Origin of the sequence: Cecembia calidifontis (assembly GCF_004216715.1) — a bacterium.
Taxonomy (GTDB): Bacteria; Bacteroidota; Bacteroidia; order Cytophagales; family Cyclobacteriaceae; genus Cecembia_A; species Cecembia_A calidifontis.
The window spans coordinates 2,326,373-2,384,043 of sequence record NZ_SGXG01000001.1 but is presented as its reverse complement, the minus strand read 5'-3'; the positions used below and the strand labels follow the sequence as shown (position 1 = coordinate 2,384,043).

The window sequence follows — 57,671 nt, the reverse complement described above, 5'->3', positions numbered from 1 at the left end:
ATCAAGGATCAAATTCGCTTCATTGATTGCGAAATATGAATTTTGCCAAAAGCTTAGCCCAGAACCTGGAAGGGAATTGAAATGAGCGTTTGGCTGGTTGTTGTTTTCCTGAATCAATCTACCGGAGTTGGAAGTTGTCCTACCGACATCAGCCAAGGCATCTGACAAAGCCAACAAATTTCTGCCATAATTGGTAGTCTGTCTCAACCTTGCATACACAGAATTAACAGCAGCCTCAACCCCATCCGGTGAGGATAGCGCTTGGGAAGCATCAATTGATTGCCTAGGATCTACATTCAGATCACAAGAGGATACCACCATCCCGAATCCGACAAGAAGCCCTAAAGCATATTTTACAATATATTTTTTCATTTTCATGGTTTTCAAATTTTAGAATCCTAACTGAACACCGATCTGATAACTTTTCACGATTGGAAGCTGACCTGTACCCGCACCAGTAAATTCAGGGTCATACCCAGGATAATCGGAATAAGTCCACAAATTCACACCTTGAGCGTAAACCCTCGCTCTGGTAAGACCAAGGCTTCTGATTGTTGCAGGATTCAATGTGTAACCCAGTTGTACTTGTGCCAATCTGATAAAATCAGCTTTTAACAAAGCGGCCGAACCAAAGTTTCTCCCTGAACTTCTTAATTCATTACCACCGTTAAAGTTACCTACGTTTCTCGGGATATCGGTCATATCACCAGGATTGGTCCACTGTCTATCAACTACTTCCCTTAATGTATTCAAAGCCAAACGGGTTCCTGCTTCTCTTAAGAAGTTGTACTGACCATCAGATACTATTGCACCATATTCATAAGTAAAGAAGGTCGTCAATTCGAAGCCTTTATAGCTGAACGTATTGTTGAAACCACCAAAATAAGGAGCTAGGTTAGAACCGAAGTAAATCCTGTCTGCAGCAAGTGGCAAATAAGTCAAGTTACGGTTGATGTCATACCACATTGGACGACCTGTTGCTGGGTTAACACCAGCATACTCAGCTACAAACCATGAACCTGGAGCTTGCTGACCTGGGAATGGAGGGTTACCTACTGGCTGACCTACTGCAATACCTGGGTTAGCAGGAAGGAATTCCAAACCATCATACAATCTCACAATTTCATTTCTGATATAAGTAAAGTTGAAAGCTGTTCTCCACTGGAATCCACCTCTGTCGATGTTAACAGTGTTGATTTCCAATTCAATACCTCTGTTCATCAATTCACCGACATTATTGGAAATAGAGCTGAAACCGTTTGTCCATAGAATTGGCTGGTCTAACAAAAGGTCTTTTGTTCTCTGATCAAACAAATCCACAGAACCGGTCACTCTGTTGCCAAAGAAACCATAATCCAAACCAATGTTTACAGTTTCGTTGGTTTCCCATCCTAGATTAAGGTTAGCCAAAGAAGTTGGTCTGATACCTGCGTTACCTGCATAGTTACCAGCAGTGGGCGCTCCATAGAGACCTCTTGCAGCGAAGTTACCGATTTGGTCGTTACCTGCTCTACCCCAAGATGCTCTCAATTTCAAGTCACTTACAGTTTCAGAATCCTTCAGGAAATCTTCCATTGCAATGTTCCAACCTGCTCTTACAGATGGGAAGATACCATATTGGGTGTTGGCACCGAAACGGGAAGAACCGTCATAACGAGCAGTAGCAGTAAATAAGTATTTCTCTTTGTAGTTATAGTTTGCGTTGACGAAAGCACCTTGTCTTCTGTAACCTGTCCAGAAACCACCCACAAACTCAGGAGTAGCACCTGAATCAATGTAACGGAACTGGAAGGTTGGGAATCCTATAGCCTCACCGTTCAGACCTTCTCTTGTTTCGGAAACGAATTCAAATCCTGCCAATGCAGTAAGGTTATGAACGTTGTTGAAAGATTTGTTCCAGTTAACCGTATGGGTAGTAATGAATCTGGTTCTCCAGTCATTAGCGGCAGTAGCTCTACCTCTTACACCGGCACCATCAGGAGTTCTTGGATCTCTGTATCTGTTTTCAGTAATCAATCTGTAATCAATACCCACTAAACCTCTGTAAGTAAGGTTATCCAGGATTTTATAAGTTGCTACACCGTTACCCACAAGAGAATTTGTTGTGGTCTTACCTGAATTGAACTCATTTACCAAAGCAATGTTTTGGTTCAATACACCTGCAATGGCTGTATTGAAAGTCCCATCCTCGTTACGGATAGCATTATGAGGCAATATAGTAGAGGCTGAGAAAGCGGGGCTACCTAAGAAGGAACCAGAAACAGCAAAAGGTGTATTCTGTGTCACGGTAGCCAAATTAATACTGGTCTCTAAAGTTAATCTATCATTGGCTTTATGAGACAAATTAGTTCTGAAGGTACCTCTCTCAAAGTCTACAGGTCTAAAAGAAGATTCCTGATAGTCATAAGAACCGGACACGAAGAAGGTAGTTTTGTCATCACCTCCTGAAACGTTCAGTTCATAATTCTGCAATCTACCTCTTCCCATCACTTCCCTTTGCCAATCATATGTAGGAAGTCCTAGGCCAATTTCGTCCAACTGTGCTGCAGTCAGAGTCTGCCAATTACCTGGAAGAGCTCCCATCGCATTCAGTGCATTGGCCTCAGGCAAAGTGTTTCCAGTATTTCTCAAACCATCTCTTCTCATGGCATACCACTCCGGCCCACTCAAAACATCAAGGAATTTCATTGGTTGAGTTTCACCACCAAAGGCGTTGAATTCAAATCTTGCTTTTCCTTGCTTACCTCTTTTGGTTGTAATGATAACAACACCGTTAGCAGCCTGAGAACCATAGATAGCCGCAGAGGCAGCATCTTTTAAGATCTCCATAGACTCAATGTCGTTAGGGTTCAAAAAGGCCAATGGGTTGGCTTGAGTAAAACTTGCATTACCTTGGTTGTTCAATTGAACACCGTCCACGATAAATAAAGGTTCGTTACCTGCTGTTACGGAACCTACACCACGGATACGGATGTTAACCGCACCACCAGGAAGACCATTAGCAGAACGCACCTGAACACCAGCAGCTCTACCTTGCAATGCACGATCAAAAGACTGCATAGGAAGGTTTTTGATGGTCTCACCTTTTACAGATGATACCGCACCGGTAACTTCTCTTTTTGGCTGGGTTCCATAACCTGTTACTATTACTTCTTCCAAGCTTCTGGTATCGGGTTGCAATACCACATTTATCTGTGAACGGTTGCCAACATTGACCTCCTGGGTCACAGAACCCACAAAGGAAATAACCAAGACGTTATTGTCCTGTGGCACATTCAGTGAAAAATTACCGTCTAAGTCGGTAGCTGTACCAATGGTGGTACCTTTCACTATGACTGATGCACCTGGAATAGGCAATCCATCCTCACCGGATGTTACCTTTCCAGTTACTACGCGTCCCTGCGCAAAAGCCGAAGCCGAAGCAAATAGGAATGCGAGTCCTAGAAGTAAAACTTTCCTCATAATTAATTTATTTGGTTTAACGATTGCCCAATTTTATCCATTAACATGATATAATGCAAAACCGTTTAAAAAATTTCTATTTAGATGTAATTGTATTTATTTTTACAAAATTCTGTTTTCATAAAAAAAACAAAATAAAATATCTATTTTCTGACAATTTTTATTTAATATAAAAAAATGAGAATTAATTTTTTATTAATTTGAAATAAAATTTTTTTTTAACTTTTGTTAACAAATTCCCGTATATAAAAACACTAAATACTTTTTAACCGTTTAGTTTTCACATTGACTGATTCAAATAAATATTAATCTATTTTTACTTAAAATGGAATAAATATAAATTTTCAAATTTTTAGTTACCTTTTTTAATGGTCTTGAAATTTTAATTAAAAATACTAATATTTCATATTTTACATTATTTCAGAATATTTTATCTTTTTTGCAAAAATTAAAAAATTTCCATAAAGCATATTAAGATTTTAAAAAAATATGTATACACACCAATTTCCCTAGTTTGTTGGACGCTGCAAAGATTCGAAAATATACCGTGCTACCTTCATCGAAGCTGATTCTTTCCCTAACTTGATCTTAACCTCATCATAACCATTTAAAATATTTGCTTTATGGAACACGTTTGACAATATCAAATTCAATTGATGGGTCACTTCAGCCACATTATAATCCTTCTGAATCAATTCCTTGACTACCTCTTTCCCAGCAATCAAATTGACCAATGAAATAAAGTTCACTTTAATAAGTTTTTTGCCTATGGCATAACTCAAAGGACTTGTTTTATAGACCACAAGCTGAGGGACTCTGAATAAAGCAGCTTCTAAAGTAGCTGTCCCTGAAGTTACAATAGCAGCTGTAGCATGATGAAGCAGGTCATATGTTTGATCAAAAATAACTTTGATCCCGGATTCTATGGCCGGCTGATAAAAAACTTTATCTAAATTTGACACCCCTGCCACTACAAACTGGGCATTTGGAAACATCCTGACTACTTTTATCATAATTTGCAACATCAGGGTAACTTCCTGTTTCCGGCTTCCAGGCAGCAATGCTATAATCGGTTGGTAATTCAGGTCATTCTTCTGGTGAAAAAATGGATGGGGTTCAAATCCTGCAATCTCATCCAAAAGCGGATTGCCCACATAAACTGCTTTGACACCAAATTGATTAAAAAAATCCTGTTCAAAAGGAAGAATACAATACACTTGGTCTGTAAACCTCTTAATTTTAAAAACCCTTTTTTGATTCCAAGCCCAGACTTTTGGTGGGATATAATAGTGTACAGGGATCCCCTGTTCTTTAGCCCAGGAAGCAATTTTCATATTGAATCCTCCAAAATCAATCAAAATCAAAACATCAGGTCGAAATTGGAGAATATCATTTTTTATCCAATTGAGATATTTAAGGATTTTTCTAAAGCCAAGAACAACCTCCCAAAAACCCATTACAGCAACTTCCTCATAGGGTAAGGCCAATTCCATTCCTACTTCCTGGGAATACCCTCCTCCCATCCCTCTAAATGAACCTGAGGCATCTAAAGACTTAAGCGCCTTGATCAAATTGGAAGCATGTAAATCTCCACTTCTCTCTCCACTAATTAAATAATACCTCATCCCTGATTTAACTTTTAAAATGCTGTCCAGTTTTCGCCAAAATAAAAAGGCCAAAAAAATACCGAACGTTAATCTTTATGGTCCCTTTTTTTAATTTATTCTCCTAGATACTCCACAAAATTTCTCGGAGTTTCATAAAGCGTTAATTTGTGCAGCTTCCCATGAGGAACTATCTCATTGACAGCCGGTTCCAGGATTTTCCAAAATTCCATCACCAAATTTTCACAACTTGCCATTTTTCCTTCCATAAAAGGAACATCAAGATTGAGATTCCTATGATCTACTTGATCGATAACCAATTTCTTGATAAGGTTGCTCAACTCTTTTAAATCGACCACAAAACCTGTTTCAGGATCGGGAAGCCCTTTTACCGTTACGATAAGTTCGAAGTTATGTCCATGCCAGTTGATATTGGCACATGGTCCAAATACCTCTTTGTTTTTTTCTTCCGTCCAGTTGGGATTCCAAAGTTTATGCGCAGCATTAAAATGCTCCTTTCTGCAAACGTATATCATCGATTCTTGAATTGAAGCGCAAAAATACGCAAAAAGATTTTAATGATCGCTAAAGCTTAATAACCTCTGTTTTGATTTAAATTCCTGTTCAAATTAACTTCCCTCTGGGGTATTGGTGCCAATAGTCTAAAATCCTCGAAAGCTACCAATGCGTTAGGCCCCAAATAGGATCTTTTATCTATATTTTTTCTATAACGCTTTAAATCAAAAAACCGCTGACCTTCAAAGGCAAATTCCTTGAACCTTTCCAGCAAAATCTCATCCAATAACTGTTGCCTGGTCAAATTGACTGGCTCTAATCCCCTTAAAGATTTAAAATCATTCAATTCAGACAAGGCCTCAGTTTCCCTACCCAATTGATACAAGGCCTCTGCCTTATTCAGCAACATTTCGGATTTGCGGATTACTGGTATATTGTCCCCATAATCGAATCCGTTTTTTCCCAAGAATTTGATACATTCAATCTGCCTTCTGGAAAATCTTTGGTCATTCCCAGTAGTATAAAGTCTTGACCGGATATCTTGGTTCCTCCTTACATCCCAATTATTGTTATCTGTTGCAGGATTACCTAACTGAAAGGCTGATAAACCAAAAAAATTCAAAATTATCGGCGAGGGGATTAAATCTCCCCATCCGCCTCTGATATTTTTATTGGAAACCTGAAGCAAGGTAGAAAATGTGGCCTGAAGGGAGGTATTTGCCCCTAAGGATTCCCCGGGAACTTGAACCCTCACCTCAAACATGGATTCTGGATGAACAGAAGAGCTCCAACCATTGATATAATCCTGACCGGAAAGTACTTGACCTATGGGGGCATTTAACGCTGCATTGGCCGTATTTAAGGCTATTTCCCAATTTCCGTTGTATAAAGAAACCCTTGAAAGCAATGCTACTGCCGCACCTGTATTAGCGAATTGCGGACCAGGCCTTTGACTATTCTGTAATAGACTTATAGCATCCGTCAGGTCACTGATTATCTGTTCATAATTTTGGGAAATTGTTGATCTTGGCAATTGGTTCAGCTGGGCAATTTCCGCGTTGAATACCGCAGTTATTGGCATGGGAATGCCACCCTGATCCACTATGCCTTCTTGGTAGATTGCTGTTGGAATGTAGGCATAGACCTTAACCAAGTCAAAAAGAAACAAAGCCCTAAGGAATTTAGCTTCCCCTTCCCAGGCGGCCAACTGATTGTCAGTGGCCCCGTTTACTCCTTTTTGCAATTGATCAATAATCAAATTGAGCTCAGTAATAGCTGCATAGGCATTTTGCCAAAACCCGGGCGTAAAATGAGCATTTACCGCATTATTGTTCTCTGGCACCAATCTCCCTGAATTGTTGGTAGCCCTCCCCACATCTGCCAATGCATCGGAAAGCGCAATCATATCCCTTCCATAATGATTCACTGACCTAAGTCTACCATAGACTGAATTCAAGGCCGATTCCAAATTTTGCGGGCTATTTAAAGCTTCAGAAGTCCGGATGTTCTGACGGGGATCTACCTCTAGATCACAGGAAAGAAAGATAAATCCTATTCCAAACAAAAAAAGAAAATGAAATATATTGAAACTCTTCATCGCTGTTAAAAACTTAACTGAATACCGACATTATAACTTTTATGTATAGGAATCTGACCTGTACCCACTCCCATAAATTCAGGGTCATATCCCGGATAATCCGAATATGTCCAAAGATTGATCCCCTGGGCATAAATTCTCGCCTGAGTCAGACCAATGTTCTGAAGCAATTCAGGATTGAAACTGTAAGCAATCTTTATTTGTGCCAAACGGATAAAATCTGCTTTCAGCAATGACGCAGAACCAAAGTTCCTGTTCTGATTTCTGGCTGCATTGCCACTGTTAAGCGCAAAATTCCTTGGAATATCTGTCAAATCTCCCGGTTCTCTCCAAGAGCGTTCATTCACATCACGCAAAGCATTGAAGGTAAATCTTGTTCCATTTTCACGGAGGAAATTATATTGCCCATCGGATACGATTGCCCCATATTCATAAGTAAAAAATGTAGTCAGCTCAAAACCTTTGATTTTGAAGACGTTATTGAACCCTCCAAAGTAAGGCGGAAAATTGGACCCAAAATAAACCCTATCTGCATCGGCAGGAAGGTAAGTAAGATTCTTATTGGCATCATACCACATCGGCCTTCCTGTAGCTGGGTTTACCCCGGCATACTCAGCGACAAACCAAGAACCCGGAGCCAACTGGCCTGGAAAAGCTGGGTTACCTACAGGCTGACCTACTGCCCATCTAGGATTATCCGGATCGGCCTGCAACCCATCATATAAAGACGTGACCTGATTTTGTATGTAGCTAAAATTAAAGGAAGAATACCAAGCAAAAATCCCCCGTTCTACATTAACTGTATTGATTTCAAATTCAATTCCTCGGTTTTCAAGACCACCAACATTCTTTAGGAATTGATCTGCCCTGTTGATCCAAAGTACAGGAATATTTAAGAGAAGGTCTTTTGTTTTTCGCTGAAAAACATCAACACAGCCAGAAATTTTCCCACCAAGAAATCCAAAATCCAGCCCCAGGTTAATGGTTTCATTAGTTTCCCATCTGAGGTTGGGGTTATCAAAAGAAACAGGACGAATACCGGTTCCCCCAGCATAGGTATTTCCCGGACCAAACATTCCGATCGCCCTGAAATCCCCAATCTGATCATTGCCTGCCTGTCCCCAGGAAGCCCTTAATCTTAAGTCAGAAATCTTTCCTGAAGCACTAATAAAATCCTCTTTGGCCAAGTTCCATCCCAGTTTAACAAATGGGAAAATACCGTACCGGAAGTTTGATCCAAAACGGGAAGAACCGTCCACCCTTGAACCTACATGAAAAATATATTTTTCGGCCAATTGATAGTTGAAACCTATAAATGCACCCTGCCTGTTATACCCTGCCCATACCGTATCAGAAGAAACCAATGTTGAACCTGGCAGCAAATTATTGAAACTCGGAGTAGTAATTCCTGTAGCTTCCGAAGATAAACCTTCTCTTTCTTCTGTCAGATATTCATAACCCAAATAAACAGAAAGCAGGTTCTTTTCAAATTTCTTGGTCCAGTCAAGGGTATGGTTGGTCATGTAACGCTTTACAGAATAATTTCCCAATGCATTCCTCCCGTTCACTTCTTGCCCATCAGGGGTACGCGGATCCCTGAATCTAAATTCCTCCAAGTCACGGTAATCTACACCGGCCAAACCTCGGTAATTGAGATTGGATGCAATCTTCCCGTGGACAATAAAATTACCCACCCCTGATCGGGTACTTGTCTGTCCTGAATTAAATTCATTGACCAAGGCTATATTTTGTCCTGCAAGCCCTCCTATTTGGGTGTTAAAAGAACCATCCTCGTTGAAAATCGGATTATGTCTTAAAATCGTGGAAGCGGCGAATGCCGGACTTCCAATAAAAGAACCCTCTGTTGAAAAAGGAACAGTTTGGTTTATGGATGCCAAATTTACATTTGCTTCCAAACGTACTCTGTCCTTTATAGATTGGCTTAAAGAAGCCCTGATGGTTCCCCTTTCAAAATCTACTGGGGGAAATGAGGAACCACTGTAATGATAAGATCCGGAAATGTAATATAGCGTGCTTTTGCCTCCGCCAGACGCACTGAGTTCATAATTATACATCATGCTTTTCCGCATCATTTGCCTCTGCCAATCAAAACTTGGCAGGTTAAGGCCAAGTTCATCCAATTGGGCTGGGGTTAACTGGTTCCAGTTATCCGGCAAAACACCCATATTGGATAAGGCCCTTGCTTCAGGGTTGGTAGCATCGGAATTTTTGAAAGCATCTCTTCTCATGGCGTACCATTCCGGTCCATCCAAAAGATCCAAAAATTTGATGGGCATGGTTTCACCCGCATAGGCATTCAATTCTATCCTTGCTTTTCCCTGCTTTCCTTTTCTGGTTGTCACTAAAATAACTCCATTAGCTCCCTGATTACCATAAATAGCTGTCGATGCAGCATCTTTTAAAACTTCAATTGACTCAATCTCATTGGGATTTAGAAATGCCAAAGGATTGGCCTGGGTAAAAAGTGAATAAGAAACGTTATTGATCAGGACCCCATCAACTACATACAAAGGCTCATTTCCCGCGTATATAGACCCTACACCTCTTATTCTGGCATTGATAGCTCCTCCGGGAATACCGGAAGCTGCTTTTACCAATAGTCCGGGCACCCTTCCCTGCAAAGTCCTGTCAAAAGACTGATAAGGAATATTTTCTATTAAATCACCTGGGCTTTTTGACCGTGCACCATCTTTTTGAGGGATTATTTTTGGATCATCATCTTCCTCTTCAGGAACCTTGTCTATTTTAACCTCTTCCTCGAGTGCTTCCTGAAGCGGAGTAAGGTAAACATCCATATTATTATCTACCCCAAAAAACACTTCCTCAGACTGATGACCGATATAACTGTATACCAATGTAAACTCTTCCTGGTTTACCTGTAACACATATCTTCCATTGAGATCAGAAGCCGTACCCACTGTAGTCCCTTTCAAAATGATAGAAGCCCCCGAAATGGGTTGGTTGTCCTTTTTGGAAAATACCTGGCCTCTTACAATTCTACTCTGGGCAAATAGCGGAACAGTAGAGAGCAACAATAAACAGGTTAATAAAGATAAAAATATCTTCATGTCAGGTCTATTTGGTGTAACAAATGCAATTCAATTGATCTTTTACCTAAGATCGAATAAAAATTTTTCTGTAGCTAACAGGCAAAACGCATTGCAGTACATCATGCCCGGGGTAAAATTATAAAAAAATATTAAAATAAAATATTATTCAAAATTTTTTGTCAAAAACACTAATTCACCAAATCGAATTATAGTCTTGATACATAAAACGGAATTATATTTCAAACAAACTTTTTTAAATTTCACATACAGTTTTTCATTTTACAACCTTAAAAAACTTTTAAGTAGGCGAGAAAAATTTCTTTTAATGGAATTAAAAAAAATGGGCCTCCATTTTTAACAGGAAGCCCATTTATTAGAAAAGATAATTAATAACCAGGATTTTGAGGAATTGGCGTACCACTGTTATTCAATATTTCGTCTATTGGAATCGGCCAAATAAACAAATTACTTGAATAAGGCAAAGAATGATCCGTTGGAATTGCCCTATCAGTAGTGTAGAAGTCCAAGTTGGTAATAGACCTGGAAGTTGCTTTAGCAGGGATACCGGTCATCTTTCCTTCACCGGAAAGTCTGTGGATATCTGCCCATCTTCTTCCTTCAGCCAGGAACTCAATTCTTCTTTCATTGAAAATTGCAGTTAACAAAGCATCTGTGTTCGCAAAATCCGCAGAAGTGAAAGAAGGCACAGAAGCAGGCAATGCCCTGTCCCTGATTGAATTCAACAATTGGATCGCATCTGCATTATTTCCAAGACGTGCATGGGCTTCTGCTGCATTCAATACTACTTCAGCAAACCTCAGGATAGGATTGGGATCTGTTCTGGTCAATGCATCCGGATATTTAAATGTGTAAATACCACCTGCATTTCTGTCGGTCAATTCAGACCTTCTTAGGTCTTCCGGATGCCAGAAGTTAGACCTCCAAATCAATGGACTGATCTTAACCAGGCCTCTTGCGCCTCTTGCAGGATTACCGTACATAGAAGGCAAAGCACCATTGATACCGGCATTTGATTCAGGAGTGTGTACAAAGGAGAAAATATTTTCTATGCTGTTGACCGTTCTGAAAGGAGTAACAGGACTTTCAGTCAAAGCATAAGTGCCAACAAGCTTGTTATATTCATCTAATACCCCCTGCCAATCACCCATGTGCAATTTAATACGGGATTTTAGACCAATAACTGCACCTCTTCTAACCCTGTTGAAATTACGTGTCAAAGGCAAAAGTCCTTCTGCTTCATTCAAATCGGCCAACAACTGGGTATAATCTTCTCCTACAGTGGTTCTTCCCAAACCTTCATTAGCAGCTACCAAAGGCACATCATTGATAGCAACTTTCCTGTAAGGTACTCCAGGAGCAGCAGGATTGTCCATATAAGGTCTGGCGAAATGAATCAACAACTCATGATGGCCCAAGGCCCTCAAAAACAACATTTCACCTCTGTAAATATCTCTTTGCTCCTGAGTGATAATTCCATTTGCCAATGCCGTTTCAATATTTTCCAATACAATATTGGCCCTGTTGACCATTCTGTAGATGGAAATCCACATCCCGTTATTGTTTGCACTAAATGGAGTATGTGCCCCGATGTAGGTAATTTCATAAAACAACTGGTCATTGTACATGTCTTCCCCGCGCATATCTCCCTGCTGGGTATTGGCAGCTCCGAAAGGATAACCCCTACCTGCTTGACCAGCAGAACCTAAATAAAAACCTTGCTGTGCAGACTCATATACACCCAATACTACCGACTCCACCCTTGCTGCTGTAGCAAATGCTTCGGAATCCGGAATCAGGTTGGCAGGACTAAGATCCGTTACATCACAGGAACTAGTGAAGCCCACTAATAATAAAGCGGAAACTGCCAGTTTTATATTTTTTAAACTAATTTTTTTCATCTTGATTTAAATTTTTGATGAGAATTAAAACCCTACGCTAAGACCCACGGAGAATGTCCTAAAGATTGGAGTAACATTCCAATCAACTCCAAACTGCAACTGCTGGGTAAGAGCTCCTGAAGGGAATGTATTGGCCTCTGGATCCAAACCACTGTATCTTGTAAAGATGAAAGGATTCTGAGCCTGCGCAAAGAATCTTGCAGTGGAAATGGCACCATTAAATGCAGTCTGAAGTTTTTCTGCAGGCACGGTATAACCAACCACAATATTCTGTACTCTTAGGAAATCACCTCTCTCCACGAATCTTGAGTTGGAAGCAGCAGTCAACCACATATTGGCATCCTGTCCGGAATACTGTTTCGGGATGTCAGTTACTTGTCCTGATTCTGTCCATCTGTTAAGAACAGCGGCATTGTTGTTAGAGAAACCTTGACCCAACTGACCTCTTAGGGTCTCATTCATGATGTAGTTACCACCAGAGTATCTCAAGAAGATTTCAGCATCCCAGTTTCCAAAAGTGAAGTTGTTGATCCAACCTCCCTGCCATCTTGGTAAAGTGTTACCCAAGAAATCCTGAGTAGGAAGTCCGGCTGGAGTAGAAATATTACCTGGATTTGCCGGGTCAAATGCCCTCCAACCCAAATTACCTGGCTGCAGATTATACTGAACTATGTCATCACCACTGAAATACATTGGGTTACCGTTAGCAGGGTTAACACCTGCCCATCTAAATCCATAAAGTTGGGCAATAGGACCACCTTCCACTGTTCTGTTATAAGTACCTACGATAGGCTGAACCAAGTTAGTCACCTCATTTCTAAGGAAGGTATAGTTAAAGTCTGTATTCCAAGAGAATTTACCCCTGTTGATTACATTGGTAATTACTCGGAGTTCAATACCTTCATTGAACATAGCGCCAACGTTCTGGTTGATAGAGTTGCCAGGTACCCCCAAAGAAGGGATGGTAGGTGCACTTAAAATCAAGCCATCGATGTTGTTACGGAAGACATCAGCTGCCAAAGTGACTTTTCCAATGGTCATATCGATTCCTGCATTCAATTTCTTGGAAGTCTCCCAAAGCAATCCTCTGTTTGCAATTCTGTTGTACCCTAAACCAGCACCGGCTCCTCCTAAAACAGGGTTAAAGCCACCAAATGCTGCGAATGTTCCGATTTCTGTATTTCCTACTTCTGCATAAGAAGCCCTTACTTTAAAGTCAGAGATAAGATTGGAGTTAAAGAAGTTTTCATCTGAAATTCTCCATCCAATTGAACCACCGAAGAAAGTACCTCTTTGGTTTTCTCTTGCCAGGTCAGAAATACCGTCATTTCTTACAGTAAAAGAAAGTAAGTATTTCCCTCTGTAGCCGTAGTTGATTCTGCTGAAATAGGAATCAAATCCTCGGTCTGCAAAACCACCTCCGGAAAACTGGTTATTGTAAGAACCTGTAATTAAGTTGTCTCTTCTAAAGAAATCATCTGAAAAATCTGTTCCCTGAGCTGAGAAATTATAGAATTGATCATACTGATATTCTGCACCTAAAGTAACATTGATAATATGGTCTTCGGCAAGTATAGTCTGATAGTTCAAAGTATTCTGCCAGTTCCATCTCTGGGCTGGATTGAACGCCATAAAGACATTTCCGTTGACACCTTGTCCATCCCCATGTCTTGGATCCAAAGACTGGAAGTCCTCTGCCAAAGTCAAATCCACACCAACCATGGATCTAGCAGTAAGCCCCTTAACAATGTCCACTTCACCGTATACATTTCCCAATAGTCTATGTACACGGTTTCTAAATACGTTGTTTGCAAGTACAAAACCAATATTTGGAAGGTTGTTGTCAGGGCCGGCAAGGTTGTTACCAAACCCTGTGGTTCTACCATCAGCAGTTACATTGAAACCATCAAATCTGGTATTTGCAGGATCAAACGGAGAAACATTTGGCAATGCCCTTGTAGCATTAAGCATTACCCCTGACAAAGAGTTGGCACCTTCGTTCAAACCATTGATCTCAGTAAATGAGTAGTTCAAAGAGGTTCCAATTCTGAATATTTTGGAGATGCTATGGTCAACATTACCTCTAAAGGAGTATCTCCTCATATCATTTACATCAATTGCAGATTCCTGATCTGTAAAACCTAAAGAGAAGAAATATTTGGTAGCCTCAGATCCTCCTGAAATCGAAAGGTTATGCTGCTGGGTAAAACCTCTTCTTAAAATCAAATCCTGCCAATCAGTATTTACACCTGGATTAGCCAAAGGTGACTGGTTGGCATTTGCCCTTCTTTCATTGGCAATGGTAACAAAATCATCACCATTCAAAAGATCAAAACGGTTTTGGGCTTCGTTGAAACCGAAAGCAGTGTTGTAATTTACCTGAGCTTTGCCTGTTGAGCCTCTTTTAGTAGTGATAAGGATTACCCCATTCGCAGCCCTTGAACCAAAAATAGCCGTAGCCGAACCGTCTTTCAAAACCTCAAAAGACTCAATATCAGCTGGGTTGATGTTTGCTAAAGGGTTGGAACCGATCACTGCAGACCTATCAGCATCCACTACAGGAACTCCGTCAATTACGATCAAAGGACTGGCACTACCCGAAATGGAGTTAACACCCCTGATCCTAATCACTGGTGCAGCTCCCAAAGTACCGCTTGGTGTTGTAATTTGAACTCCTGGAGCACGACCTGCCAATTGGGATTCAAAGGAAGGTGTTACCAAGTTCTCAATAGATCTATTGCTGATAGATGCTACCGAACCAGTGATATCCCTTCTCTCCTGGGAACCATAACCCACAACAACCACTTCGCCAAGAGTTTTTAAATCAGGTTGCATGACCACATTGATAACAGTATTGTTACCGATAGTCATCTCTCTAGACAAGAAACCGACAAAGGAAAAAACCAACACATTTCTGTCCTCAGGTACAGAAAGGCTGTAATTTCCGTTGAAGTCAGTCACCGTACCCAAAGTGGTACCCTTTACAACGACGTTTACCCCAGGGATTCCCTCAGGTTCTTCCGGAGAAGTCACCTTTCCCGAGATCGTCCTACTTTGCGCAAACAATGACACCACAGTCATCGTCATCAACGCGACAACTAATAAAACTTTCTTCATTATAATTGATTTTAACTAGTAATTAACCGACGAATAATAGAAACAAAGCCAATCATTTCCAAAATGAAACGAAATATTCAGTTTAAAGATGAAAACTCCACTAACGTCGAAAATTTTAGAAAAAAAATCCCTAAAGAAATTTTTAACTGATAAAAAGTAACTTCACAAAATAAAACTCAAATTTTAATTCACTTAACAAAAAATTAACATCGGTTAGTTTTTTTTCATTTTTTTTAACTTTTACAAGATTGAAATGGTAATTCTACGATTCAAAGCCCTGTTTTCAGGGGTATCATTCGGACGGATGGGTTCCGCGTCACCCCTTCCTTCAGCCTTAAGTCTTGTCTCTGGAATTCCTTTGGACAAGAGGAAATTTTTAACACTTTCTGCCCTTCTTTGGCTTAGGCTTTGATTATATGTTTGTGTCCCCACATTGTCAGTATGTCCAGTAATCTGTATCCTGACGGATGGATTTTCTTTCAAGAATTCTAAGAGCCTCAACAGTGAACTTTTAGATTCTGGTTTAAGCTCATCCTTATCGAAATCAAAAAAGATATTTTCAAAAACAAACTCCTCACCCGAAGCAATCGGGGTCAGTGATATTTCAAGATTTTCCTGATTTTTCAAATTGTCCCTTTCTACGTTATAAATCTTTGGCAGATAACCTTTCTTTTCGACGTAAAGTCCGGAGAATGAACGGTCGGGATAAATCATCATGAACTCCCCTGTTTTTCCGTCAGATCTGAACTGATACATCGTACTGTCATTGCTCAGACTCACCAAAGACAATTTGGCATCAATGGGCTGACCTGTTTTGCCGTTCAAAACCTTGCCCTGGGATACCACTAACTTCTCGCCCAAAGCAATTTCCTCCGGGAACTTAAAACGGTATAGAAAGGATCTCTCCACCTTTCCTTGATTATAATTGCTTTCAGTGTAATAAGCATAATCCCTTTGTGCAGTAATAAAGAGGGAAAATTGGTCTTTATGGTCATTGATGGGATAACCTAAATTTTCCGGCTTTGTAAATTCCCCTTTTTCAACACGGGAAACAAATAGGTCCATTCCTCCAAAACCTTGGTGTCCATTGGAAGCAAAAAAGAGGATCTCATTATTGAAATAGATAAAAGGAGATACTTCATCTTTTTCGGTATTGATAACCGAACCCAGGTTTTTTGCCTCGGCCCAAGAACCATCAGGCATCCTCAAAGAATACCAGATATCATTTCCTCCATAACCTCCCCGCCTGTTCGATGAAAAAAACAAGATCCTTCCATCTGCGGAAAGAGAAGGCTGTGAATCCCAAGATCTGGAGTTTACATTTTTCCCCATATTTTGGGATTTTTGCCATTGCCCATTGACTTTATAAGCCACATATAAATCACAGCTTCCAAATGAATCAGGTGCATCACAGGAAGTGTAAATCAAAATGTTGCCGTCAGCTGAAATCGTACAAGTACCCTCATTGTAAAAAGTGTTTATCCTATCTGATATTCCAGCGGGCTTGGACCAGCCTGTCTCCTCATCATAAAAGGAAACAAAAATATCTTCTGTTTGATGGTTTTCAATCCCATCTCTTTTTGTAAAGAGCAATTTTTTACTGTCAGCTGTAAGCACAGGGAAATACTGAAGCGTGTAAGAATTGATGGGGTCAGGCAGTTTTTCTTTATAGATAAAAAGCTTATTTTCAATATTTTTGGATACAAACTCAATTTGGTCTTTTATCTGATTGTAATCAATGGATTTTTTAAATCCTTCATCCAGCAACTGCCTGGCAGTTTCAAATTCGGCTACTGCCTTTTCAAATTCTCCCTGACCCAAATAGATATTCAATTTCAACCAGGAAAAATCTGCTTTAATCTTTCCTGAAGCTTTAGAGGCCCTTGCTTCTCCCCTATTGACTACAGCTAGAGCCTCCTCATGGTTTCCTTTGGTCAAAAGAAGTCTACCCCATTTGATATAGGACTCTAAAAAGTTTGCCTCACGCTGAATAGATGCTTTATACTTTTCAATCGCCTCATCATACATACGGCTCTTGACAAGGTCATCCCCCTGCTCATGAAGCTTTATTGCCCTGCTATCTATGATAGAATAGGTCTGTGCCTCAAGCCTTTGGAGGCCTATAAAAAAAACAAACACAATTAGGGCGACTCTCATACATTTATGGTATGTCCATAAATTTATGGGTTTGTAGGGAAATTTTCCAATTTGGATGGTTTTTTACGAATGCTACAATACTTTCCATCAGTTGGCCAGACTTACTCCATTCTGGCTGGATTAATTTCTTGCAGGTCTGCTTCACGAGTTCCGCATGTTTTTCAGCAAAATCAAAATCAGACTTGTTATAGATGACCACTTTCAGTTCATCTGCATGAGCGTAAATTGAAGGATGAGGGGCCTTGAATTTTTTAGGTGAAAAACAGACCCAATCAAAATTACCTGAAAACGGATGTGCCCCTGAGGTCTCTATATGAGTGGAGAAACCCTTTTCTTTCAGCAAAGCGGTAAGTGGACCAAGATTGTACATCAATGGCTCACCTCCTGTTATCACCACCGTTCTTCCTGGATAAACAAGAGCTTGATCAACGATTTCTTCAATATCCAGGACAGGCCACTTCCCGGCGTCCCATGATTCCTTGACATCACACCACACACATCCTACATCACACCCACCCAATCTGATAAAATAGGCAGGAACACCGGTATGTATACCTTCCCCCTGAACCGTATAAAAAGCTTCCATGAGGGGAAGCATCAAACCCTCTCTGATTTTTTGTGTCTTATCCATCTCAATTTTTGTTGAAGCGGGTGATTGAACCGCTTTTTTTTGGACTGCAAAGTTAGAACAAAAAGTTGCAGCAAAAAAATCCAATAAAAAAACCCCCATGCCTGAGGGTTTCCAAATCAGTGATCCATTTTTTATTTTTCAGATAAGACCTGTTTAATGTATGCCACACTTTTGGGAATTTGCTGTACTGATCTAGAAGATTCATCTTCAATGATCAAGTACTCCGTTCCCACTTTTTTCGCCTGCTTAATCAGTCCCCTAATATCTACATCCCCAGTTCCTAACACCACGTTCGTTTCAACATCTCCCCTGCCATCACTGCTCCCGGGAGTACCGTAGGCCCTATCCTTTAAATGTAGTAAAGGGAACTTTTTGGGATATTTTTTCATAATGGCCAAAGGATCTCCTCCACCCATCTGAACCCAATACACATCCATATTGAAGGCATAATTTTTCGCATTCTTCAAAAGCTCATCGAACAGTACTCCTTTACCATGGGGCTTAAATTCATAGCCGTGCGGGTGGTAACACAAAGTGATTCCTGCATCTTTTAATATCTTTCCTGCTTCATTGAAAACCTTGATCGCTTCCATTGTTTCTTTGATGCTGAATTTACCATTTTCATGGGGAATCCAAAAGCAAGTGGCATATTTGGCTCCATAGGCTTTTGCATTGTCGATGATCGCTTGAGGATTTTCCTGCAACTGCTTGAAATCTGCTCCGACTCCTATCACGGAAAGCCCCAGCCCTGAAATAAATCGTTTATAATCCTCCAGGTCCATTCCATAGGTACCTCCACCTTCCAGGTATTTGATCCCCCAGTCAGCCACCAATTGATGGGATCCTTTCATATCTTCCCGCATCTCATTCCTTAGTGAATATAACTGCAGGGCAATCTCCTGGGCAAACAAGGGGCATGATAAAAACATCATTAAGCCTAAGCTCAAAATTTTCTTGATTCTTTTCATAGGTGTCTATTGGGTTTGATCCTGAATTTAATCAAAATAGATCTACCATCAACCTTAATTTTTTACAAATGGTATTATACTCTGCTGAAATTTTAAGATATTTTGTTTTGAATTACCCAAAAACACTATGATCACCATCACTCGAAGAGATTTCCTTAAACAAACTGCCCTATCGGGTTTAGCTATGAGCACTTTTCCCTTTTCAGCCTTTCATTTAAACAAAGACACCATTATAGGCCATGGTGATTTCAAGTACAAAGTGGATCTGAAATGGGGCACATTGGATCCGGGAAAATTCCCAGTCAATAATTGCCATGAAATGGTCATGGATAAAAAAGGACGGCTCCTCATGGTCACTGATGAACCCAAAAACAATATCTTGATTTATAACCAATCGGGTAAAATACTCGATGCTTGGACCTTGAACCTCAGCGCAGCCCACGGGCTTTCTTTAGTGAATGAAGGCGGAGAAGAATTTCTCTGGATTGTGGACAATGGTGGCAGGGTCATCAAAACTGGCCTAAATGGAAAAATAATCACCGAAATCCCAAGTCCACTCAGCCAAGGAATATATGCTGAAGGTATGCGTTATACGCCCACAGAAACGGCTGTAGCCCCTAACGGGGACCTCTATATTACCGATGGATATGGATCCCAATTTGTACTTCAGTATGATTACAATGGAAAATTCATCAGGATGTTTGGAGGCAATGGCCATGAAGACCATCAATTCAAAACTGTCCATGGAATCGCGGTAGATCTTAGAAAACCAGGAGAACCCACCCTGCTTTGCACATCAAGAGGACATAATTCCTTTAAAAGATTTACCATGGGTGGACAATATTTAGAGACAATTTTTCTTCCCGGTGCCTTTGTCTGCCGACCGGTGATTCATGGAAATAACCTTTATGCCGGGGTTTGCTGGTCAAGAAAAAAATACCTCGAGCAAATGGACAATTCTGGTTTTGTTACCATCCTCAATGAATATGATAAGGTGGTTTCTAACCCTGGTGGGACCGTTCCAAAATACATCGACGGGGAATTACAGCTTATGGTACAGCAGGAAACCCTCTTTAAGCACTGCCATGATGTTTGCATAGATCAAGATGAGAACATTTATGTATGCCAGTGGAATGCCAATAAGACTTATCCTATTAAACTTACCCGGGTTTAATCCCCCTATTTCGCTATTTGATTAAGGGTGCAATTTGGTCTTCAGAGATCACTCCTGGAGGCAATTCCGTAATCCGAAGATTCCTGAAATGAATGGGTGCTCCCTCGGATTCCAAACATATGTACCCTTTTCTCTGGGTGGACTGATTGATACCATTGACAAATTTGCCATTGACAGAAAGTTTGATCACTCCATCTACACAGATTACTACATAAGTATTCCACTCCCCCTTTCCCAGACAGCGGTTTTCTATGGATTTGCTTCGGTTTCCCCTGGGGTTGTCCGGTAATGTTTCCACCCCTCCTACCCCAAAGAGTTCGCCATGCACATACGCAAGGGGTGGCAATACACCGTCCTTTTTATTCTGATTGACCCAGTCCAATTCCAACATTTGCACCTCAACCCCATCTGGCAACCTGTTTTCACCGGGTACAGCACTGCTCCAAATAAATGTTCCGGAATTCCCACCCGCTTCCATATGCTTCCATTCGATGTGCATGATGAAATTTTGGTATTGCTTTTCAGAACGGATGACACCGATAGGCAAACCTTTACAAACAAGTTCATCTCCTTCGAAATACCAGGATTCTATTCCGGTATTCACGTCAAACCACTTGATGGGAGTTTCTTCTACTGGTCCCGAACCCACCAAGGCATCCCAAGCCCTCACTGTACCAAAGTCAAATAAATAATCCTGTGCATTGCTCTTGGGAACTAATGCAATCAATGCGCACAACAAAAAAACCTTTCTCATCTCGGCCAAATTGAAACAAAACGAACATTACAAAACCTTTGTGACACCAGGCACCGCCACAGGAGGAACAGGCCAAACCAAATTCCAGTCATAATCTTCCATCTTGGGCCCAAGACTAATATTTGACTTCATGGCATCCTCCCAGGAAATGGTCTGTCCACTGTAAGCAGCCATTCTTCCAATGATGGCCAACATGGTACTATTGGCCATCAGATCACCTTCATTGATCGGTTTTCCAGCACGGATTGCGGCAAACAATTCCTCATGCTGGGTTTCATAGGGATTATTTTTTTCACCATCATAACTCCAGGAATTTCTACCGCTGATAGCATGGGTTTGCCTTCCTATATCAATAATTGCATCCCCTTCTCTTCCGACAATCTCTGCACGGTTGGTATTGGAACTACCTTGCTGCTGTCTACTAAAATGTACCCCTTTGACCCCATTAGGATATTCGTATTCTATGGCAAAATGGTCGTAGATATTTCCCCACTTTGCATCTGTCCTCGCCTGCCTGCCACCTGTACCGGTAACCCTCACCGGCAATTGTCCTCCAAGTGCCCAGGACATCAAATCCAGGCTGTGCACCATCATTTCTACGATATAATCTCCCGACAGCCAATCATAGTAATACCAATTTCTCAATTGGTATTCCATCTCTGTCCAGTTTGGCTTTCTATCTTTATACCAAAGCCCTCCACCGTTTCTGACAGTAAGTATGGACCGAACTTCTCCAATTTCACCCTGTCTGATTTTCTCAAAAAGAGCCCTTTTGGGAAAATCATATCGATAGGTAAAGCCCGAGACCACTGACAAGCCCTTTTCCTTGGCCTTTTTGGCAGACTCTAATACCACTCGAACACCGGGAGCATCCACGGCTACCGGCTTTTCACAAAACACATGCTTCCCTGCAGCCACCGCTTCAGCAAAATGAAGGGGACGAAATGCTGGCGGGGTGGTCAAAATAACAACATCCACATCTGAGTCCAATACTTTCTTGTACGCATCAAATCCAATAAACTGATGGACTTTTTCCACTTTCACCTGATTTGGATTGACCATCATGAGGTTGTTGTAGGATTCTTCCAGATAATCCGGAAAAATATCTGCCATGCAAGTCAGTACAGCATCAGGGTCTGCCTTTAAAGCTTGTGCTGCCGCACCCGTACCCCTTCCCCCACAACCAATCAACCCAACTTTAATAACCCGATCCAGGGAAGCTATAGCAGGCTGAATAGAAAATGACAAAGGCAGGGTAGCGGCCCCAACAATGACCGTACCTGTCGATTTGAGGAAGTTTCTTCTTTCATTCATAAGAGTGCAATTAAGCAATCAGCAAAACGATGCCCGGAATAATAGCTACTGCCTGCATGATTATCAATTTAACTTATAGAAAAATAGGATTTAGAACAGAAAAACCCAAACCGAATTACATCAAAGGTTAAATTTGGGCAAATAATTCAAAGACCAAATTTTTAAATTAAGATGATTCCGTTTAACAAAATTTTTATCAACTAACTTGGATTTGTTGATATATTGGAAGAAGTTCTTGGCATGACCAACAACTTCCGACTTCCAGAACAATATTTCACCGGCAAAATGAAAAATCGCAAAGACTCGAGAAGAGAATTCATCAAAAAATCCCTTGCCGCTACCACAGCCCTAACAGTAGGCGGTGTCCTTCCGGCATTCAGTGCAAAAAGTTACAGGAAAATTTTAGGAGCCAATGAGCGTATAAAAGTTTCTGTAATGGGCGTAAACAGCAGGGGATTGGCCTTGGCTTTGAATTTTGCCTCTCAGCCAAATGCAGAGGTCCTTCATATTTGTGACGTCGATAAAATGGCAGCAGAAAAATGCATTGCCGCTGTAACTGAAGTCCAGAAAAAAACACCCAAAAACACACCTGATTTCAGAAAAAGTCTGGAGGATAAAGACCTGGATGTCCTGGTCGTGGCCGCCCCAGACCATTGGCATGCTCCCGCGGCTATTTTGGCATGTAGAGCAGGAAAAGATGTTTATTTGGAAAAACCTGCCAGCCACAATCCCCATGAAGGGGAATTGCTATTGCAGGCAACTACAAAATACAAAAGAGTGATCCAAATGGGAAACCAAAGAAGGTCATGGCCAAATGTAGCAGAAGCCATCAAAGAACTTCATGCCGGAGTCATTGGCAGACCTTACATGGCGAAAACCTGGTACAGCAATAACAGGGCCCCTATTGGTATCGGCAAAAAAGTACCTGTCCCGCAACATCTGGATTATGACTTATGGCAAGGACCAGCTCCAAGAGAAGATTACAGGGACAACATCATCCATTATAACTGGCATTGGTTCTGGAACTGGGGCACAGGAGAAGCCTTGAACAATGGCACCCATATGGTAGATCTGGCTCGTTGGGGTTTGCAGGTAGATTTCCCTACAAAAGTAAGTTCAGCTGGAGGACGCTACCACTATCAGGATGATTGGGAAACACCCGACACCCAGATTATCAACCTGGAATTTGAAAACAACAGCCTCATCACTTGGGAAGGGAGGAGCTGCAATGGCTTGAATGTGGAAGGCTCCAGTGTTGGAGTGATATTTTACGGTGAAGAAGGCGCTATCAAAATAGACGGGGGGAATAATTACAGCATTCTGGACCGTCAAAATAAAGTAATCAAGGAAGTGAAATATGAAAGACCGGTCGATCCCAGAAACATTTCCGACCCCACCCATGAATTGGACAGCATCCATATCCAAAACCTATTTGATGCTATCCGAAAAGGTACACCCCTTGCAGCAGATATCTATGGCGGACAGACCAGCACCCTTTTGGTCCAACTGGGAAATATCGCCCAGAGAATCGGTAAATCCTTGGATATAGATCCCAAAACAGGCCATATCCTCCATAACCCGGAAGCCAGAAAATATTGGTCAAGAGATTATGCACCTGGCTGGGAACCCAAAGTTTAGAGACCTAACTGCCTTATGAAGCTGAGCAACCTAGACCTGATTATCATTGGTCTCTTTTTTCTCCTGATGCTGGCCATTGGGATCTATGCCTATTTCAGAAATAAGAATTCAGAAGACTATTTTGTGGCAGGGGGAAACCTTCCCTGGTGGGTCTCAGGGATATCGCACCACGTTTCTGGTTACAGTGGAGCTGTATTTGTTGCCTATGCGGCTTTGGCGTACACCCATGGTATTTCAGTCTATTTCTGGTGGGCATTCACCATAGGTATTGGCATTCTGGTGAGCGCCAAAAAATTCCCTGTACTTTGGATGAAACTGCGGAAAGTTTTCCATATCCAATCTCCCTTGGAATTTTTGAAAATCAGGTACAATCTTTTCACACAGCAATTGATGGCCTGGTCAGGGGTCTTGCTCAAATTATTCGATATAGGCGCCAAGTGGGCCTCCATCGCCATTTTGTTGAATGTATTTACCGGAATCAGCTTGCCTGTGGGAATTTTGGTTTCTGGGGGAATTTCATTGCTTTATATCACTTTTGGAGGATTATGGGCTGTAGTCATAACGGATTTTGCCCAATTTATCGTGCAGCTGTTGGCTGGAGGAGTGATGTTTATCGCAGTCCTCATGCATCTTGACGGCATGTCAACACTCAGCAGCCTTTGGCAAAAACTGCCTGAAGGCAACAGTCAAGTTTTCCATGAACCCTATACGGTTGGATTTGCACTGGCTTTCCTATTTATCAACTTCTTATCCTATAATGGGGGACAATGGAACTTGGCTACCAGATACATATCCAGCCCATCTGAACAGCAAGTGGTAAAAGCCGCTAAATTATCAGGTTGGCTTTACCTGATCTGGCCTTTGATCCTTTTCTTGCCCATGTGGGCTGCCCCGGTACTCTTACCGGACTTGAGTGACCCAAGTCAATCTTATGGAGAACTTACTTTACTCCTGTTACCTTCCGGTTTGGTAGGATTGGTCATCGCTTCCCTATTTGCCAATACCATGTCCATGACTTCTTCTGACATCAATACCATTGCGGCAGTCATAAGCAGGGACATTCTTCCCAACATTTCGCGAAAAATCCATCCTGATTCTCTTAAAATCGCCAGAACGGTCACCTTTATATTTACGTCGATGACCATTTTGGTGGCCTTGCAATATGAATATTTTGGAGGAGTTTTAGGATTGATCATCTCCTGGTTTGGTGCCTTGGTTGGCCCAATCGCCGTACCATTACTATTGGGCTTGATTCCCACTTTTCGGAAGTGCGGTCCTGCTGCAGCCATCACTTCTATTCTTGCCGGCTTAATGGCATTTATCTTTACAAAAAATGTAGAAATTGGAAGTCTTGCCCTGCAAGTCAGCCTGCCTTTAATGATGTCTTTCATCACTTATGTGACAGTAGGCCTTCTTTCACAAAGAAAAATCCCGGAAAAAGTAAGCCAGATGTTTTCTCTATTGTATCAAAATTAAAAATTCATGCAGGTCCAAGTATTTCAAAGCAGAGCAGAGATGGGAAAAGCTGCAGGAAGCTGGGTTGAGAAGAAAATCCTCGAACTCGCCGGACAAAAAGATGAAATACGGATAGTTTTTGCCGCTGCACCCTCGCAAAATGAGTTTTTGAGTTATCTCAGGAGCACTTCAAAAATCCCCTGGGGAAGGGTGGTCGCCTTCCATATGGATGAATACCTGGGACTTGAACCTTCTCATCCCGCTTTGTTCTCTAATTTTTTGAAAGCAACATTGTTTGACCATGTTCCTCTGAAAAAGGTGCATCTGATTGACGGAAATAATACCGTTGAAGAAGAATGTGAAAGGTATGCCGCATTATTGCAGGAAAAAAGGATAGATATAGTCTGTATGGGCATTGGTGAAAACGGACATATTGCTTTTAACGACCCCCCAGTTGCAGATTTTAATGATGACAAATGGGTAAAGGTGGTGGAACTGGATGAAGTTTGCAGACAGCAACAGGTAAATGACGCTTGTTTTGATAGCTTATCGGCTGTCCCGACCCATGCTATAACATTGACGGTTCCTGCTTTATTGAATGCGGATTGTATCTGTTGTGTGGTTCCCGGGCCACAGAAAAAAGAGGCAGTCCATCAAACACTTTACGGGCCGTTGGGAGAACATTGCCCGGCTTCAATTTTGAGAGGTCATTGGAACTGCCATTTGTTTACCGACAAAGACGCCCTCCCCCAGGTTCAGCCATGGACAGCACAGGAAGATATGTTTGCAAGGGATGTTCTCTCTGGAAAACTTTGCATTTTGGATGATCTATCTGGCATCCGGCCTACAGCCATTAATGTTCCTGAAAATAGCAAGCTGCCTATTCCCTATTGTGGACCAGGGCTGATAGACCTTCAGGTCAACGGTGTAGCGGGAATTGATTTCAATGAAAGCGGACTTAATCAAGAAAACATCCGAAAAGCAGTGGATGCCTTATTGGCCAAAGGGGTGACGGGATTCTTTCCAACCCTGATAACCAATGATCCCCTAATTTTAGAAGAGAATCTGTCAATAATCAATCTTGCCTGCCAAAAGGATGACTTGGTCAATTCCTGTATTTTAGGCATTCACCTGGAAGGCCCTTTTATCTCTTCCTTAGAAGGAGCCAAAGGCGCCCATCCTGAAAAATACATACAAAAACCTTCTTGGGAATTGGTGGAAAAACTCCAAAAAGAAAGTGGTGGACGTATTAAACTGATCACCTTGGCTCCTGAGCTGGAAGGAGCGGAAGTCTTGATCAAAAAATGCGTTGAAGAAAACATCCTCATTGCCATCGGACATTCAAATGCTGCTTCCAGAGATATTGCGCTTGCCGTAAAATCCGGGGCATCCCTCTCCACCCATTTGGGCAATGCCGTTCCTTTGATGCTTCCCAGACATCCCAATATCCTATGGGATCAATTGGCCAATGAGGCATTGTATGCCAGTCTGATTGCCGATGGGTTTCATCTGGATCCATCATTTTTGAAGGTTGTCCTAAAGGTAAAAGGAGAGAAAGCCTTTTTGATCAGCGACAGCACCAAGTTCTGTGGCATGGAACCTGGCATATACCAAAGCCCAATTGGAGAAGAAATTATTTTGGAAGAAACTGGCCGTCTGGCCATGAAATATGGAAAAGGACTTCTGGCAGGCGCCGCCAGGAGTTTAATAGAAGGAGTAGAATATTTGGTAAAGGAAGAAATCCTTGAACTCCCAGAAGCCTGGAAAATGGCATCCAAAATCCCTTTATCTTTTGCAGGTTTGATGTCAAAAAATGACTGGATTACATTTCGGGTGGAAAATGGAACATCCATCAAAGTTGAAAAGGTCAATGCTGTCCTAAATAATTTACAAGACAGATGTTTAGCTGTGTTTCTGCAATTTCTATTGTGATTTTATCTGTAATCCGGAAATAGAACCCCCTGTTGGCTTTTTTGAGGAGGTTTTTCATGGTCTTCAAAGGGTTTGTCCAGCCACTTTTGCAGCTCTATTTTAACGAATATGTTCAGTCTGATAAATGCAACCAGATTGGACAGATGCCATCCGAATTTAGCGGTTGCCTTCATCACTTTTAGGAGCAGAATGGTGATCAGCGCGGTCCATATCTGGATCATCACGGCATTTTTCGATGTTCCGATAAAGGTTTTGATATGGAGTAACTGCTTGATGTCCCTGAAGAAGATCTCAATCTCCCATCGGCACCGGTAAAGATCACCGATTGTCTTTGCTGACCATTTGAAGTTATTGGTAATCAGTTCGACGGTCTGTCGGTTTTTTTCGTCCCATACAGCCACTCTTCTGAGTTTTCCGGGGTACTTCACTTTTGACTGCGGGTTTACCAGTTCAATTTCTTCGTCTATCAGTACTTCCTGTGCAGTATTTTCAGGGAGTCGACGTTCATTGATTGTGCTGAACTTAAGGTTATCCTTGTGCCTTATGACGAAAAAGACCCCCTTGCTGTCCCAAATGTTGAGCATCGGAAAGTCATTGTAATAGCGGTCCGCCACTATAACGGATCCTTTCTCCAAAGGAATATCATAAGCGCCTTTATTGTCTGCCATACTTCCTTCTGTAATATTCACATAAACAGGGAGTTTCCCGTCATAGTCCAGAAGCGTATGCATCTTTACAGCACCCTTTTTGGTCCTGAAGGTTGCCCAGTCAAACATCGAAAGGCAAAGACTTACCACCGTGGAGTCGAGCAGATAGACGGGAGCCTTGATCCGTAGTTTTACCCTGCTCAGGGACGCCTGCTGTCCTAAATGCTTCAGAAGCCCGTAATACAGCTCCTTGAACAGGTCAGAGTCCCTGCGCTTGTTCTGATAACTGATACTGGACTTGGATGGTGCCTTGGCAATCCCCAGATGGTTGAGGTTCCCCGTGGCCGAACGCAGGCCGTTTGAAATATCCCTTACAGAAGTACTTTTGGCAAAATGGCAAAAAAGCATGGAAACCAAATGCGTCCAGCTGTCAAAGCCTTTGCAGCCCTTGTCCGTTTGCTTCTCTTCAACCAGTTTCTTGAAAATTGAACGCTCGATTTTTTTAATAATCTGAGAAAACAATGTAATATTACTCATGGGAGGTTTATGTTTTTTGGTGCAAACCCAAAATAGCTATTTTGGGCAAAAAACCAGACCTCTCATATTTTATTTAGGACGGTATTGTGAAAAGGTCATCAAACATGAGGGATAAATTTCAATAAACAGATAAGTGTTCCTCTTGGCATTTAAGAGGTTTTGTTTTTTGTCGTGAAATTTAAAAAATGTCGTGAAAATTTTTTTTGACACAAATAATGATGTAAATTTGTCGTAATTAAGATTACTTACGACAATGGTTAATCCCACCTTAAAAGATGAGCTTCCTGCTATCAAAAATGTGATCGCAAAAAACACATATGGTGCCTCCATTGAGGACATCATGAGTGGCTGTGGGCTTAATCTGGAATTGAGAACCTTGCAGCGTAGGCTTAAAAAACTAAAAGAGGAAGGAATTATTTTCACAACCGGAGGCTCAAAATCCACCAGATACCATTTATCTTATTCAGATCATTTGGTCAGAGAAAGTGAACAGGAAAAGTTGATACGGCCCAAAAGAGAAGGTTTTTCTATTTCCAAAGAAAGTGAAAAAATCATTTCTTACCTTTCAAATCCCCTATCGGATAGGAAAAAAGTTGGCTACAATGTGGAGTTTTTAGATTCCTATAGACCCAATATAGATGCTTACCTTTCAGATGAAGACATCCATAAGCTGACTTTACTGGGATATACCAATAGTCAGAATCAGCCTGCAGGTACGCATGCCAGAGAAATCCTTAACCGACTGTTGATTGACCTTTCTTGGAACTCCAGCAGGTTGGAAGGTAACACCTATTCTTTGTTGGACACTCAGAGGCTGCTTGAATTGGGTGAATCTGCTGAGGGCAAGTCCTTAGAAGAGGCGCAAATGATCATCAACCACAAAGATGCTATTGAGTTTTTAGTGGATTTAGGGGAGGAGTTGGACTTTAAGCCTTATATCTTGTTGAACATTCATGCACTACTTGCGGAAAACCTCATGAAGGAACAGGCATCTTTGGGAAGGTTAAGGTCAATGCCTGTCGGTATCTTCCAGTCAGCTTATACGCCACTTTCCATACCCCAATTGATAGTGGCCCAATTTGAGTTACTCCTAAAAAAAGTCATGGAAATCAGGAATCCTTTCGAACAGGCATTCTTTATGATGGTGCATTTACCCTATTTGCAGCCATTTGATGATGTCAATAAGAGGACTTCAAGGTTGGCGGCCAATATACCCTTGATCAAAAGCAACCTTTCCCCAATTTCCTTTGTGGAAGTTCCCAGCACGATTTATACTCAAGGGATTCTTGGGGTATATGAATTGAATCAAGTCGATTTGTTGAAGGATGTGTTTATGTGGGCTTACGAAAAATCCGCTGTCCGCTATGCGGCCATAAGACAGACAATCAGTGAGCCTGATCCCTTCCGAACCAAATACCGGGATGATATTAAAAAGCTGATTATGAAGATTGTTTCAGAAAACTTAAACCCAAATGAAGGCAGTCAACTGATTCTATCTACAGCAAATCATCTTCCAAAAGAAGACAGAGATAGATTCAGGGAAATGGTGGAAGGTGACCTACTTGTACTCAATGAGGGCAATTTCGCCCGGTTCAGGGTTTCTCTGTCCGAATTCAAGAGATGGAAAGAAAATTGGTCAAGGAAGGTTTAATTCCTTGACCAATTTCTCTTCTTTACCTCATCCAAAAACACCCTTTTCCCTCCTGATTTTTTACTTTCATCCGTTGCCTCCATGAATGCCAGGATTTCGAGTGTTTCCTCAGGCTGAACAGGAACATTGCCTGTTTCGAAGTATTTCACGATTTCCAGTAACAAAGGCTCATAGCCGGAATAAGGCCCTAAGACAATATTTTTTTCGGTAGTGAATACAGTTCCTCCATAATCATGCACCCCAGTTCGGGTTCCCCGAAAAGTCCCTATCCTTCCATCCTTCCATGTACCAACTACCACATCTGTATTTTCTGTACTGATCCGCACCAGGGATTCACAGCCTGTACCCATGACCGTATATAATGTTTCCACCCCATGAATCCCATACCAATATAGATCCGGGTGGGAAGGTTCAATGGTCGCAGGGCTAAACGTATCCGCACCCAGCACTTTGTTTTTTTCAATACCTTCTATTCCTTTAACATAACGTAAAGAGGAAGATGAAAATACGGGAATCCCAAATTTCTCCGAGGCTTCAAATATCTTGACCGCATCCGCGTAAGAAGCGGTGATAGGCTTGTCAATAAACATCCTTTTGCCTGCTTTAAAAACCTCCATCGCCTGCTCCAGGTGTAGTTTGCCATCATTGGTTTCCAATAAAACCACATCCACTTGTTGTAGTAGATCTGCAATCGATCCTACCACTTTGACACCCATTTTCTGAATTTCTTCTGTATATCCTGGAATCCGGTCCCTACTGGAAGGGATATCCCTACTTCCATAGGGATAAGCTGCCACCACATGGTAACCCAAATATTCTCCTGACAACTGATGTCCATTCAAGACTTTGGTAAAGGCAATACTGTGAGACGTGTCCAATCCGATGATTCCGACTCTTTTTCCCTTTTGCTTTGAAGCTATTGCCAGATTTTGACCTCCTAAAACACTTAATCCTAAAGCAGTTATGGATGCAGTTTTGATAAATCCCCTTCTGTTGTTTAATAAATTTTCTTTCATGAATTTAAATAATGTCTAATTCAGGTTATCCTGCTGAATCTACTTAAATTTATTCTCTAAACCCAATTCACGATGAAGAATCATGTGACTGTAAGCTGGTTCGAAATACCGGTCATTAATATGGAAAGAGCCATGGCTTTTTACGAAAAAGTCTTTGATCCATCGCGTTTGCGGGAAAGTGGGATCATCTTGTTGGGTGTATGGATTAAAGTCTGTCACCTGCTGCCCATCTTCCCATCGCTTGGGATTTTCATTAGATTGGATGAATCTTCCTCCCCAACCTCCGTAGCTTGGATCCTCATGACTTCTTAATCCAACGTCCAATAAGTAAAAATAAGCCGGAGAATCCCCTTCTGAGATAAAATCATATTGATTCCTTCTATATTTGGACATGACCTCCATATCGCCATGGTCATGCTCAGGGTCATTGTCAATCTGTCGGCCATCACCCCAGGTATAATAGGCGGCCATCAAAGGGCCCCTCTCAAATAAAATGTACTCCTTGAAAAATTCTCCTGAAAGGTAATACTGCAAAGGTTCACGCACCCTTCTGGGCCATGGATAGGCAAAGCACCAAAATTGATCGGAATTATAGATAACCCTCACTTCCGGCTAATTAGGGTCTGCTGATAAAGTATAAAACCTTGCAACAGTTCGGAATTTCGGGGATTTTTTCTGATTTTCAGGGAGTACAAGTGCAAGGTATTATGGCAAAGACCACCAAAAGGCGTGCACCACGCAGTGAATACATCAGTCCCAGTCAGCTAACATTAGTGGGTTTTGAGACTCCATTTTATAACCAGCTTGATCCCGACAATCGCTGGGTTGTTCTCAGCAATCAGATTCCCTGGGATGAACTCGTTGGACTGTTTCTCAAACATAATCCTGTGAGGCAGACCGGCCGTCCATCACTGAATCCACGCATACTGATCGGGGCAGTGATCATCAAGCATATTCTCAATCTTGATGACAGAGAGACAGTTGCCCAGATTACGGAGAATATGTATTTACAGTATTTTCTTGGCTACAGTTCCTACACCAAAGAAGCCCCTTTTGACCCTTCCCTGTTTGTGGATATCAGAAAGCGGCTGAGTGAGGAGCTTATCGCGGAGATGAATGAAAAAATACACGGCTTTTCGATGGAAAGGTCAGCTTCAAACCCGGACAAAGATAAAAAGGACAACGGCCCGTCGGGAGGAGAAGGAGTAAGCCACAAGGGTGAGGTCATCTTCGATGCCACTGTCTGCCCGCAGGATATTGCTTATCCCACCGATATAGGACTGCTCAACAAGGCCAGGGAAATATCAGAGGAAATCATAGATGAACTCCATTACAAAAACCGTGTAGGCAAAAAGCCCAGGACTTACCGGGAGAAAGCGAGGAAAACCTACCTGAAAGTAGCCCAGAACAAGAACCCTTCAAAGAAAACCATCAGGAAGGGGATAAAGGCCCAGCTAGAATATCTCAGAAGAAACTTCAAAACGATAGAAAAGCAGCTCGATGGCTTCGAGAGCTTCCCCCTTGAACACAAGCTACAGCGCCAATACTGGATCATCCAGACGCTTTACATGCAGCAGCTCGGAATGTATAAAGACAAGACCCATCAGGTAGATGACAGGATAGTGAGTATCCACGAGCCCCATGTCCGCCCAATCGTGCGGGGAAAAGCCAGGGCAAAGACGGAATTCGGGGCCAAGATCCACTTGAGCATGGTTGACGGTTACTCCTTTCTGGACAAGGTATCATGGGATGCTTACAACGAGGGTTCCCAGCTTACAGAATACGTGGAAAATTACCGGGAAAGGTTTGGGTTCTACCCTGCAAAGGTTCTTGCTGACAAGCTGTACTGCAGCAGGGAGAACAGGAAATGGCTGAAAGAAAAAGGGATAAAACTGGCGGCCAAACCAATGGGAAGGCCATCGGCCAAGGCAGTGGAAAACCACGTAAGTCCCGGAGAGAGGAACCCGATAGAAGGGAAATTCGGTCAGGCAAAGAACGGGTACGGAATGAACCGTGTCAGGGCAAGGCTCAAAGATACCAGTCAATCGTGGATAGCCTCCATCATCTTAGTGCTCAACCTGGTCAAATTGGCCGGGGAGGCACTCCTTTGGCTGGGTTTTTCAGCATGGGAAGACCTCAAAGCTGCAATATTACATAGTGTTAAAAATATCTTAGATGATATAAAACAGAAAAACCAGCTCAGAATAAAATCTGGGCTGGTTTTAAATAAAATGTTGATATGAGTTTTTCAGCAGACCCTAATTAGGGCTATATACTTGAAATATGGGGCATCCTAAAAGATTTCCCTGCATGACAATTTGACCAAGGGCTAAAAATTCAGTACAAAAGGGGGTATTTTTCTTGAAAGAATAAACTTTGGTGGAAAGAAGAACTTTCGAGAAAATTTTAAGGACTACAACTCCTCATCAGGAATTGCCATGGTATGATTGGCTAAAAGCTTATATCCTTTTCTTGTCTGAACATAAGTCCTCATAAAATGATAAGTAGTAGGACTTGGTCCTCGGTCCACTACGGTAAGTCCACTCACCACCGCTGTCTTCCCCATCACGATGACCTTTTGGTCTTTTGAGGTTCTTCCCTTGGTATTGTCCGTTTGCCCCTGTTGAATTCTTCTTGCTCTGGACACCACCTCAGTCTTTCCATCCTTCAAACTGGCATGATTATGTACCCAAATAAAATCTTCAGCAAGGATATTTTCCAAAAAAGCCACATCCGATTCCAGTAGGGCTCTTTCCCAAGCCAAATCAAGTTCCCGTAGTTTTTTTTCCTGGGAGCTTTGTGCCGAGACAACAAAAGACAAAAGAAGAAAAAGGGGGAAAATCCCCCAAAGCTTTTTCATAAAGATGTTTTTTTAATAAAATCTACTCGAAAAACTTGAAAATAGGATTAGGAATACGGGCTTGATTAAATAAGCCCGTCATTTCCTGAGCGATATCCGGGTACCTATCCGCAATATTTTGGGATTCTGAAGGATCTTCCTTCAAATTATACAATTCCATGGCTGCCTGCGGATTGTTTTTTACCCCATATTTCACTGCTTTCCAATCACCTTTTCTGATGGCCTGCCTCCCCCCGAGTTCATGAAATTCCCAATACAGGTATTCATGGGTTCTTTGGTTGGACTCGCCTTTTAGGGTGGGCAGAAATGAAATACCGTCTACAGTTTGAGGGACTTCTTGGCCAATAATTTCAGCAAAAGTGGGCAAGAAATCCCAAAAAGCCGAAATATGTTCAGAAGTACTTCCCTTTTTTATGATTCCAGGCCATTTGACAATAAGAGGTGTTTTTATCCCCCCTTCGTAAAGGTCTCTTTTGTATCCCCTGAAAATACCATTGCTATCAAAATAATCAGGATCATTCCCGCCTTCGACATGGGGGCCATTATCAGATGCAAAAATTATAATGGTATTGTCAATCAAACCCAAATCCTCTAATTTTTTAATAATCTCCCCCACCTGACGGTCCAATAAAGCTACCATGGCTGCATAGCTCGCCCTGGGGTAGGGATTGGATTGATAACCCGGGATATCAAAAGGATCATCCCCGTAGTCAGATCCTTTCTTTGCCAGATGTGGCTCCTCGTCTCCTATTTTATTTCTATAATAATCCAACAAATCCCCTTCTGGAATGGCTAATTCCGCATGGGGCATTACCATGGGAACAAACATAAAAAAAGGTTTGTGGGAATTTTCTTCTAGAAATTTCAAAGATTCCTGATGAATAATATCAGGTGCATAGGTACTTTTCTGTTTCCAATCATTTCCGGGGAGAAACACCTTTTCTTTGTTTTTCCAAAGGTATTCGGGATAGTAACGATGGGCAATGCGCTGGCAATTATATCCGAAAAATTGGTCAAAGCCTTGATTGTTGGGATCGCCTTCTGTTCCGACAAATCCCAAACCCCATTTTCCAAATGCCCCGGTGGCATATCCTGCCCGCTGAAAAAGCTTGGGCAATGTCAACAAGGTATCAGATAATGGGTACTGTCCCTCCGGCTGTATCTCAAAATTTCCCCTTATGGGAGTATGCCCTGTGTGTAGTCCAGTCATCAGCGCTGAGCGTGAAGGAGCACAAACTGTAGCTCCTGAATAATGATTCGAGAAAAACATCCCTTCTGCCGCCAATCTGTCAAGATTTGGGGTTTCAATTACCTTTTGACCAAGAAATCCCAAATCTCCATAACCCAGGTCATCCGCTAATATGAATACAATGTTAGGTTGTTTTTTAGGAATTGCGTCTGATTTTTTTCCCTGACAAGAAATCAGTGATAAAATACCTATCATTAACAAAACCACACAAAATAGAAAACTGTTTTTCATATGTTTAACTTTAATTTTCCGGATTGATGATGAGGTTGAGTTTACTTAGTTTACCCTTAGGGTTTACAATCACTTTGGCCCCTTCGGGGGCTTTGTAATTCAAAAACAAGTTATCCCCTTCTATTCTCCAATGTACTTCCACATGTCCAAGAGGATGTACTACTATTCCTTTAGCCCATGTCAATGTTTCGGATTGAGGTTTTATTTCAATAATTGTTGGATCAAAATCTTTGAAAAATCCCAAATTAACCCCGAGCGTTTCGGTGGCCATAAAAAACAAAGGATGTCCGCTCCAGGCGTGGCTGGAAGTACCGATATCTGATTTGACTACATCAAAATTCTCCCAAACTGTAGGGCGGTCATTATGAAGTGCCATTGGCCCCCAATGCTTTCTGATAAAATTTTCCACAGCCGACGATTCTTCGTAACGATATAATAAGGAAAAAAGATAAAAGGCACTGTAAGGAGAAATTTTTTCCTTTCTGATTTCCTCACCGATATCCAATATTTCTTCTTTTAGCCAAGAAACTATGGAATGATGATATTGAGGATCTGTCACTCCCATCAAAACCGGCCAAATGGTTGAAGTAAGGTGTTTTTCTTTTAAAATTTCACCATCTTTTATACCATCAAAATAATTAAGATTGTCTTTATCCCAAAGATTTAAATAGACGCTATTTTTGATTTTGGAAGCCTCTTCCAAGAACGCTTTCTTATCCTCTTCCCATCCAAACTGATCAGCCCAGTCAGCCAATCTTTGCAAAGAATAAAAATAAAGGGCTTGATAGGCAGTCATGGCAGCGTCCCTTTTATAAAGCGTAGTCCATTCTATAAAAACATCATCAATTTTTATTAAGCCATTGACATACCTGGATTGATATTGACCGATAAGTGATTTATAGTTATTATAATGTTCTCCTACTAAATCCCAATCCCCGGTTAGCTTTACGTATTCATCTAAAGCCACCAAAGATGATAATATATAGTCTTCATGCCGGATAGGTTTCCCCTCCCACATTTGAGACCGGTACATATCCTGAAAGAGATTCAGGGAGTGTTTGGCCAAACGCATATCTCCACTCACTGCTTGGGTTATGGCTATTTGTGGAATCATATCTCCGGCATACAGCCCCCTTTCCCTAAAAGGCGTATCTGTGTATGAATCCTCGGCACAAATTTGAAGCGTACGCCAGCTGGCCTCCCATATTCGGTCCATTAAAGGATCTGAACAGGAAAATGATCCAACAGTTTGAAAAGGATAAACTTGTCTTAGCATCCCAACATTTTCCAAAGAAAAAGACCTGCCATCTGACCTTATGATCAATTTTAGGTACCTGGCCCCATAGGGCTTGAAGGATTGAAATCTTTTTTGAAGACCATCAGTTACGAATCTTAAACCTGCCCCTATTTGATGCCTTTTGTATAGCCAGGGCAGGCCATCTTTATTAAGCTCTTCCGAAAAACCTATATCTATAATCGTCCCTACGGGAAAATTACCTTCAACAAAGATTTGCCCAAGCTGTATTTCACCCATATCAAAAAACAGAACAACTTCTGATTGGTCCTTTGTAAAATTTAAAGGCTCTTTGAAAGCGCCTGTGGAACTGAGTGGAAGGCTTCTTTCATGCTCCATCCATGCCAAATCTTTTGCAGGGTTGGTTGGTTCACCCTTTTTATGTGATCTCCATCGATCTGGAAATGCCTTTACCGCCGCATCCAATCCCAAAGCCAAATCAAACTGTCTTATTTGTTGTTCCAATTTTTGATCCAGCGGCACAAAAGACCGAAACCACTCTGTGTCATCTATTTTTTTAGACGGTGATACCGACAACCCGAGGCTTGAAGGAAGTGAAAGATAAAAGTCCCAGGTTCCCCAGATAATATTGTTTTTTATCAAAAGCTCATTCCATCCCTGATTCAAGTTAAGGTCAAATTCTTGCCTGTGATAAGAGGTCTTTTCTACTTGTTTTGGATTTATTCTCATCCCATTCAAAAAATATTCTCCCCACCACAACCCGGCATTTACATTTTGCTTTTGGGGAGAATAAATATAGGTATAAGCAAGTGCAGGACGGCCGATGGAATACTGTCCTATATCCAAATCAGGTGTCAATACCCTAAAAGTGAAAATATCTTCTTCCTTTTTGAGGGGGTAAGTTCCCATCAACCTAAATGCTTTTATTTCGTCTTTGGTAAGAAAAGGAATTGGTCTTGGACGCATTTTCCCCCAATCGGACTGGTTATTCACGGGAATGGGAGTTATCCATGACTCTAAATTAATTCCCGGTAAATTCCAACCAGAATCATCCCGTAAATCCCAACTCTCAATTGGTCCTTTTGCAAAAGAAAACCTCGGGGTACTTTGATCAAATCCTGCTGACTTTTTTGCCTTCCATGACCGGATACCCAAATCAATTTTTTCAGAACCTGTAATGATTTCTCCCCAAAAAGCAACACCTCCTTTATTGTCAAAGAGTTGAAAGGTTTCCATCCCATTATTCATTGCAAGCACAGCTATTACATTCACACCAATTTTTAAAAAAGGTTTAATGTCATGAGTATCAAAGTATGGATTGGCATGATACGACCTTACCGGACCGAATCCCAAATAATGTCCATTCACATACAAAGCATATCTGGAATCTACGTAAAGGTGAAGTTGAGCTTTTTTGGCCTCATCTTTTAAATCGAAAACCTTCCTGAAAAATACATACTCATTCCGCTCACCCCCCTCTGGTCTGATCCAATGAATTTCTTGAGACATCAACAAATCAGGCCATACTGAAAAAATAAGAATTAGCGAAAAAAGAATAAAACCCCTTGTTTTTCCCCTTTTATTCAGATGAGCTAATGGTTCCAACATGCTTGATATTATTGTTTATCAAATAAGCAACTTGTTTTCTAATGTACTCTTCTCCCTGAACAAACCTCCTTTCACTTAGCGCTATCAATCTTTGTCCAAAGCGCTTACTGTCCATATTTAAACTAATGAGGACACCTAACGCCCTGATAATTACAAATGGATTTTCCGAAGAGAACTCTTTCTCCAGAATTACGGAAGCATCTGATTCCTTTCCCAAAAGGTAAAGACTTTCTGCTGCCATCACCCTTACATCTCCTCTTTCATCCTTAGAAAGTTCCATCAAATCTTTATAGATTTCTGGTGTCATTTCTCCATTTTGTAGGTATGCCATGGCCCCCCAAAAACGAAAAGCCGGATTTTCATCAAAAGAAAGTTGCTTAGCAAGTTCTTGACTTGGGTTATTGACAGCTTGAAATGCCATTTCAATCAATCGGTCTAAAATTTCTTTAGAAAATTGTTTCTGGTAAATCAAACCTTTCTGTTGGTAATTCTCCCACAAAATCCCTTCAGGAACAAAGCCTAGATCTCCAATACTTTTCAAATACTCCATTGTTAGGTAACGCATTTCCTCTACAACTGAAGCATATCTCGGGTCTGAGGCCAGGTTTTTTGTCTCAAAAGGGTCATTTTCTACATCATACAATGATTCTGAAGGCTTCGGTTTCCAAAACTGTCCTGTAATGTTATCCGTCAATCCCTCAGCATTTAAATTTTCCCATGCGGGGACATGGGGAGCCTTCCACAGATAGTCAATATGCTGGCCATAGATCCTTTGGGGCATGTAGCTTTGAATGTAACGGTACTTTTTATTTCTTACAATCCTGACTTGGTCATAGGCTTCATCCATTCGGTCCCTAAACCCAAACACAAATTCATTTGGCTCCTGATTCTCTTTTACAAAAAGCGGACTTCCCTGCATAAATTCCGGAACCGGCACACCAGCCATACTCAATATACTGGGCGTAAGATCCAAAAAAGTAACCAAATCCGATACCCTGCTTCCGGAAGGGTAAGGCGCCATATGTTGGTATTTTTCTGGGAACCTGATCATTAAAGGGACTTTTAACCCCGTCTCAAAAGCAAACCGTTTGCTCCTGCCCATTACTCCGCCATGGTCTGAAGCATAAATGACTATGGTATTTTCAAGCTCACCTATTGACTTCAAATAATCAAGGAACAACTTGAATTCCAGGTCCATCATTTCCATGCATTGGTAATAATGCGCCAGGTCTTTCCTTACTTCAGGAATATCCGGTAAATATTCGGGAACAGAAATTTTATCAGGGTCAATGACGTGAATAGTTTGTCTTAAACTGTCAACTGCTCTTTTTCCTAATCTTGAAAAAGTTGCCTGAAAATACTCTTCAATCTTCTGTGGTCCGTGAAGTTTATCCTCATGCGTCATGAAGGTATTGTAAAAAAGAAAAAAAGGCTGATTTTCTTTTCTTCCATTCAAAGCGTCTTCCTTATCCCACCAATCATCATCATCCCAGGATAAATCATCTCTGACAATATTATAATCCCTTTTCCTTCTTAGCGTAGTATAATACCCATTTTCCTGCAACAAAGACGTAAAAAATCTAATCTGATCATCAATTTTAACTTCAGACCGCATATGCTGTGTCCCCATGCTTACCGGCAATACCCCGGTAATGATCCCAGATCTTGAAGGGGCACAAACAGGCGCATTGGAAAATGCGTTTTCGTATAAAACAGATGAGGCAGCAAACTTGTCCAAATTTGGGGTATGGACATAAGGATTACCATAAACTCCCAAATAAGGCGCGTTATCCTCACTGACAAACCAAACGATATTAGGTTTGGCAATTGGCTTTTCTGATGAAAAAGAACAAAGTAAAGGAATTAGTCCTAATAAAATAGCCAATTTTAATACTGAAAAAAGATTATGCATAGGTCTCTGGGCTTATGACTCTCTTCAAAGATAAACACCGCCAATTAAAATTCTTACCCGTACTTACCTGTTCTACCTGTTAATTTCAGCCGATTAAAAAAGAAAGTAATTCCAAAAAAGGATCAATTGTAGCAAAGAAGCTGCACGGCTTTGTTGTTTTTAAATATACCAAATACTTTTTTGTTTTTTTTTTACAAATATTGTCTGGAATCAGCCTAAGCCATGCATGATAGTACAGGATACTTTTCCCCTACAGAATTTTTATTTTTTAAAGTTTTTAAAAAATGTTTTTCCTATTCCTTAGGATCTTAACGGTAAAACAAGAATCTTTAAGAGACTTGAAACCGAAACCTTACTCTATATCAAGGGACAAATCCTAAAGAATGGATTGAATTCGTTTAACCCAATCAATAAAGAAACCAATTTCTATGTCAAAAACAATTTACCTAAAACAAGCCAATCCTCCATCTCAAAAAATTGCGAATAGGGGATTAATTTTCCTGCTTCTATTGATCTTTTTCATTCAGGGCAATTTGCTTGCTCAAGGAATTCGGGTCACTGGAACAGTTACTTCATCTGATGGTGCAGAAACAATGCCTGGAGTGAATATCCTGGTGAAAGGAACCACCTTAGGAACAGCGACCGATATTGATGGAAGATATTCCATCAATGTGCCGGATCAAAATGCAGTTTTGGTCTTTTCCTTTATTGGATACAAGCAACAAGAAATCCGTGTCGGCAACTCATCTACTATCAATGTACTGCTTGAGCAAGACCTTTCCTCTCTTTCCGAGGTGATAGTAGTAGGATATGGTACTCAGGAAAGGGCCAAAGTGACGGGTGCAATTTCTTCCATTGGATCCCAGGAAATCAGAGCCCTACCCGTACCAAACCTTGCATCTGCCATTCAAGGAAGGGCTGCCGGTGTTCAGGTCACCAATGCAGGTGCCCCAGGTGCTGATCCTATAGTTAGGGTAAGGGGTATTGGAACTGTTGGAAATAATGACCCTTTGTTTGTAATCGATGGCGTACCTGCAGGTGGACTTAACCAGATCAACCCGGCCGATATTGAATCCATAGAGGTTTTGAAAGATGCCTCTGCGGCAGCGATTTATGGTTCCAGAGCGGCCAATGGTGTAATTCTTGTCACCACCAAAAAAGGTAAGGCAGGCAAAATGCAGGTAAATCTTGATTCTTATGTGGGAATCCAGCAAGCTTGGAGAAAATTAGACCTATTAAACAGGGACCAGTACATTGCTTTTGGCAGGGAGTTACTGGCCAATGGAAACCAACCTGTTCCGCAAAGATTTGACAATTTGGGTGAGCTTGCCAATGTGGAAACAGATTGGCAAAGTGAAATGTTCAGGACAGCTCCGATCCAGGACCACAACCTAACCATAAGCGGAGGAAATGAAAATGCTTTGTACAATGTTGGTTTTGGTTATTTTGCCCAAGAAGGGATCATGTTGGGAACTGATTTTGAAAGGGTTTCTTTCAGGGCCAACACAGACTTCAAAATTAATAAGTTTGTGAGTTTTGGACAGACATTAACTGTATCCTATTCTGACAGGAACAATGAGCCCTTCACAGGTGGCAGAAGCCAGTTGGAACATATGGTAAAACAAGTTCCTTACATCCCGGTAAGAGATCCAAGCCGCTTAGGAGGATTCAGGTCTCCTGACCGTGTGGATGGTTCTGATCCGGAAAACCCTGTTCTCAACGCGGTATTAAGAACCAATAGACAGCAGGATTACAAAATCTTAGGTACAGCCTATTTCGATGTCAGACCTTTTGAAGGCTTCAAATACAGGTTTTTGGTGGGGATGGATATTGGTTTAGGCACCAATGATCAGTATACACCGAGATTTTTTGCCGGTGATTTCAACAACCAACCTTTTGCGACCATCCAGCAGACAAAATCAAATTTTGTTTCCCCTCTTTTTAGCAACCAATTTTCATATCAAAGAACCATTGGAAAACACAACTTTGATGTGTTGGGGGTAATTGAACAGCAAACATTTAAGAATACAAGCTTAACCGGTGCCGGTGAAAACAGCCTAACCAATGAAGTTCGCGTACTTCAAGGTGTACAAAACCAGACTACTTCAAGTAATTTGATCGAATATGCACTGATCTCCTACATTGGAAGGATCAACTATGATTTCAACCAAAAATATTTGTTCAGTGCATCAGTTCGACGGGATGGTGGATCCAGATTTGGACCAAACTACAAATGGGGAACTTTCCCTTCCATTTCTGCGGGTTGGAGATTGAGTGAAGAAAGTTTCATGAAATCACTGACCGCGGTGAGCGATTTGAAACTTAGGGCCAGTTATGGCGAAACCGGTAATGACAGAATCGGTGATTATGTTTACCAAGGGACCATCAACAGCAATATGTTCTACAACTTTGATGGCAGTTTGCAGGGCGGAGGAACTATCACAGCATTGGCAAACGCAGACCTGAGATGGGAGACTACCAAAATGAAGAACATAGGGGTCGACCTGGGCTTATTCAATGACAAATTCAATGTGTCTTTTGAGTGGTTTGATAACAGAACCGAAGGAATGATTCTTGGTGTACCGATCCCTCCTTCCTTGGGTTTTGACGGAGCCCCTGTGGCCAATGTGGGAACTGTTCAAAACAGAGGGGTAGAATTAACACTTGGATATAGAAAATATACAGGAGACTTCCAGTTCTCTATTGATGGAAACATTGGATTTGTCAATAACGAACTGGTTTCATTGGGAACCGGCAGAACCATTTTTGGACCTGGTTTCCAAGGAGACCCATTGACCTTTACAGAAGAAGGAAGACCAATTGCCTACTTCTATGGCTGGATAGCAGATGGGATTATACAACAAGGAGAAACAGTTCCCGGTCAGCCAAATTCCAGACCTGGGGATATCCGGTTTAGAGACATCAACGGAGATGGTGTAATCGATGCCAATGACAGGACCTTCCTTGGCCATTATTTGCCAGATTTTACCTACGGTCTCAATTTCTCTGCCAACTATAAAAACTTTGATTTCAATATGTTCCTACAAGGGGTGCAGGGAAATGAAATTTTTAACAACCTGAGATTCCATACCGAAGGAATGACCAGATTATTCAATGCCTCTACCGTAGTTTTGGACAGATGGACTCCTACCAATACCAATACCAATGTACCAAGAGCTGTATCAGGTGATCCTAACAGAAATGCGAGGGCCAGTTCCAGGTTTGTAGAAGATGGTTCTTACATGAGGGTCAAAAACATTATCCTAGGATATACCATCCCTTCTAATGCCATCTCATCATGGACCAATGGTTATGTATCCAAAGTTAGGGTGTATTTCCTGACACAAAATCCTTTGACTTTTACCAATTACTCAGGATATGACCCTGAAATTGCTGTAAGAACAGGGATCAATGCTTCATTGGGAACAGGTATTGATTATGGCCAATTCCCTGCTGCCAGATCCTTTATCGGCGGAATTCAGTTTACATTCTAAAAACCTCAATATCATAAATAAAAGTATATGAAAACCAAAAAAATCTTAACCGCGGCATTGATATTGATCGGAGTTGTGGCCTGCGATGAGGAAAAATTAAATCCAATAAACCCCAATCAGCTTTCGGTTGAAACCTTTTACAGAACCGGGCCCCAGTTGGTAGCTGCAGTGAACTCGGTCTATGCTGCTTTACAGGCAAACAATCTATACAATAGGGAATATTTCTTTCTTCAGGACTTGCTGTCTGATGATTGCGATACAGGTGGACCACAATTGGAAGCTCAAAGGGCACAAATACTGAACCACGTTTTTGACGCGTCAAACCCACTGGTAGCGGCCAACTGGAGAGGTTGGTATAGGGTAATTCACAGAGCCAATCTGGTATTGGAAAATGCCGACAGACCAACTCAGGAAATAACCGATGCCTTAAGAAACAGGGTTATTGGCGAAGCCCGTTTTTTGAGGGCTTTGGCATACTATGAATTGGTGACACTTTGGGGAGGTGTTCCGGTGATGACCAATTCAGCAACTTCCCCTAACGGAAACCCAAGAGTACCTGAAAATGAAGTTTATGCTCTTATTTTAAGTGATCTGGCCGATGCCATTAGCAAACTACCCAACAAAAGTGCATACAGCGGTGCGGATGTTGGAAGAGCAAGTAAAGGTGCGGCACAGGCTTTGGCAGCAAAGGTTCATCTTTTCAGAGGGGAGTTTGCACAAGCAAGACCCTACTTGCAGGAAATCATCAGTTCGGGCCAATATAGACTGGTTGACAGGTATTTGGACAACTTCGAAGAAGAAACCGAGAACAATGCAGAATCTATTTGGGAAATACAGTTCTCTGAAGCATTTGGGGCAGCTGGCGCTTGGAACGCTGATGGAAATGGAATTGCCGAAGTAACCTTCAGAGGTCAAGAATATGGCCCTACAGCATGGAGAAACGTAATCCCCAGTCTTTCCTTATTCAATGAATATGAAAGGGTATCTAATGGAGCGGAAAAAGACGATCCCAGAATTGGGTATAATTTTTATCAAATTGGTGACCTTTATAACAGAGGTAATTCTGTTTTAAGTGCAGATAAAGTTCAGGGAAATACAGCTAGAGCAAGTTGGAGAAAATATCAGACTATCTACAAAAGGGAATCTGAAAATGTACAGTCAGGTATCAACTTTAGAGTAATCAGATATGCTGATGTACTTCTGATGATGGCAGAGGTAGAAAATGAATTGAATGGCCCTGCAGCTGCACTGCCATATATCAATCAGGTAAGGGCGAGGGCAGATGTCAATATGCCACCCTATCCAACCGCCAAGTATCCTGTTTCCAACCAAGCACAGATGAGAACAGCAATCCAGCACGAAAGAAGGGTTGAATTGGCAGGGGAACAGATAAGAAACAGAGATATCCGTAGATGGAGAAAGCAAAATACGCTAGGGGCTGAACCTATTCCTAACTGGCAATCCAGGTATGTCCTGCTTCCCCTTCCATTGGAAGAAATCGACAACAATTCCGCATTGTCAAATGCTGATCAGAACCCAGGTTATTAATGATAAGGTTTAATTCAATTAAAAAAAGGGGGTGTCCGAAAAGTCGAGACACCCTTTTTTTATTGTTGATTTTCTCTAAAATTATTATTTTAGAGTTGAACAAAATACAACAATGTCTAAGGTAGTTTTTAAAAATCAGACTGGCAATTGTCCAGAATTATTTCCGGCAAATATTTTTGATAAAATCCCTGATAACCACCCTGCTCGATTGGTTGACACTGTGGTTAACTCTTTGGATATCAGTGATATTATAAAGAGGTACAAGGGAGGCGGTACATCAGCCTATCATCCACGAATGATGATTAAAGTGCTGTTCTACAGCTATTTATCCAATGTGTATTCATGTAGGAAAATAGCCAAAGCACTTAATGAGAACATACATTTCATGTTTATCTCAGGAAACTCAACCCCCGATTTCAGAACCATCAACGATTTCCGCGGTAAAATCTTAAAAGACTCCATCAAGACATTGTTTGCCGAAGTGGTAAAAATGCTTGTTGAGATGGGATATGTAAGCCTTGATGTACAATACATTGACGGAACCAAGATTGAAGCAAAATCCAATAAGTACACTTTTGTCTGGCGTAAGACAGTTGAAAAGCACAAAGAAAGGTTAGAAGGTAAGATCAAGAGTGTTTTATCAGATATCGAAGAAAGCATCCTATCAGATAATCAAGAAGTTAATCAAGAAGAATTGCCTAAAAAAATTGATTCTGAAGAATTAAGGGAGCGGCTTTCAGCCATAAATAAAAAGCTAAAAGAGCCTTCAAAGAAGATTGCTAAGGAGCTTCAAAAACTTCAGGAAGAACATCTTCCCAAGCTGGAGAAGTATGAAAAAGACCTGGAGATTTTGGGGGATAGAAATTCGTACAGTAAGACAGATCATGATGCCACATTCATGAGAATGAAAGAGGACCACATGAAAAACGGACAACTAAAACCCGCTTACAATCCTCAGATATCAACTGAAAATCAATTCATTACCCATGCTACTATCCACCAAACAGCAGGGGATACCACCACTTTAAAATCCCACTTGGACAGTTTTGAAAAATCGTATAGTAAACAAAGTAAAGAGATAGTAGCTGATGCAGGATACGGCAGTGAGGAGAATTATGAAATGCTTGAAAAAAAGGGAGTTGATGCCTATGTGAAATACAATTACTTCCACATGGAGCAAAAGAAGAAGACAAAGAACAATCCTTTTCTTCCCCAAAATCTTTTCTACAATGCAGCGCAAGATTTTTACGTATGCCCCATGGGACAGCGGATGGAGAATGTTGGACAAGGAAAGCGCACTTCAAGCAATGGGTATGTATCTCAAGTAACTTATTATCAGGCAAAAAACTGTGAAGGATGCCCCTTAAGAGCACAATGCCACAAAGCGACAGGTAACAGAAGAATCGAAGTGAACCATAGGTTAAACTTCTTAAAACAGCAGGCCAAGGAAAAACTAATGAATAAAAAGGGGCTTGAACACAGGAGCAAAAGACCAATAGAGGCGGAAGCTGCGTTTGGCCAGCTGAAAAGCAATAATAAATTCAACAGATTTACACTCACTGGTTTAGAAAAAGTGGAATTAGAGTTCTTATTGATGGCAATTGGCCATAATCTGAGAAAAATGGTGGCTAAAAGTATGCACTCTGGACTAAAACTATCTAAAAAATCATCTTTGGGTTATAAACCCTACAATAGTCGGCCGGTATTTTACGTTCCAAAGGAAAATTCTAATCAAAGATCACTGGTAATGGCATTGGATTTTCAAAATCAAAAAATAGCGGCATAAAAAAAGCTGCCCTTTTCGGACAGCCCCTTTTTTTTAGCATTATTCGAAAAATCAAAATAAGAATCTTAAACCAAGAGCTCCAAGAGCGCTTTTAAACGAAAGGCAAATTCATTATTATTGAGAATTACAACCCTGGAACATGAGAAAACATTCAAATCTATTTTTGACGGTTTTGACAGCTGTTTTTTTTAGCTGTTCATCCAAAACTGATAAGGACTATTTATTCCAATTACTGTACTCGTCTCATACGGGAATTGAATTCAACAACAAAATAGACATCACAGATGATTTTAATGTTTTGGATTTTGACTATATCTACAATGGTGGTGGAGTAGCTATTGGTGACTTTAATGGCGATGGATTACAGGATATCTTTTTTACGGGAAACATGGTTTCATCAAAACTTTACCTCAATCAAGGAAACTTTAAATTCAAAGATGTGACCGAAAAAGCCAAGGTAACCACTAACACATGGGCAGAGGGGGTCACCTTGGTGGATATCAATAATGATGGACTCTTGGATATTTATGTATCCGTTTCCAATAGGGAAGACAGCTTCCCAAATCCCAATTTGTTGTTTGTAAACAGGGGAAATGACCAAAACGGAACTCCGATTTTTGAAGAAATGGCGGCCTCTTTTGGAATAAACGACCGCGGATACAATACCCAAGCTGCATTTTTTGACTATGACGGCGATGGAGATCTGGACCTCTACATCTTGTCAAATGCACGGGAAAGTTTTCAAAGAAACCTGTCCCGGCCAAGGGACAAAAGCGGAACGGGAAAAAGCAACGACAAACTTTTTCGCAATAATGGAAACGGCACTTTTACCAATGTCAGCCAAGAAGCTGGAATTTTGATCGAGGGCTACGGTTTAGGCTTAGCCATTTCTGATATCAATCAAGATGGCCTTCCTGATATTTATGTGGCCAATGACTTCCTCACCAATGATGTTCTGTACATCAACAATGGGGATGGTACATTTACCAATAAAATCGCTGAAATGATTGATCATCAAAGTTTCAATGCGATGGGGGTAGATATTGCTGATTATAACAACGATAGACTTTCGGATATTATCGTCCTGGATATGTTTCCTCCAGACAACCTCAGACAAAAAACCATGTTTGCGCCAACAGAAAACTACGATTTATATCAGGCAAATCTTGCTTTGGGCTATGAGCCCCAATATGTGAGAAACACCCTTCAACTTAATCGAGGAAATAACCAGTTTTCTGAAATCGGATATTTGGCGGGAATATTTCAGACAGATTGGAGCTGGGCTCCCCTATTTGCAGATTTTGACAATGACGGATGGAGGGACCTATTCATCAGCAATGGTTATGGGAAAGATGTAACTGACATGGACTACATCAATTTTAGCAAGAATTTAGGTCCATTTACCAGCCCAGAAGACAGAAGAAAACTTCAATTGGAAGGACTTTCAAAATTAAAAGAGGTAAAGTTGCCCAATTATGTTTTTCAGAATAAAAAAGACCTGAGATTTGAAGATAAGAGCAGTGCCTGGGGTTTGGTACAGGCCTCTATCTCCAATGGTGTAGCGTATGCGGATTTGGATAACGACGGTGATTTGGATTTGGTCATCAACAACCTGAACGACAAGGCTTTTGTCTATAAAAACAATACCAGAGAGAAAAAACCTCAGGAATCAAATTTTATCAAAATCAGACTTCAGGGCCCAAAAAACAACCTTCAAGGACTAGGAACAAAGATTTTTATTGATTTTGAACAGGCGGGACAAGGACAAAAACTCTATTATGAGCATTATCCCACAAGGGGATACAAATCTTTTGTTGAGCCCAATGCCCATTTTGGACTTGGGGAATCCCAAAAAATAGAGAATATTGAAATTATATGGCCGGATGGTAAATATCAAGTCCTGCATGAAATTGCCCCCAACCAAACGGTGGAGATTTTTTATGAAAATGCCAAGAAAAGAGAAAATGCTTCCTATGAACCAGATGGCATCGCTTATTATAGAGAAATCAGCGAAGAATTAGGGATAGATTACAGGCACATTCATTCTTCATACAAAGATTTCAACAGACAAAGGCTTTTGCCCCACAAACATTCCGAAAATGGGCCGGGAATAGCCGTTGGAGACATCAATGGTGATGGCCTGGATGACTTTTTTGTAGGTGGTTCAAAAGGAAATCCGGGTACATTTTTCATTCAAAACACCAATGGCAAGTTCTCCAAAAGTGAATTGGACTCAGATTATCCCTACGATGATATGGGCTGTCTTTTACTGGATATTGATAACGATGGAGATCTTGATTTATATGTAGTCAGTGGTGGTACCCGCTACGAGGCAGGAAGTCCCCATTATCAGGACAGGGTATATATCAATGACGGAAAAGGAAAATTTGAAATCAGGGATGGAATTATACCCCAGATTAACTTCAGTGGATCTGTGGTAACAGCAGCAGATTTTGACGGTGATGGGCTTATTGATATTTTCATTGGAGGACGGGTAGTTCCTGGTCAATATCCAAAAACTCCCCCATCACTTATCTTAAAAAATGCAGGAGGGAAATTTACTGATGTCACCCAAGAAGTCTGTCCAATACTGTCTACAATCGGCATGGTAACGGATGCCATATGGACAGATTTTGATAGAGACGGCAAGGTTGATCTAATTATTGCCGGGGAGTGGATGCCTATCAAGTTCTTTCGCCAAAACGTAAATGGTGATAAAATCACCTTCGAAGATGTATCTGAAGAATTCGGCCCCGGTCAGTCATCAGGTTGGTGGAACAGTATTTATGCTACTGATATGGATGGAGATGGGGAGTCTGAATACATCTTGGGCAATTTAGGACTGAATGCCAGGTGGAACGCAAACCCTGACAAACCATTAAAATTAATTGCCAAAGACTTTGACAACAATCAGAGTATTGATCCCATTATGTTCCAATACCTCGGGAATGCTTACTATGCAGTTCCCGGAAGAGATGCTTTGGTTTCCCAGATTCCTTCTTGGAAAAACCGATTTTTGATCTATTCTGCATATGCCGGTTATTCCTTGGAAAACTTTTTTAACAAGACCGACCTGGAAAATGCGGTTTCTTTAGAAGCCCAAACATTCGCATCCGGTTTTTTAAAAAAGAACCGGGAAGGGAAATTTGAAATCACCCCCCTTCCTATTGAAGCTCAAATCGGGCCTATCTATGGTATCCTTCAAAATGGGAATGAAATTTTGATGACGGGTAATTTTTTTGGCAATGAAACCATAACCGGAAGATATAATGGCCTGAAAGGCGTTCATTTCACCTCTGAAAAGGGTAGGTTGAAACCAAATAGCTTAAGAAGTTCAGGCTTTCTGGTAACCGGACAGGGAAGAGGTCTAGCACTACTCACGCATTTTGATGGCAAAAAACTTATCCTTGCTGTACAGCATGATGGCAAATTGAAGGTATTTACCAAAAACCAGCCTGAGAAAGAGCAACTAACTATCCCCCTGGACCCATTGGATTTTAAGCTTATCATTACCCTCAAAGATGGAAGCCAAAGGCAATATGAAGTTTTTCATAACAATGGGTATCTTTCCCAATCCTCAAGAAGAATCTCCATTAAGCCCGATTACGGTAAAATTGAAGCCATTGATTTTTCTGGAAATAAAAGAATCCTTTGGAAAAACCTATCAGAATAAATTGTATGTACAAATGATTTCAACTGGATTTTCAATTTCCCAGTATCCGATTCATTAGATCAAATTACTGATTCTTTAACCAGAAGGATAAAATCATGTTTGCCATCAAGAAAGCTAAGCTATTCTTCTGACTTTATAATCTCCTCCAAACGGTCAAACATTCTCACAAATGTCACCCAGGGATTGTTTAATTCCTCTTCAGTCCATACTTTGTTTGGATTATTTTTATAGGCATAAAACCCGTCCAAAAAAGGAGTTACCCCTGACCATACAGTCAGCATTACTCCGGCAAACCTATCTTTCATCACCTCGGTGTTATTCCTTCTGAAAAGGAACATATCCTCAACATGACTTACCCCAACCTCAGGCTTTCTCCAAGCACAGCTGATCACATTAAAGCCTTTCATCGCAAAATAAACCGGGGTACCAACGGGTTTTTCATAATGCCAATCATTGATCACTACATCCTTTGGTATCAAATCGACAGCACGGTGCGTACTGTTGTAGCTACCCTCCCATAAACCTATTCCAGTGGTCTTGCCATCAATCAAACGATCTCCCCAAATCCATAGCTTTCTTTCATTCAAAGCCAGGTGGTTTCTGATTTTGGTCACCTCCCCGGCAAAAAGCTCTGCCTTATCCAATCCCTGACACCTTGGACATTTATCATCTCCTATGTAAAAGACTTCATCCAAGCCAGCATGGAATGCATCTGTCTCAAAAACCTCAACAATTTCATCGACTAAAGCGAATACTACCCTATGGACATCAGGATGAAGAGGACAGTAACTTTTGCAATATAATCCATCCGGATTAGGCAACTGATAAACATCAGGCATCTTGACATGAGGAGTTTCGTCAAATTCAGGATATACCTTCAACAAATTTCCGGTTGAATTGGCCCAAGACTGATGCCCCAAAAGATTAATTTGAGGGATGATTTTTATCCCATGCTGCCGGGCAGCAGCCACCAATTTTTTAACATCCCTTTTGCTCAACGCATCCTCATCCCTGAGTTCCGGATGACTTTCAAATTGATAATTATAATCTACCCTCAAAACCAAGGTATTGATCTTTCTTGGTCCTAATTCTTCGTGCATAAACCGGACAAATCGATCCAGTTCACTGGATTTTGGGGCGGCAATAGCCAAACCTTTGACTGGAAGATCATCATATTGTTCAGAAGCAAATGCTAAAGAAGCATTTCCTTGCCAAATAAAAATTGATAAGAAAGCAAGGGCGGGAATGAATTTTTTCATAATCTGCAAGTTGATGGTTAAATTTTGAGTCGTATTTTTTTCTTTTCCAATAAACCTGTAACCCATACAATAATGAAGGCGTATAGAAGGGATTTTAGGATGCCAACTAGCCCTGTCCTCAGAAAAACAGGCAATGCCAAACCCATCATAGCGTACAAAGCATAGTGAATATAGGGAATCAAATAACAGGTCAAGGTACTTGTACCTGCCGGCTTGATAAAATCAAACCATACAGCTTTTCCTTTTCTGTCCGCTAACCAAATCAACAAAGCTAAAAACAAAAAGCTCAAGCCTGTGCAAATGCTTACCCAAGATGGAGATGCACCAATCTTATGAATTCCCCAAAGCGGTCTTGTCAACAGTCCAAACAAAATCAGAAAAGAAGCCGATAATCCAAGAATCAGCCAGTAATTGTCATTTTTCCCCTTGGCCAGATAATTCTTGTAATAAACCCCAATAATCACCCCCGCCATTGAAAATGCCGGGATTGATCCATTACCTGAAATCCAGAGATAGGGTTTAATAGGCTCAAGGAAATTTAGCCAACCAAGTTTTTCAGCCGAATTAAAAAAAAGAAAGAAAAGGAAAAAAACGAAATAGACCACAATATTTTCCCTAAAAGCCAAATAAACCACTGAAGCAATGAGGTAAGCCCAGCCAATCAGGCCCAGGATACCCCACCAATGAAATCTCATCCAGGTAGGATTTTCAGGGCTTCCTCCTACATATAAATAAGCAAGTAAGCCTAAAAGCAGCAACCCGGTGACCTGAATTAAATTGTTCCTTTTTTTATTGAGATAGGTTGAATTATCCAGCCAAATCATAAAAAATGCAACTGTCATCAAAATCTGCCAAATTGGTTTGGATAATGATGAATCTGCAGAATTATAGTTTTCCAGATTGACATGAAAAATGCCCATTGTCAATAGTGCCAAAGTCCTTAAAAAAATGTGTGTTAAAGTATCTGAAATACTTTCTCCCTTTTGGATTCTTTTAGAAATGGCAAAAGGAATAGACAATCCCACAATCACCAGAAAAGCCGGAAAAACTACATCCGCCAATCCCATCCCATCTACTTCTGCTTCTACATGTCCAAGCCACCTTGGTATCCCTTTCAAAGTCCATAGGTCATTGACAAAAATCATCAAAAGCATGGTAATCGCTCTGAATAAGTCTATGGAATAAATCCTAGGTAGCGACGAAGTTTGTGACATGTAGTCTGTTTTGTAAAACAATCAGAAAAATAAAAATACGTTTTTTTATCAAAAACAAAATAAAACTGATAAAAAATTAAGCAGAATTACTAAAAAAGTCTAAATATTAAACAAAAACCCCTTGAATTCAAATCCTTACCTCCCTCCTACCTTTTTAAATTCTTCATTTGATCCTCACTTTCAATGATGACTTCATTGTATTGGAGTGTCCAGCCCAAAGATTTTGTTAGCACAAAGATATTTGCCAGCTCTGCCATCAATCTTTCCCTGCTGTTGTCCATGAGATTGGACTGATAGACCTTCTCCCGGATGCGGGCATTGACAGTGTTTTTGATTTTATTGTAATCAGCTGCCCCAAACTTATTGAAATAATCCTGAGTCACATCATAATATTCGATATCCGGATAAATATTGATTACCGGTTCGGGGATCTTTTTTAATATGACCGTTTTATTCTCCAAATCCAACTCCGTTTCTAAAGCCCTGAGGTCATATTCCACGGTGACTTTGGCATTGGCTACCACCAATGCTTTTTTATCTGAAGTCAAAAGATTAAGAAAAAGGTTTTGGGAGTTTTTGAAAGTGAACACTTGGGAGAAGTAGCCCTCGGTGACAATCAATTTACCTACCTGTTGGATCTGCTGCTGGATCAATGCCGAACTTTCCCTTAACTCCTCCTTATTTTCCTTTTTGTCCAGCAACAACCAAATGCCCACAAAAATCAATGCTGCCGCTATAAATCCTGCAATAAACCTTTTCATTCCATTTTGACTTGTTTTGGCTAATTTGGTCAAAATAGAGCTCCTATCCAACCCAAAGACCAAAAGCTTACCGAGGACATTAATGAAAAATCCTTTTTATCCAGGCCTCTACCCGATCCATCCACAAAATATCTGATTGGGGATTGATCATTCCAAAGCCATGACCACCGGTTTCAAAATAAGTAGTCTCCACAGGAACATTGTTCTGCTTCAGGGCATTTTCGAAAACATATGAATTTTGGATGCTGACCCGATCATCCTTGGCATGGACCAAGTAGGTAGGCGGGGTATTGGGATCCACATGTTTTTCATTGGAAAACTTATCCAGCAATTCTTGGGAAGAATTGTCTCCCAATAGGTTTTTAGAAGACCCGCTATGCCCAATTGCCGTATCGAAGCTGACAACAGGGTAGACCAAAACCATAAAATCAGGCCTTAGGTTTATATTTTTAGGATTGTTGATTTTTGCTGTCTTGAAGTGGGTGCCGGCTGTAGAAGCCAGGTGCCCTCCTGCTGAAAACCCCAAAATCCCCACCTGATCAGGATTGACATTCCATTCATCGGCATTTTCTCTTACCATTTGGATAGCCCTTTGGGCATCCTGCAAAGGTCCGATAGTTTTGTCGAACATGGTATCTTCGCTTGGAAGGCGATACTTTAGTACAAAGGCTGAAATGCCTCTTTTGGCAAATTCTTTGGCCACATCAGAACCTTCATGCCCGGCCGCCAAAATCCAATAGCCCCCTCCAGGGCAAATAATTACTCCCTGTCCTGTAGCCTTTCCCTCTTCTGGTAAATATACTGTCAGTGTCGGTTTGCTAACTTTACTGATCCTCAAGATACCATCATCACCTATTTCTGATTTTTCTTCATTAGGTGTTTCCTTTGCGTTAGGGAGAATTAAATTAGCATAAAGTTCCATTTCGGTCTGAGAAAAACCCTGACAAAACAAGTGGATTAGGACAGAAAGTAATAAGAGTTTTTTCATGACTCAAAATAAAGTTTTCCAAATCAAATTCCAATCATTCCAAGCCTACCTTATCTGATCCTGAGTATTAATTCGAAAAAAGCCTTCCCATTCACATCCAACTTTAAAAATCTTGCTTCTGGCTATACAAACTATTAAATCTCTGAAAAAACAAGGGAAAACAATTGCAAATTTCTTAAATTAATAGGGGTATTAAGTTTCCTTAATCTTTCCAGAAAATTAGCGTTTCAAGTATGAATCCAAGCAAAAAACTCCTTCTGATTTGCTTCATTGCCATTATTTCATTTAACTACTCCTGTGCGGTCAATCCGGTCACAGGCAAAAAGCAAATGGTATTTATGTCGGAAGCCCAGGAAATTGCCATGGGAAAAGAGGCCGATCCCGAAATTATCGCCTACTTCGGCCTATATAATGACCCCGAACTCCAACAATTCATCACAGAAAAAGGACTTGAAATGGCAGCCATATCCCATCGTCCCAACCTGGCCTATGAGTTCAAAATTGTAGATTCTCCCGTTCTCAATGCTTTTGCACTTCCGGGAGGATATGTTTACTTCACAAGGGGTATTATGGCCCATTTCAACAATGAAGCGGAATTCGCAGGAGTCCTGGGGCACGAAATTGGTCATATCACTGCCCGACATTCTGTGATTCAGCAGCGCAACATGCTCTTAGGCCAAATCGGTATTGTCGCAGGAATTGTATTGGTGCCCGAATTAGGTCAGTTTATCGAACCATTATCACAAGGAATGCAACTTGCTTTATTGAGTTTTGGAAGGGATGCAGAAAGGCAATCAGACAAATTGGGAGTTGAATATTCAACCAAAATCGGATATGATGCGACAGAAATGGCTGGTTTTTTTGAAACCCTCAAAAGGCAAAGTGAAGGTTCCGGGGCCGAAAAAATACCAGATTTCTTGTCCACACATCCTTCACCTGAGGAAAGGGAAGTCACTGTCAGTAAGCTTGCAGAGCAATGGAAAGAAAAATTGCAGGTGTCTGATGCTGCCATCAATAGAGAATCTTATTTAAAAAGAATCGATGGAATAATTTATGGAGAAGACCCCAAGCAGGGTTTTGTGGAAAATGGCATCTTTTACCACCCGACATTAAAATTCAGTTACCCTTTGCCAAAAGATTGGAGTTTTCAAAATACACCCCAACAAGTTCAATCAGCATCTAAAGAAGGGGATGCCATTTTAATCCTAACACTTAACCCCCAAAAAACTTTAGAAGAAGCAGCCAAAGCATTTATAGAACAGTACAAATTGGAACTCAAAGAGCAATCCAATAACCCCATCAATAACATTCCCGCAATTACCCTCATTGCAGATCAAAAACAGGAAAAAAGCAGTGTCCGGTTAATGGCATCTTTCATCCATTATAATGGCTTGATATACCAGTTAATGGGTTTAGCAGAGGCTTCAAAATTTCAGGGAAAACAAAATATTTTTTTGGAGTCAATCATGGGTTTTAAGGAACTGAAAGATGTCGATAAACTTAACCGGACTGCGGATGTCATCCGCATCAAGTCTGTTCCTCAGCAAATGACAGTCCAGGAAGCATTTGAATATTTCAAAATGCCAAAAGCTAGGTTTAATGAACTGGCAATTTTAAACGGATGGCTGCTCACGGACAACTTGAACAAAGGGGAATTGATTAAAGTGATTGGTAAATAGACTAGAAACTTTTAATCAAAAGCCTTTCAAAGAATTTAATTCCATCAAATCACTTATTTTCTTGCCAACTCAAAATCCTTTCAAATTTTGAAAAATATCTTTTTCTTATAGAGAAAATAGCACAAATACCACATGGCCCCTAAGGTCAGCAATGCCGTAACTATGGCCAAAACCAGTTCTGAAATCCCTAATGGCTTTAAAAACCCAAAACTGAAAATTTTAATAAAACCAAATAACCATCGGTGACCAAGTACCTCAGCAAACAAATAGATAAAAATTGGATTCATCCCAACAATCACAAAAGCCCAAGCCCAAGACTGTTGCTTTTTCATATCCACCAACCAATAAAAAAAGGCCAAGGCAATCAAAGCCCATCCCCCTGATGCCATTACAAATGAACTGGTACTGATTCTTTTAATGATGGGGGTTATTTCTAAATAATCGAGTCCATAACCTAAAATCAAACCAATAATACCAGCTATTGACAAAATTTTAATTTTCTCAACATCATTTCTTTTGGAAAGGAGCAAATTACCGCACAATGCACCCCAGATAGTATGGGCAGCGGTAGGAATACAGTTGATGGCTACCCAACCGCCACCATTAATTTTCCCCATCAAGAACATATCGGTATAGGATCCAAAATTTTCGCCCATGACAAATGGTGATGCCGGAGCATAAACCCTGTAAAGCAACTCAGTAAGAATCAAGAGACCAAAGGAAATCCCAAGCTGGACCTTGATAGAATACCTCATCAAAAAATAAGTCACTAAAATCGTAAATGAGAGTTGGGTCAACACGTTCCATAATTCAAAAACCAATTTCTGGCTATAGACACAATGGAGTCCGGTACCAAAAAGGAAAAGTAACAGGCAACGTCTCAATATGTGCTGAGTTACTTTAGAACTTTTGCCCTCCATGGCCAGTCTTTTGTTAAGGGAAAAAGGCATGGCTACCCCGACAATAAACATGAAAAATGGCTGAATAAGGTCCC

At 41.0% G+C, this 57,671-nt stretch carries 36 protein-coding genes (2 of these 36 running past the window's edge); 11 read left to right on the top strand and 25 right to left on the bottom strand.

The annotated features are described in order from the left end of the window. The 11 genes from BC751_RS10350 to BC751_RS10300 all read right to left on the bottom strand — a co-directional run. Window positions 1-372, bottom strand: partial view of a RagB/SusD family nutrient uptake outer membrane protein gene (locus BC751_RS10350; RefSeq protein WP_242617433.1) — the start only. 1,164 nt of this gene lie to the left of the window's left edge; the window shows 372 of its 1,536 coding nt (coding positions 1-372); it begins with the start codon at window positions 370-372; the stop codon falls past the left edge of the window. Between the two features lie 18 nt (window positions 373-390). Next, on the bottom strand, window positions 391-3,462 hold the full coding sequence (locus tag BC751_RS10345) for a SusC/RagA family TonB-linked outer membrane protein (RefSeq protein WP_130275464.1): 3,072 nt from the start codon (window positions 3,460-3,462) through the stop codon (window positions 391-393). A 509-nt stretch (window positions 3,463-3,971) separates the two neighbouring features. Further along, a complete protein-coding gene (gene lpxB / locus BC751_RS10340) occupies window positions 3,972-5,087 on the bottom strand; it encodes a lipid-A-disaccharide synthase (RefSeq protein ID WP_130275463.1) in 1,116 nt (371 codons plus the stop codon). A 95-nt stretch (window positions 5,088-5,182) separates the two neighbouring features. After that, window positions 5,183-5,602, bottom strand: coding sequence for a 6-pyruvoyl trahydropterin synthase family protein (locus tag BC751_RS10335; protein ID WP_130275462.1), 420 nt, complete (start codon window positions 5,600-5,602; stop codon window positions 5,183-5,185). 56 nt (window positions 5,603-5,658) lie between these two features. Further along, window positions 5,659-7,179 (bottom strand): RagB/SusD family nutrient uptake outer membrane protein, encoded by a 1,521-nt coding sequence (locus BC751_RS10330; protein WP_130275461.1) that lies wholly within the window; start codon window positions 7,177-7,179, stop codon window positions 5,659-5,661. Window positions 7,180-7,184: 5 nt separating this feature from the next. After that, window positions 7,185-10,268, bottom strand: a complete 3,084-nt coding sequence (locus BC751_RS10325; RefSeq protein WP_130275460.1) for a SusC/RagA family TonB-linked outer membrane protein — start codon at window positions 10,266-10,268, stop codon at window positions 7,185-7,187. 368 nt (window positions 10,269-10,636) lie between these two features. After that, window positions 10,637-12,169, bottom strand: a complete 1,533-nt coding sequence (locus BC751_RS10320; protein ID WP_130275459.1) for a RagB/SusD family nutrient uptake outer membrane protein — start codon at window positions 12,167-12,169, stop codon at window positions 10,637-10,639. Between the two features lie 24 nt (window positions 12,170-12,193). Further along, the gene (locus BC751_RS10315) at window positions 12,194-15,286 is read right to left on the bottom strand and encodes a SusC/RagA family TonB-linked outer membrane protein (RefSeq protein ID WP_130275458.1); all 3,093 of its coding nucleotides are present in this window, start codon (window positions 15,284-15,286) and stop codon (window positions 12,194-12,196) included. Between the two features lie 240 nt (window positions 15,287-15,526). After that, on the bottom strand, window positions 15,527-17,443 hold the full coding sequence (locus tag BC751_RS10310) for an OmpA family protein (RefSeq protein WP_130275457.1): 1,917 nt from the start codon (window positions 17,441-17,443) through the stop codon (window positions 15,527-15,529). 4 nt (window positions 17,444-17,447) lie between these two features. Beyond that, window positions 17,448-18,074 (bottom strand): 7-carboxy-7-deazaguanine synthase QueE, encoded by a 627-nt coding sequence (locus tag BC751_RS10305; RefSeq protein WP_130275456.1) that lies wholly within the window; start codon window positions 18,072-18,074, stop codon window positions 17,448-17,450. Window positions 18,075-18,205: 131 nt separating this feature from the next. Then, a complete protein-coding gene (locus BC751_RS10300) occupies window positions 18,206-19,042 on the bottom strand; it encodes a sugar phosphate isomerase/epimerase family protein (RefSeq protein ID WP_130275455.1) in 837 nt (278 codons plus the stop codon). Window positions 19,043-19,169: 127 nt separating this feature from the next. Between BC751_RS10300 and BC751_RS10295 the strand changes: the two genes are divergently transcribed. Then, a complete protein-coding gene (locus tag BC751_RS10295) occupies window positions 19,170-20,216 on the top strand; it encodes a twin-arginine translocation signal domain-containing protein (RefSeq protein ID WP_130275454.1) in 1,047 nt (348 codons plus the stop codon). A gap of 13 nt (window positions 20,217-20,229) precedes the next feature. Here the strand turns inward: BC751_RS10295 and BC751_RS10290 are convergent, their stop codons facing one another. Next, window positions 20,230-20,970: a 3-keto-disaccharide hydrolase gene (locus BC751_RS10290; RefSeq protein WP_130275453.1), complete on the bottom strand. Its 741-nt coding sequence runs from the start codon at window positions 20,968-20,970 to the stop codon at window positions 20,230-20,232. Between the two features lie 27 nt (window positions 20,971-20,997). Continuing rightward, window positions 20,998-22,284 carry a Gfo/Idh/MocA family protein gene (locus BC751_RS10285; protein WP_130275452.1) on the bottom strand — a complete coding sequence of 429 codons (1,287 nt, stop codon included), beginning with the start codon at window positions 22,282-22,284 and terminating at the stop codon, window positions 20,998-21,000. A gap of 285 nt (window positions 22,285-22,569) precedes the next feature. On the opposite strand from BC751_RS10285, the gene BC751_RS10280 reads away from it, so the two are divergent. The 3 genes from BC751_RS10280 to BC751_RS10270 are packed head-to-tail and all read left to right on the top strand — an operon-like array spanning window position 22,570 to window position 27,309. Further along, entirely contained in the window at window positions 22,570-23,922 is a 1,353-nt protein-coding gene (locus tag BC751_RS10280) for a Gfo/Idh/MocA family protein (RefSeq protein WP_130275451.1), read from the top strand. A gap of 15 nt (window positions 23,923-23,937) precedes the next feature. Further along, on the top strand, window positions 23,938-25,398 hold the full coding sequence (locus tag BC751_RS10275) for a sodium:solute symporter family protein (protein ID WP_130275450.1): 1,461 nt from the start codon (window positions 23,938-23,940) through the stop codon (window positions 25,396-25,398). Window positions 25,399-25,404: 6 nt separating this feature from the next. Then, window positions 25,405-27,309 carry a 6-phosphogluconolactonase gene (locus BC751_RS10270; RefSeq protein ID WP_130275449.1) on the top strand — a complete coding sequence of 635 codons (1,905 nt, stop codon included), beginning with the start codon at window positions 25,405-25,407 and terminating at the stop codon, window positions 27,307-27,309. 2 nt (window positions 27,310-27,311) lie between these two features. Here the strand turns inward: BC751_RS10270 and BC751_RS10265 are convergent, their stop codons facing one another. Then, window positions 27,312-28,493, bottom strand: a complete 1,182-nt coding sequence (locus BC751_RS10265; RefSeq protein WP_130273808.1) for an IS4 family transposase — start codon at window positions 28,491-28,493, stop codon at window positions 27,312-27,314. 253 nt (window positions 28,494-28,746) lie between these two features. On the opposite strand from BC751_RS10265, the gene BC751_RS10260 reads away from it, so the two are divergent. Next, complete coding sequence (locus BC751_RS10260) at window positions 28,747-30,144, top strand: Fic family protein (RefSeq protein ID WP_130275448.1); 1,398 nt, start codon at window positions 28,747-28,749, stop codon at window positions 30,142-30,144. Here BC751_RS10260 and BC751_RS10255 read toward each other — a convergent pair. Next, on the bottom strand, window positions 30,141-31,160 hold the full coding sequence (locus BC751_RS10255) for a Gfo/Idh/MocA family protein (RefSeq protein ID WP_130275447.1): 1,020 nt from the start codon (window positions 31,158-31,160) through the stop codon (window positions 30,141-30,143). The genes BC751_RS10260 and BC751_RS10255 overlap by 4 nt on opposite strands. 39 nt (window positions 31,161-31,199) lie before the next feature. Continuing rightward, a complete protein-coding gene (locus BC751_RS10245) occupies window positions 31,200-31,766 on the bottom strand; it encodes a nucleoside hydrolase-like domain-containing protein (RefSeq protein ID WP_207226869.1) in 567 nt (188 codons plus the stop codon). A gap of 38 nt (window positions 31,767-31,804) precedes the next feature. Here BC751_RS10245 and BC751_RS10240 point away from each other — a divergent pair, with 38 nt between their 5' ends. Continuing rightward, on the top strand, window positions 31,805-33,403 hold the full coding sequence (locus BC751_RS10240; protein WP_242617432.1) for an IS5 family transposase: 1,599 nt from the start codon (window positions 31,805-31,807) through the stop codon (window positions 33,401-33,403). A gap of 170 nt (window positions 33,404-33,573) precedes the next feature. On the opposite strand, the gene BC751_RS10235 is transcribed toward BC751_RS10240, so the two are convergent. From BC751_RS10235 to BC751_RS10220, 4 genes are all read right to left on the bottom strand, one after another. Beyond that, the gene (locus BC751_RS10235) at window positions 33,574-34,020 is read right to left on the bottom strand and encodes a nuclear transport factor 2 family protein (RefSeq protein WP_130275446.1); all 447 of its coding nucleotides are present in this window, start codon (window positions 34,018-34,020) and stop codon (window positions 33,574-33,576) included. 22 nt (window positions 34,021-34,042) lie between these two features. Then, entirely contained in the window at window positions 34,043-35,500 is a 1,458-nt protein-coding gene (locus tag BC751_RS10230) for an arylsulfatase (protein ID WP_130275445.1), read from the bottom strand. Between the two features lie 10 nt (window positions 35,501-35,510). Further along, window positions 35,511-38,264: an alpha-L-rhamnosidase-related protein gene (locus BC751_RS10225; protein ID WP_165389824.1), complete on the bottom strand. Its 2,754-nt coding sequence runs from the start codon at window positions 38,262-38,264 to the stop codon at window positions 35,511-35,513. 70 nt (window positions 38,265-38,334) lie between these two features. After that, window positions 38,335-40,275, bottom strand: a complete 1,941-nt coding sequence (locus tag BC751_RS10220; protein ID WP_130275443.1) for a sulfatase-like hydrolase/transferase — start codon at window positions 40,273-40,275, stop codon at window positions 38,335-38,337. 428 nt (window positions 40,276-40,703) lie between these two features. Between BC751_RS10220 and BC751_RS10215 the strand changes: the two genes are divergently transcribed. The 4 genes from BC751_RS10215 (at window position 40,704) to BC751_RS10200 (ending at window position 50,776) form a co-directional block, all read left to right on the top strand. Next, window positions 40,704-43,769 carry a SusC/RagA family TonB-linked outer membrane protein gene (locus tag BC751_RS10215; RefSeq protein ID WP_130275442.1) on the top strand — a complete coding sequence of 1,022 codons (3,066 nt, stop codon included), beginning with the start codon at window positions 40,704-40,706 and terminating at the stop codon, window positions 43,767-43,769. A 27-nt stretch (window positions 43,770-43,796) separates the two neighbouring features. After that, complete coding sequence (locus BC751_RS10210) at window positions 43,797-45,317, top strand: RagB/SusD family nutrient uptake outer membrane protein (protein WP_130275441.1); 1,521 nt, start codon at window positions 43,797-43,799, stop codon at window positions 45,315-45,317. Window positions 45,318-45,429: 112 nt separating this feature from the next. Then, window positions 45,430-47,103, top strand: coding sequence for an IS1182 family transposase (locus BC751_RS10205; protein WP_130273766.1), 1,674 nt, complete (start codon window positions 45,430-45,432; stop codon window positions 47,101-47,103). 139 nt (window positions 47,104-47,242) lie between these two features. Next, the gene (locus BC751_RS10200; RefSeq protein ID WP_130275440.1) at window positions 47,243-50,776 is read left to right on the top strand and encodes a VCBS repeat-containing protein; all 3,534 of its coding nucleotides are present in this window, start codon (window positions 47,243-47,245) and stop codon (window positions 50,774-50,776) included. 119 nt (window positions 50,777-50,895) lie between these two features. Here BC751_RS10200 and BC751_RS10195 read toward each other — a convergent pair whose 3' ends face one another. From BC751_RS10195 to BC751_RS10180, 4 genes are all read right to left on the bottom strand, one after another. Next, window positions 50,896-52,035 carry a family 20 glycosylhydrolase gene (locus BC751_RS10195; RefSeq protein ID WP_130275439.1) on the bottom strand — a complete coding sequence of 380 codons (1,140 nt, stop codon included), beginning with the start codon at window positions 52,033-52,035 and terminating at the stop codon, window positions 50,896-50,898. Window positions 52,036-52,052: 17 nt separating this feature from the next. Further along, the gene (locus BC751_RS10190; protein WP_130275438.1) at window positions 52,053-53,249 is read right to left on the bottom strand and encodes a DUF5009 domain-containing protein; all 1,197 of its coding nucleotides are present in this window, start codon (window positions 53,247-53,249) and stop codon (window positions 52,053-52,055) included. A 146-nt stretch (window positions 53,250-53,395) separates the two neighbouring features. Further along, complete coding sequence (locus BC751_RS10185) at window positions 53,396-54,010, bottom strand: DUF4230 domain-containing protein (protein ID WP_130275437.1); 615 nt, start codon at window positions 54,008-54,010, stop codon at window positions 53,396-53,398. Between the two features lie 79 nt (window positions 54,011-54,089). Next, entirely contained in the window at window positions 54,090-54,998 is a 909-nt protein-coding gene (locus BC751_RS10180) for an alpha/beta hydrolase (RefSeq protein ID WP_130275436.1), read from the bottom strand. A gap of 233 nt (window positions 54,999-55,231) precedes the next feature. Between BC751_RS10180 and BC751_RS10175 the strand changes: the two genes are divergently transcribed. Then, window positions 55,232-56,677, top strand: coding sequence for a M48 family metalloprotease (locus BC751_RS10175; protein ID WP_130275435.1), 1,446 nt, complete (start codon window positions 55,232-55,234; stop codon window positions 56,675-56,677). 80 nt (window positions 56,678-56,757) lie between these two features. Here BC751_RS10175 and BC751_RS10170 read toward each other — a convergent pair whose 3' ends face one another. Beyond that, window positions 56,758-57,671, bottom strand: partial view of an acyltransferase family protein gene (locus tag BC751_RS10170; protein ID WP_130275434.1) — the 3' portion only. The gene runs 193 nt beyond the window's last position; 914 of the gene's 1,107 nt are visible here — the last part of the coding sequence; its start codon lies off the right edge, out of view — the gene reads right to left on this strand; it ends in the stop codon at window positions 56,758-56,760.

Coding starts and splice junctions, on each gene's coding strand:
- BC751_RS10190 (WP_130275438.1), bottom strand. CDS start 53,249: ATGTCACAAACTTCGTCGCTACCTAGGATTTATTCCATAGACTTATTC.
- BC751_RS10315 (WP_130275458.1), bottom strand. CDS start 15,286: ATGAAGAAAGTTTTATTAGTTGTCGCGTTGATGACGATGACTGTGGTG.
- BC751_RS10225 (WP_165389824.1), bottom strand. CDS start 38,264: ATGTCTCAAGAAATTCATTGGATCAGACCAGAGGGGGGTGAGCGGAAT.
- BC751_RS10310 (WP_130275457.1), bottom strand. CDS start 17,443: ATGAGAGTCGCCCTAATTGTGTTTGTTTTTTTTATAGGCCTCCAAAGG.
- BC751_RS10345 (WP_130275464.1), bottom strand. CDS start 3,462: ATGAGGAAAGTTTTACTTCTAGGACTCGCATTCCTATTTGCTTCGGCT.
- BC751_RS10290 (WP_130275453.1), bottom strand. CDS start 20,970: ATGAGAAAGGTTTTTTTGTTGTGCGCATTGATTGCATTAGTTCCCAAG.
- BC751_RS10335 (WP_130275462.1), bottom strand. CDS start 5,602: ATGATATACGTTTGCAGAAAGGAGCATTTTAATGCTGCGCATAAACTT.
- BC751_RS10195 (WP_130275439.1), bottom strand. CDS start 52,035: ATGAAAAAATTCATTCCCGCCCTTGCTTTCTTATCAATTTTTATTTGG.
- BC751_RS10200 (WP_130275440.1), top strand. CDS start 47,243: ATGAGAAAACATTCAAATCTATTTTTGACGGTTTTGACAGCTGTTTTT.
- BC751_RS10270 (WP_130275449.1), top strand. CDS start 25,405: ATGCAGGTCCAAGTATTTCAAAGCAGAGCAGAGATGGGAAAAGCTGCA.
- BC751_RS10260 (WP_130275448.1), top strand. CDS start 28,747: ATGGTTAATCCCACCTTAAAAGATGAGCTTCCTGCTATCAAAAATGTG.
- BC751_RS10180 (WP_130275436.1), bottom strand. CDS start 54,998: ATGAAAAAACTCTTATTACTTTCTGTCCTAATCCACTTGTTTTGTCAG.
- BC751_RS10185 (WP_130275437.1), bottom strand. CDS start 54,010: ATGAAAAGGTTTATTGCAGGATTTATAGCGGCAGCATTGATTTTTGTG.
- BC751_RS10230 (WP_130275445.1), bottom strand. CDS start 35,500: ATGAAAAACAGTTTTCTATTTTGTGTGGTTTTGTTAATGATAGGTATT.
- BC751_RS10255 (WP_130275447.1), bottom strand. CDS start 31,160: ATGAAAGAAAATTTATTAAACAACAGAAGGGGATTTATCAAAACTGCA.
- BC751_RS10280 (WP_130275451.1), top strand. CDS start 22,570: ATGAAAAATCGCAAAGACTCGAGAAGAGAATTCATCAAAAAATCCCTT.
- BC751_RS10285 (WP_130275452.1), bottom strand. CDS start 22,284: ATGAATGAAAGAAGAAACTTCCTCAAATCGACAGGTACGGTCATTGTT.
- BC751_RS10295 (WP_130275454.1), top strand. CDS start 19,170: ATGATCACCATCACTCGAAGAGATTTCCTTAAACAAACTGCCCTATCG.
- BC751_RS10305 (WP_130275456.1), bottom strand. CDS start 18,074: ATGGATAAGACACAAAAAATCAGAGAGGGTTTGATGCTTCCCCTCATG.
- BC751_RS10215 (WP_130275442.1), top strand. CDS start 40,704: ATGTCAAAAACAATTTACCTAAAACAAGCCAATCCTCCATCTCAAAAA.
- BC751_RS10330 (WP_130275461.1), bottom strand. CDS start 7,179: ATGAAGAGTTTCAATATATTTCATTTTCTTTTTTTGTTTGGAATAGGA.
- lpxB (WP_130275463.1), bottom strand. CDS start 5,087: ATGAGGTATTATTTAATTAGTGGAGAGAGAAGTGGAGATTTACATGCT.
- BC751_RS10210 (WP_130275441.1), top strand. CDS start 43,797: ATGAAAACCAAAAAAATCTTAACCGCGGCATTGATATTGATCGGAGTT.
- BC751_RS10300 (WP_130275455.1), bottom strand. CDS start 19,042: ATGAAAAGAATCAAGAAAATTTTGAGCTTAGGCTTAATGATGTTTTTA.
- BC751_RS10235 (WP_130275446.1), bottom strand. CDS start 34,020: ATGAAAAAGCTTTGGGGGATTTTCCCCCTTTTTCTTCTTTTGTCTTTT.
- BC751_RS10220 (WP_130275443.1), bottom strand. CDS start 40,275: ATGCATAATCTTTTTTCAGTATTAAAATTGGCTATTTTATTAGGACTA.
- BC751_RS10265 (WP_130273808.1), bottom strand. CDS start 28,493: ATGAGTAATATTACATTGTTTTCTCAGATTATTAAAAAAATCGAGCGT.
- BC751_RS10175 (WP_130275435.1), top strand. CDS start 55,232: ATGAATCCAAGCAAAAAACTCCTTCTGATTTGCTTCATTGCCATTATT.
- BC751_RS10325 (WP_130275460.1), bottom strand. CDS start 10,268: ATGAAGATATTTTTATCTTTATTAACCTGTTTATTGTTGCTCTCTACT.
- BC751_RS10320 (WP_130275459.1), bottom strand. CDS start 12,169: ATGAAAAAAATTAGTTTAAAAAATATAAAACTGGCAGTTTCCGCTTTA.
- BC751_RS10205 (WP_130273766.1), top strand. CDS start 45,430: ATGTCTAAGGTAGTTTTTAAAAATCAGACTGGCAATTGTCCAGAATTA.
- BC751_RS10275 (WP_130275450.1), top strand. CDS start 23,938: ATGAAGCTGAGCAACCTAGACCTGATTATCATTGGTCTCTTTTTTCTC.